The sequence below is a fragment of the Lactobacillus acidophilus genome (assembly GCF_034298135.1).
GTDB lineage: Bacteria > Bacillota > Bacilli > Lactobacillales > Lactobacillaceae > Lactobacillus > Lactobacillus acidophilus.
This window is the reverse complement of the sequence record NZ_CP139575.1, coordinates 230,686-288,356: the sequence shown is the minus strand read 5'-3', so window position 1 is coordinate 288,356 and position 57,671 is coordinate 230,686. Positions and strand designations below refer to the sequence as shown.

The 57,671-nt window shown below is 36.0% G+C and carries 54 protein-coding genes, 1 CRISPR repeat array and 1 other annotated feature (2 of these 56 only partly in view); of the genes, 8 read left to right on the top strand and 46 right to left on the bottom strand.

Annotated elements, in window-relative coordinates:
- On the bottom strand, positions 1–56 hold the start of the coding sequence (locus SO785_RS01270) for an RNA-guided endonuclease InsQ/TnpB family protein (RefSeq protein ID WP_021721374.1). The gene continues 1,102 nt to the left of window position 1, outside the view; only the first 56 of its 1,158 coding nucleotides appear in the window; the start codon lies at positions 54–56; its stop codon lies beyond the left edge, outside the window.
- Between the two features lie 242 nt (positions 57–298).
- On the opposite strand from SO785_RS01270, the gene add reads away from it, so the two are divergent.
- A complete protein-coding gene (gene add, locus SO785_RS01265; RefSeq protein WP_003548323.1) occupies positions 299–1,300 on the top strand; it encodes an adenosine deaminase in 1,002 nt (333 codons plus the stop codon).
- Positions 1,301–1,349: 49 nt separating this feature from the next.
- Here add and rplT read toward each other — a convergent pair whose 3' ends face one another.
- From rplT to SO785_RS01120, 29 genes are all read right to left on the bottom strand, one after another.
- Positions 1,350–1,706, bottom strand: a complete 357-nt coding sequence (rplT, locus tag SO785_RS01260) for a 50S ribosomal protein L20 (RefSeq protein WP_003548326.1) — start codon at positions 1,704–1,706, stop codon at positions 1,350–1,352.
- A gap of 41 nt (positions 1,707–1,747) precedes the next feature.
- Positions 1,748–1,948: a 50S ribosomal protein L35 gene (gene rpmI / locus SO785_RS01255; protein ID WP_003548328.1), complete on the bottom strand. Its 201-nt coding sequence runs from the start codon at positions 1,946–1,948 to the stop codon at positions 1,748–1,750.
- 21 nt (positions 1,949–1,969) lie between these two features.
- A complete protein-coding gene (gene infC / locus SO785_RS01250; RefSeq protein WP_075917325.1) occupies positions 1,970–2,503 on the bottom strand; it encodes a translation initiation factor IF-3 in 534 nt (177 codons plus the stop codon).
- A 25-nt stretch (positions 2,504–2,528) separates the two neighbouring features.
- Positions 2,529–2,641 (bottom strand) — a sequence feature (ribosomal protein L20 leader region).
- 72 nt (positions 2,642–2,713) lie between these two features.
- Positions 2,714–3,229, bottom strand: a complete 516-nt coding sequence (locus SO785_RS01245; protein WP_011254493.1) for a hypothetical protein — start codon at positions 3,227–3,229, stop codon at positions 2,714–2,716.
- A gap of 141 nt (positions 3,230–3,370) precedes the next feature.
- On the bottom strand, positions 3,371–3,796 hold the full coding sequence (locus tag SO785_RS01240) for a DUF3021 domain-containing protein (RefSeq protein ID WP_003548334.1): 426 nt from the start codon (positions 3,794–3,796) through the stop codon (positions 3,371–3,373).
- A complete protein-coding gene (locus SO785_RS01235; protein ID WP_003548336.1) occupies positions 3,793–4,227 on the bottom strand; it encodes a LytTR family DNA-binding domain-containing protein in 435 nt (144 codons plus the stop codon). Before SO785_RS01235 ends, SO785_RS01240 begins: the two co-directional genes overlap by 4 nt.
- 157 nt (positions 4,228–4,384) lie before the next feature.
- Complete coding sequence (gene thrS / locus SO785_RS01230) at positions 4,385–6,319, bottom strand: threonine--tRNA ligase (protein WP_003548338.1); 1,935 nt, start codon at positions 6,317–6,319, stop codon at positions 4,385–4,387.
- Positions 6,320–6,598: 279 nt separating this feature from the next.
- Positions 6,599–7,507 carry a primosomal protein DnaI gene (gene dnaI, locus SO785_RS01225; protein WP_011254494.1) on the bottom strand — a complete coding sequence of 303 codons (909 nt, stop codon included), beginning with the start codon at positions 7,505–7,507 and terminating at the stop codon, positions 6,599–6,601.
- A 9-nt stretch (positions 7,508–7,516) separates the two neighbouring features.
- Positions 7,517–8,857, bottom strand: a complete 1,341-nt coding sequence (locus SO785_RS01220) for a replication initiation and membrane attachment family protein (RefSeq protein ID WP_003548343.1) — start codon at positions 8,855–8,857, stop codon at positions 7,517–7,519.
- Between the two features lie 2 nt (positions 8,858–8,859).
- The gene (nrdR, locus tag SO785_RS01215; protein ID WP_003548345.1) at positions 8,860–9,327 is read right to left on the bottom strand and encodes a transcriptional regulator NrdR; all 468 of its coding nucleotides are present in this window, start codon (positions 9,325–9,327) and stop codon (positions 8,860–8,862) included.
- Between the two features lie 2 nt (positions 9,328–9,329).
- Positions 9,330–9,932: a dephospho-CoA kinase gene (gene coaE, locus SO785_RS01210; RefSeq protein ID WP_003548347.1), complete on the bottom strand. Its 603-nt coding sequence runs from the start codon at positions 9,930–9,932 to the stop codon at positions 9,330–9,332.
- Positions 9,929–10,759, bottom strand: coding sequence for a bifunctional DNA-formamidopyrimidine glycosylase/DNA-(apurinic or apyrimidinic site) lyase (gene mutM, locus SO785_RS01205; protein ID WP_003548349.1), 831 nt, complete (start codon positions 10,757–10,759; stop codon positions 9,929–9,931). Before mutM ends, coaE begins: the two co-directional genes overlap by 4 nt.
- 8 nt (positions 10,760–10,767) lie before the next feature.
- On the bottom strand, positions 10,768–13,428 hold the full coding sequence (polA, locus tag SO785_RS01200) for a DNA polymerase I (RefSeq protein WP_003548351.1): 2,661 nt from the start codon (positions 13,426–13,428) through the stop codon (positions 10,768–10,770).
- A gap of 265 nt (positions 13,429–13,693) precedes the next feature.
- Positions 13,694–15,430: direct repeats of the CRISPR family, unit length 28 nt; unit sequence GGATCACCTCCACATACGTGGAGAAAAT.
- A gap of 213 nt (positions 15,431–15,643) precedes the next feature.
- A complete protein-coding gene (purD, locus tag SO785_RS01195) occupies positions 15,644–16,915 on the bottom strand; it encodes a phosphoribosylamine--glycine ligase (RefSeq protein WP_003548355.1) in 1,272 nt (423 codons plus the stop codon).
- Positions 16,916–16,927: 12 nt separating this feature from the next.
- Positions 16,928–18,469, bottom strand: a complete 1,542-nt coding sequence (gene purH, locus SO785_RS01190; RefSeq protein WP_003548356.1) for a bifunctional phosphoribosylaminoimidazolecarboxamide formyltransferase/IMP cyclohydrolase — start codon at positions 18,467–18,469, stop codon at positions 16,928–16,930.
- A complete protein-coding gene (purN, locus tag SO785_RS01185) occupies positions 18,466–19,068 on the bottom strand; it encodes a phosphoribosylglycinamide formyltransferase (protein ID WP_003548358.1) in 603 nt (200 codons plus the stop codon). The genes purH and purN overlap by 4 nt, the downstream gene beginning before the upstream one ends.
- A 9-nt stretch (positions 19,069–19,077) precedes the next feature.
- Positions 19,078–20,115, bottom strand: coding sequence for a phosphoribosylformylglycinamidine cyclo-ligase (gene purM, locus SO785_RS01180; protein ID WP_011254495.1), 1,038 nt, complete (start codon positions 20,113–20,115; stop codon positions 19,078–19,080).
- Positions 20,116–20,117: 2 nt separating this feature from the next.
- Positions 20,118–21,566 carry an amidophosphoribosyltransferase gene (purF, locus tag SO785_RS01175; RefSeq protein ID WP_003548364.1) on the bottom strand — a complete coding sequence of 483 codons (1,449 nt, stop codon included), beginning with the start codon at positions 21,564–21,566 and terminating at the stop codon, positions 20,118–20,120.
- On the bottom strand, positions 21,542–23,770 hold the full coding sequence (gene purL / locus SO785_RS01170) for a phosphoribosylformylglycinamidine synthase subunit PurL (protein WP_003548366.1): 2,229 nt from the start codon (positions 23,768–23,770) through the stop codon (positions 21,542–21,544). The genes purF and purL overlap by 25 nt, the downstream gene beginning before the upstream one ends.
- Complete coding sequence (gene purQ, locus SO785_RS01165) at positions 23,767–24,438, bottom strand: phosphoribosylformylglycinamidine synthase subunit PurQ (protein ID WP_003548368.1); 672 nt, start codon at positions 24,436–24,438, stop codon at positions 23,767–23,769. Before purQ ends, purL begins: the two co-directional genes overlap by 4 nt.
- The gene (gene purS, locus SO785_RS01160; RefSeq protein WP_003548369.1) at positions 24,435–24,689 is read right to left on the bottom strand and encodes a phosphoribosylformylglycinamidine synthase subunit PurS; all 255 of its coding nucleotides are present in this window, start codon (positions 24,687–24,689) and stop codon (positions 24,435–24,437) included. The genes purQ and purS overlap by 4 nt, the downstream gene beginning before the upstream one ends.
- The gene (gene purC / locus SO785_RS01155; RefSeq protein ID WP_003548371.1) at positions 24,690–25,406 is read right to left on the bottom strand and encodes a phosphoribosylaminoimidazolesuccinocarboxamide synthase; all 717 of its coding nucleotides are present in this window, start codon (positions 25,404–25,406) and stop codon (positions 24,690–24,692) included.
- Between the two features lie 204 nt (positions 25,407–25,610).
- Positions 25,611–26,759, bottom strand: coding sequence for a 5-(carboxyamino)imidazole ribonucleotide synthase (gene purK, locus SO785_RS01150; RefSeq protein ID WP_003548375.1), 1,149 nt, complete (start codon positions 26,757–26,759; stop codon positions 25,611–25,613).
- Positions 26,752–27,237 carry a 5-(carboxyamino)imidazole ribonucleotide mutase gene (gene purE / locus SO785_RS01145; protein WP_003548377.1) on the bottom strand — a complete coding sequence of 162 codons (486 nt, stop codon included), beginning with the start codon at positions 27,235–27,237 and terminating at the stop codon, positions 26,752–26,754. Before purE ends, purK begins: the two co-directional genes overlap by 8 nt.
- Positions 27,238–27,254: 17 nt before the next feature.
- Positions 27,255–28,916 (bottom strand): formate--tetrahydrofolate ligase, encoded by a 1,662-nt coding sequence (locus SO785_RS01140; protein WP_003548380.1) that lies wholly within the window; start codon positions 28,914–28,916, stop codon positions 27,255–27,257.
- Between the two features lie 186 nt (positions 28,917–29,102).
- The gene (locus SO785_RS01135) at positions 29,103–29,768 is read right to left on the bottom strand and encodes a flavodoxin family protein (protein WP_021721377.1); all 666 of its coding nucleotides are present in this window, start codon (positions 29,766–29,768) and stop codon (positions 29,103–29,105) included.
- Between the two features lie 155 nt (positions 29,769–29,923).
- A complete protein-coding gene (locus SO785_RS01130; RefSeq protein ID WP_003548384.1) occupies positions 29,924–30,805 on the bottom strand; it encodes an SPFH domain-containing protein in 882 nt (293 codons plus the stop codon).
- A 17-nt stretch (positions 30,806–30,822) separates the two neighbouring features.
- Entirely contained in the window at positions 30,823–31,131 is a 309-nt protein-coding gene (locus SO785_RS01125; RefSeq protein WP_011254498.1) for a type II toxin-antitoxin system RelB/DinJ family antitoxin, read from the bottom strand.
- Positions 31,132–31,257: 126 nt separating this feature from the next.
- Positions 31,258–32,235 (bottom strand): class III bacteriocin, encoded by a 978-nt coding sequence (locus SO785_RS01120; RefSeq protein ID WP_003548389.1) that lies wholly within the window; start codon positions 32,233–32,235, stop codon positions 31,258–31,260.
- Positions 32,236–32,377: 142 nt separating this feature from the next.
- On the opposite strand from SO785_RS01120, the gene SO785_RS01115 reads away from it, so the two are divergent.
- From SO785_RS01115 to SO785_RS01100, 4 genes are all read left to right on the top strand, one after another.
- On the top strand, positions 32,378–33,895 hold the full coding sequence (locus SO785_RS01115) for a M1 family metallopeptidase (protein ID WP_003548390.1): 1,518 nt from the start codon (positions 32,378–32,380) through the stop codon (positions 33,893–33,895).
- A gap of 104 nt (positions 33,896–33,999) precedes the next feature.
- Positions 34,000–34,977 (top strand): SLAP domain-containing protein, encoded by a 978-nt coding sequence (locus SO785_RS01110; protein WP_015613398.1) that lies wholly within the window; start codon positions 34,000–34,002, stop codon positions 34,975–34,977.
- Positions 34,978–35,247: 270 nt separating this feature from the next.
- A complete protein-coding gene (locus SO785_RS01105; RefSeq protein WP_107789235.1) occupies positions 35,248–36,405 on the top strand; it encodes an RNA-guided endonuclease InsQ/TnpB family protein in 1,158 nt (385 codons plus the stop codon).
- Positions 36,406–36,602: 197 nt separating this feature from the next.
- A complete protein-coding gene (locus SO785_RS01100) occupies positions 36,603–37,937 on the top strand; it encodes an MATE family efflux transporter (RefSeq protein WP_003548393.1) in 1,335 nt (444 codons plus the stop codon).
- Between the two features lie 95 nt (positions 37,938–38,032).
- Here the strand turns inward: SO785_RS01100 and SO785_RS01095 are convergent, their stop codons facing one another.
- The 13 genes from SO785_RS01095 to SO785_RS01035 all read right to left on the bottom strand — a co-directional run bounded on the left by SO785_RS01095 (position 38,033) and on the right by SO785_RS01035 (position 51,248).
- Positions 38,033–38,905 (bottom strand): arginase family protein, encoded by an 873-nt coding sequence (locus SO785_RS01095; protein ID WP_011254502.1) that lies wholly within the window; start codon positions 38,903–38,905, stop codon positions 38,033–38,035.
- A 25-nt stretch (positions 38,906–38,930) separates the two neighbouring features.
- Complete coding sequence (locus SO785_RS01090) at positions 38,931–39,569, bottom strand: YczE/YyaS/YitT family protein (RefSeq protein WP_003548397.1); 639 nt, start codon at positions 39,567–39,569, stop codon at positions 38,931–38,933.
- On the bottom strand, positions 39,532–40,974 hold the full coding sequence (locus SO785_RS01085; protein WP_003548401.1) for a glycoside hydrolase family 1 protein: 1,443 nt from the start codon (positions 40,972–40,974) through the stop codon (positions 39,532–39,534). The genes SO785_RS01090 and SO785_RS01085 overlap by 38 nt, the downstream gene beginning before the upstream one ends.
- A gap of 1 nt (position 40,975) precedes the next feature.
- Positions 40,976–42,658, bottom strand: coding sequence for a glucose PTS transporter subunit IIA (locus SO785_RS01080; protein ID WP_003548403.1), 1,683 nt, complete (start codon positions 42,656–42,658; stop codon positions 40,976–40,978).
- Complete coding sequence (locus SO785_RS01075) at positions 42,648–42,851, bottom strand: PTS glucose/sucrose transporter subunit IIB (protein WP_003548405.1); 204 nt, start codon at positions 42,849–42,851, stop codon at positions 42,648–42,650. The genes SO785_RS01080 and SO785_RS01075 overlap by 11 nt, the downstream gene beginning before the upstream one ends.
- Before the next feature lie 180 nt (positions 42,852–43,031).
- A complete protein-coding gene (locus tag SO785_RS01070; protein WP_003548408.1) occupies positions 43,032–43,865 on the bottom strand; it encodes a MurR/RpiR family transcriptional regulator in 834 nt (277 codons plus the stop codon).
- A 121-nt stretch (positions 43,866–43,986) separates the two neighbouring features.
- A complete protein-coding gene (locus SO785_RS01065) occupies positions 43,987–46,071 on the bottom strand; it encodes an SLAP domain-containing protein (protein ID WP_003548412.1) in 2,085 nt (694 codons plus the stop codon).
- Positions 46,072–46,172: 101 nt separating this feature from the next.
- Positions 46,173–47,486, bottom strand: coding sequence for a UDP-N-acetylmuramate--L-alanine ligase (gene murC, locus SO785_RS01060; protein WP_003548413.1), 1,314 nt, complete (start codon positions 47,484–47,486; stop codon positions 46,173–46,175).
- Positions 47,487–47,587: 101 nt separating this feature from the next.
- The gene (ytpR, locus tag SO785_RS01055) at positions 47,588–48,235 is read right to left on the bottom strand and encodes a YtpR family tRNA-binding protein (RefSeq protein ID WP_003548415.1); all 648 of its coding nucleotides are present in this window, start codon (positions 48,233–48,235) and stop codon (positions 47,588–47,590) included.
- 19 nt (positions 48,236–48,254) lie between these two features.
- Complete coding sequence (locus tag SO785_RS01050) at positions 48,255–48,575, bottom strand: thioredoxin family protein (RefSeq protein ID WP_003548417.1); 321 nt, start codon at positions 48,573–48,575, stop codon at positions 48,255–48,257.
- A gap of 65 nt (positions 48,576–48,640) precedes the next feature.
- The gene (gene trmB, locus SO785_RS01045; protein WP_003548419.1) at positions 48,641–49,297 is read right to left on the bottom strand and encodes a tRNA (guanosine(46)-N7)-methyltransferase TrmB; all 657 of its coding nucleotides are present in this window, start codon (positions 49,295–49,297) and stop codon (positions 48,641–48,643) included.
- 9 nt (positions 49,298–49,306) lie between these two features.
- Positions 49,307–50,512 carry an ABC transporter permease gene (locus SO785_RS01040; RefSeq protein ID WP_015613400.1) on the bottom strand — a complete coding sequence of 402 codons (1,206 nt, stop codon included), beginning with the start codon at positions 50,510–50,512 and terminating at the stop codon, positions 49,307–49,309.
- Positions 50,505–51,248, bottom strand: a complete 744-nt coding sequence (locus SO785_RS01035) for an ABC transporter ATP-binding protein (RefSeq protein WP_003548423.1) — start codon at positions 51,246–51,248, stop codon at positions 50,505–50,507. Before SO785_RS01035 ends, SO785_RS01040 begins: the two co-directional genes overlap by 8 nt.
- A gap of 93 nt (positions 51,249–51,341) precedes the next feature.
- Here SO785_RS01035 and SO785_RS01030 point away from each other — a divergent pair, with 93 nt between their 5' ends.
- The 3 genes from SO785_RS01030 (at position 51,342) to SO785_RS01020 (ending at position 53,140) form a co-directional block, all read left to right on the top strand.
- The gene (locus SO785_RS01030) at positions 51,342–51,773 is read left to right on the top strand and encodes an HIT family protein (RefSeq protein WP_003548425.1); all 432 of its coding nucleotides are present in this window, start codon (positions 51,342–51,344) and stop codon (positions 51,771–51,773) included.
- 11 nt (positions 51,774–51,784) lie between these two features.
- The gene (locus tag SO785_RS01025; RefSeq protein ID WP_003548427.1) at positions 51,785–52,120 is read left to right on the top strand and encodes a hypothetical protein; all 336 of its coding nucleotides are present in this window, start codon (positions 51,785–51,787) and stop codon (positions 52,118–52,120) included.
- Between the two features lie 117 nt (positions 52,121–52,237).
- Entirely contained in the window at positions 52,238–53,140 is a 903-nt protein-coding gene (locus SO785_RS01020; RefSeq protein WP_011254505.1) for a peptidylprolyl isomerase PrsA, read from the top strand.
- 69 nt (positions 53,141–53,209) lie between these two features.
- On the opposite strand, the gene SO785_RS01015 is transcribed toward SO785_RS01020, so the two are convergent.
- The 3 genes in view from SO785_RS01015 to SO785_RS01005 are tightly spaced (each overlapping or abutting the next) and all read right to left on the bottom strand, a layout consistent with a single transcriptional unit that may run on beyond the window.
- Positions 53,210–54,187 carry a 3'-5' exoribonuclease YhaM family protein gene (locus SO785_RS01015; RefSeq protein ID WP_011254506.1) on the bottom strand — a complete coding sequence of 326 codons (978 nt, stop codon included), beginning with the start codon at positions 54,185–54,187 and terminating at the stop codon, positions 53,210–53,212.
- On the bottom strand, positions 54,180–56,678 hold the full coding sequence (locus SO785_RS01010; protein WP_011254507.1) for an ATP-binding protein: 2,499 nt from the start codon (positions 56,676–56,678) through the stop codon (positions 54,180–54,182). The genes SO785_RS01015 and SO785_RS01010 overlap by 8 nt, the downstream gene beginning before the upstream one ends.
- Positions 56,659–57,671: the 3' portion of a metallophosphoesterase family protein gene (locus SO785_RS01005; protein ID WP_003548436.1), read on the bottom strand. It continues 199 nt past the right edge of the window; only the last 1,013 of its 1,212 coding nucleotides appear in the window; its start codon lies beyond the right edge, outside the window; the stop codon is at positions 56,659–56,661. The genes SO785_RS01010 and SO785_RS01005 overlap by 20 nt, the downstream gene beginning before the upstream one ends.

Genomic DNA, 57,671 nt, shown 5'->3' with positions numbered 1-57,671 from the left:
AGATGCTTCTGCATTGTTTTATTTACTTTTAGCTTAACTACTTGCGTTTTAATCATTGCTTCACCTCCTAAACCAAACACCAGTTTAGCAGATGAGTAATTTTACACAAGCAAACAAAATATTAAATTTTATTCATTTTCCATGTTTATCTTTCTGAGTGAAGCTGATTTTCCATTTTTTTCATTATATATAATATCAAAAATGTGTTTGTATTAGAAACTTTTGTTTCATTCTTAGGAAAACGTGATAAAATACTAACAATTTAACCTAGTTCATCCAGATTTAGAAAGGGAAGACAATGAGAAAATTTATCGATTTACACCTTCACCTAGATGGTTCAGTTCCTGTTTCTACTGTAAAGAAACTAATGCAAGAACATGATTTGCCTATTCCAACGGATCAAGAACTGCGCCAAGAATTGTCAGTTGATTCTAGTTGCAAAAGTTTAGATCAATTTTTAGAAAAATTTGCTTTACCTAATAAATTAATGCAGACAAGACATGACCTTGAAACGATCGTTTATGATCTTCTAACTGAATTAAAAGCACAAGGTTTGGTTTACGCAGAAATTCGTTTTGCTCCGCAGCTTCATACTAAAGAAGGTTTAACGCAAGAAGATGCAATTAAGGCAGCCATCAGTGGTTTAAATAAATTTTTGTATGATCAAAAAGAAAAAAATGACTCACCTGAATTGCACGCAGGCTTAATTTTATGCTTAATGCGATTTTCTAATAATCAAAAAGAAAATATAGAAACAGTTGAGCTTGCCAAAAAATTCTTAAATAAAGGCGTAGTTGGGCTTGATCTAGCTGGTGCTGAAGGTCCTATTCCTAATATTAAGTACAAATCATTCTTTAATCAGGCTCAACAACTTGGTGTACCTTATACAATCCATGCTGGTGAAGCAGATGGTCCTGATTCGATCCGTCAAGCACTAGCAATGGGCGCTAAAAGAATTGGTCATGGTATTCGCTGCACAGAAGATACCCAATTGACTCAGGAATTAATCGATCAACAAATCGTACTAGAATGTTGTGCCACTTCCAATATGAATACTAAGGCATTTGATCAAATCGATTCCTATCCGATTAAGAAATTGCTTCATAAAGGGATGAAAGTTACACTTAATTCCGATGATATGACGGTTTCTGATACTAATTTACTCCATGAATACAAAGTGCTTGAAAAACGAACTGATTTAACACCTGAAGAAGAAACAACGCTTTATCTCAACGCAGTTGACGCTGCATTTACGACACCTGATGAAAAAATTAGATTACGAGCATTTTTGCAGAAATAAAAAATAAAGGTCAGGAATGATTTTCCTGGCCTTTATTTTTAAGTAATTATTAGTTTAATGCCTTCTTAGCAGTGTCTGCTAATTGTGCAAAAGTCTTTGAATCGTTGTAAGCAATATCAGCTAACATCTTACGGTTCATGTCAACACCAGCTAACTTCAAGCCGTGCATTAACTTAGAATATGAGATGTCGTTTTGTCTTGCAGCTGCGTTAATACGAGCGATCCATAACTTTCTGAAGTCACTCTTACGTCTTCTACGGTCACGGAATGCGTACTTGTATGAAACGAATAATTGAGTACTTGCAGCCTTAAATTGCATGTGCTTTGCGCCACGGTAACCCTTGGCAAGCTTCATGATCTTCTTACGACGTTGACGTGTTACTGTTCCACCTTTAACTCTTGGCATTTAAAATTCCTCCTACTACAGTCTGATTCAAGAACAAATAATTAGTGCATTTGAGCAACCATTTGCTTAATACGCTTCATGTCGCTACGTGAAACCATAGCAGGCTTTCTCAAGTGACGACGTTGCTTCTTAGTCTTACCGTGGAAACGGTGACCAGTAAATGCGTGGTGACGTTTTAAACCACCATTTGCAGTTCTCTTGAAACGCTTAGCAGAAGCGCGGTGTGTTTTCATCTTTGGCATATTTCTATTTCCTCCAATTAACTACTTTTTCTTTTTGTCCTTATCACTCTTAGGTGCAAGCATTAAGAACATTGAACGGCCTTCCATCTTAGGCTTACTAATAACATTAGCAATATCTGAAGTTGCTTCAGCCATCTTTTCAAGTACTTGTTGACCTAATTCCTTGTGAGTGATGGCACGACCTCTAAAACGAATTGAAACACGAACTTTAGCCCCTTCTTTAGAAATGAACTTACGAACATGTTTTAACTTAGTTTCAAAGTCGTTGCCTTCAATTGTTGGACTCAAACGAATTTCTTTTACACTAACTGTCTTGGACTTCTTACGGGATTCCTTAAGCTTCTTTTGTTGTTCAAAGCGGTACTTACCGTAGTCCATGATACGTGCTACAGGTGGCTTAGCGTTGGGTGAAATAAGAACTAAATCAAGACCTGCATCGCTTGCACGATTCAAGGCTTCACTCTTACTCATCACACCAACTTGACCACCATCTTCATCAATTAAACGAACTTCGCGAGCGCGAATTCTGTCGTTTAAGATTAAACTCCTTGGTATAACTGTTCACCTCCGTGTTAATTTGAGGACAAGAAAAAGGCGGGATAAGTATCACCCCGCCTTTAATCAACAGAAATTATCGATCAGCCTAGAGGTTTACTTAACTTAGGCGAGAAGCGGGTGCTTCTTCTTGTTCTCAACTAGTAGTAGTATACTCGTTAATACTATCCTCGTCAATAAAATTATGAGCTTTTTTCACAAAGTAGTAGATTATTTTATCAACTTTTTGTTTTGGTAAGCATAACTTACAAAATAATTGCCGGCACCTTCACCTACACGTAAAGCATTAACTTTCTTTCCTTTAATTGTCTTTTTAACAGGAACATAGTAGTAACCATCTCCTGCGCCTGCGAGCCAGCCATTAGCATTAAAGCCCGTAACGCCGTGGAATTTAAAAGTATAAGCTTCAAACATTGAACTAGATACTTTATCGGCTAATTTATAATTTGCTTTTTCATCAGCAGCTGCTAACTTATCAGCCCACTTATCTGATTCTTTTCCCTTCAATACTTGGTAGAGTTTGAGTCCATTAATAGTATGAGCTGTAATTTTAGTTTTGATTATTTTGCCATCTTCTTTATGATACCAGGTACCACGAGTGTTTTTAGGCGTAGTAAAAACTTTTTTAGCACCCCAACTTGCTGCATTTGCCGTAGTAGCATTAGCACTAGCAAATCCTAAAATCATTAAAAATGCTGCCAAAAATACGAAAACTTTTTTCTTCATCTGAATATCTCCTCTCAAAATTACATGTCTATTATGCCACTAAAAACTACGATCGAAGCATTAATTTTACGTTTTTTTTACAATAATTACATTTATGTTACTAAATAAAAATAGCTGATTAAATCAGCTATGCTACAAAATCTACTCTTTCTTCAATTTTTCATTAATTTGCTTAACCTCAGTTCTTAAATGATAAAAATATGCTCCATATGCAATCGTGTACATAATGATAAATTCTCCAATTACTAGCAATAAATTCATCCCTACAAAATCAAAGCTATTCAAATAGAAGTTAAATACTAGCCATGCGGCCAAACAAACAAAGAAATTAATAAAAATCTGCTTTCTTAAAGACCAACTATCATTGTTGAAAACCAACCCTGCTAAAAAGAAAAAGACTCCAATTAGAAATGAAGCTAGCACCCAAAACAAAAAGGTTGAAACATTAATGGTACTTTTAGTCAAATTTTCCGAATAATACATTCCTAAAATCTCTACTGCTAGCCAACTCATGCCAATGCCAACACCAATTAAGCCACTGACTAATAATTGTTTCAAATTTTTCATAATCCTATCCTCTCTTTCAAGTATTTAATCTTTCTTCGTGCAACTTGAATTCGCAAACCATTTTTCATAATAGCATCAATGTTGCCTATCCTAATAATTTCCAGATGATCGATCAAGTGATAATTAACAATTGAACTTCTGGATACAACAACAAAATTATCAGGTAAAATTTTCTCTACTTGATACAATCTACCTCTAAAAACATAGCTATCAGCTTCTGTACATATCAACGTCTTTTCATTTTCCACCTGTATTGCAAAAATCTGTGAAAATTTAATTGCATGTGCATCCCTATCCTGATAGCCCCAAAGGAAATCTTGTTCAGATCTCAGTTCTTTAGTAATCCGTTTCATTTTTTCGGTCATCTTTTTTAACCAAAATTCTGCTTTTTCTTCCGATAAATTCTGGTCAACATTAAACTTAATTTTCATATCATTCCCCCTTACTTGTTTATTAGTATAGCTATCTAAATAACTAAAACCAGCAAGTTTCGGTAAACGGCAAAAATCTAACGGTGAATGGTATTATTACCAAAAAATCCGCCAGGATATTATTCCTAGCGGATTTTTATTGTTTATTTTATTAAGACTAGTTTTCTCTTGAGTATGACTTAACGTCAGCATCAATTTCATTAATGAAGTCATCAAGACTCTTAGAAATTTCTTCATCAGTACCGTAACGACGTACGTTAACGCTACCGTTCTTCATTTCTTCGTCACCTAATACTAAAGTGTAAGGTACTTTTTGAGTTTGTGATTCACGAATCTTGTAACCCATCTTTTCGTTTCTATCATCAACTTCTACTCTGAAGCCGCGCTTAGCAAGTTCTTGACGAACCTTTTCTGCATATTCGCCATGAGCTTCATTGTTAACTGGGATGATTTCAGCTTGAACTGGAGCAAGCCAAGTTGGGAATGCACCTTTGTAGATTTCAGTAAGGTAAGCAATGAATCTTTCCATAGTACCAACAATACCACGGTGAACCATAACTGGACGGTGTTCTTCACCATCTTTACCAACGTAAGTTAAGCCAAATCTTTCTGGGAGCATGAAATCAAGTTGGATAGTTGACATAGTTTCGTCGTTACCCAAAGCAGTCTTAGTTTGAATATCAAGCTTAGGACCATAGAATGCTGCTTCACCTTCAGCTTCAACATAGTCAAGGCCAAGGTCATCCATAGCACCCTTAAGCATCTTTTGACTTCTTTCCCACATTTCATCATTTGCAAAGTACTTGTCAGTGTTCTTTGGATCACGGTATGAAAGTCTGAAGTAGTAATCAGTAATATCGAAGTCTCTGTATACGTCCATGATCAACTTCAAGATCTTAGCAAATTCGCTTTGAACTTGATCAAGTTCTACAAATGTGTGACCATCGTTCAAGGTCATTTCACGTACACGTTGAAGACCAGATAAAGCACCTGATTTTTCGTATCTGTGCATCATACCAAGTTCAGCAACACGAAGTGGTAAATCACGGTATGAACGAATGTGGTGCTTGTAAATTTGAATATGTGATGGGCAGTTCATTGGACGAAGTTCAAGCATTTCGCCATCACCCATGTCCATTGGTGGGAACATGTCATCACGATAGTGTGCCCAGTGACCTGACGTCTTGTAAGCATCAAGGTTCATAAGTACTGGAGTGTAAACGTGCTTGTAACCGTCAGCTACTTCACGATCGATGATGTAACGTTCAACAACACGACGAATAGTAGCACCCTTTGGCATCCAGTAAGGAAGACCTGCACCAACCTTAGGATCTACGAAGAAGAGATCAAGGTCACGACCGATAGTACGGTGGTCACGTTCCTTAATTTCAGCACGACGCTTCAAGTCTTCCTTTAAAGCAGCTTCCTTGAAGAATGCAGTACCAAAAATTCTTTGAAGCATAGGGTTTGATGACTTACCAAGCCAGTAAGCACCAGCTACTGATAAAAGCTTAAAGTGCTTAATTTTACCAGTGTTTGGTAATAATGCATCAAAGCCAAAGTCCACAAAGTCACCTAATTTGTAAGCATCAACCTTGTCAGAGTCAATCTTCTTTAAAAGATCGCTCTTGAATGGATCATCCTTGAACATTTCTTCAAGTTCTGACTTGTCCATTACAACATGTTCAATAGGTTGACCACTCTTAATAAGCTTTTCCATTGCCTTTTCAAGTTCTGGCAATTCAGTAACCTTAATTTGGTCCTTCTTGTCAGTATCAACATAGAAGCCACCTTCATCAGCTACGTGTTGACCTAAACGAAGTTCTGGGTACTTCTTCTTAGCAACAGCTTCAAATGCAAAAGCTGCAGTTGCTCTTAAGATATCTAATCCTTCTTCATCCTTATCAGTAATGATAGCAATTTCAACATCACTATCAATTTCGTAATCAAGTGGCTTAACTTGACCATTTACCTTAGCACCAACAGCAGCCTTTCCAAGAGAAGTAGCGATTGATGAAGCTACTTCTTTAACTGAAACAGCCTTGTCGAATTCTTTCTTTGAGCCATCTGGCAAAGTAACTGAAAAACTCATAAAATTACCTCCAAAAAAAATCCCAGTGCGACAATGCACTGGGACGTTAATTGCGTGGTTCCACCCAAAATTCAGGTTAGCGTTTATCTAACCTCTTAACATGGATTAATAAAGGTATCCAACCTATCTCTTTTCAATTTTGGGATAAACGATTGGGGTGTTTTTCTAATGAGAAGCTTCCAGAACTAGGCCCCTCTCTCTGAGTTGAAAAACATCATGTTCGCTTAATTAATTTCAATTATACGCATCAAAGTTTGGGATGCAAGACTTTTTTCAAAATTATCGCAAAGAATTTCTCCGATCAGGACCAGAAACTACAACTTCCTTAGCTAGAAAACGTATACGTTGCATTAATCTTCTAGCTTTTACAGGATCTGTCGCATTCCTTGTTTCTTCAAAATGCGACTCAAGAGCTTCCATATCCAAGTTGGATGAGAAAAATGTTGGTAACACATTGTCCATGCGCGCCTGTAAAATTACGCCTAAAACATCATCACGTGACCATTGGCTAAGTGTTTCTGCACCGATATCATCTAAAATTAATAGATCACATTCCGACAAACGACGAATTTCATCTTGCAAACTATTATCCCCAAAATGACTAGCTAGTCCTGCAATAAAAGTCGGTACATGTAAAAAGACAACGTCTTTCTCCATATTTGTCACAACATAATTAGCCAGTCCTGCTAAAATATAGGTTTTTCCAACGCCAAAATCCCCGGACAAATATAATCCTTGTTGATGTGAATCTTTACTATACTTATTTAAAAAATCATAAATTAAAGTTAAGACCTGATTACGATCGTCCGTAATATCTATCTTACTTAACTCAACATCATGCAATCTCCCAGGTAAATCTATTAAATGAAGACGTTTTTTAGCTGCTCTTTTTCTATCTTGTGCCACTTTAGCTTGTGTAGGTGCATAACGAACATCAATTACTTTACCGTTTAAAAATAATTGTGGAGCATACCCTGCCATTACCTTGCTAGGATTACGTTTTTGCGAATAAAATTCGTATAATCCAGACATACTGTTCTTAATCATTTTTTGATCAATCTTGGCTTTATTGGCTTGAAGAAAGGCATTAATATCAGGATCTTGCAAAACTTGATTTAAGATATCTTCTTTACTGCCCAAATTACGCTCTTTTACAATTTTTTTAATCACGTTTCCAATTGGTTCCACAATTTTCACCTACTTTTTATTATTTAAGTCCTTAAATAAATTTTTCAATTGTTCAGTGGACATCCCAGCATCTTTCTTAGCTTTTTTCTTGCTCCAATCGGTACCTTTTTCCACCCGTTTAGGCTGAAAATTACGTGTCACACGCTGTTTTTTGCCAAAACTGTCACGTCGCTTTTTCACATATTGTAAAGCTTGAGTTGCTGTGGCGACACCATGTTGCAGCCAATCATTAGCAATTTTATAAGCAAGATTTGAACTAATCACCGTATCATATGTCAAACAGGTATAAGTCAAAATATTAATCAAATCTTCTGGCAATCCATATTGTGTATGTAAATTATTAATAATTTGCTTTTCGTTTGCACTGGTAATACCGCCTTTTTGCGTTTTAAGCTTATACAAAAATTCAGCAGGTGAATTCTCATTAGCTTCTTTTAAGAGCTTTCGATCACCATCGTCCATACCTTTAATAGCAGCCAGTGCCTTTTCTTGTCCTTGACTCAATTGTTTTTGAACATTTTCTCTGGTGCTCATGCGCTTATAGTTTTCAGCTATGGTATTGCTAATATCACGCATATTTAATGTATATGAGCCATGAAGACAAGGTAAACTCTCATCTACAAATTCTTTTTCGGTTAAGCCATATGTCTGCATCAGACCACGAATTTGATTTTTCTTTGCATCGACTTCACTTGCAGGAATCTGATAAATTTCATATTGATCTTTGATTACATCCCAATCAATAGAGTCACGATCATTAACCTTGGCTTCTTTTACCTCATACGATTGATTCTCTTGTGCTGCTTGCATTACATCATTGGACGGAGTAATTGCTTCATCTCCAGGTAAACGAAAAACATCAAAAAATGTAGCAGACACATCCCGCGCATTTTTGATCGCTCTTTCTTTCAACTTAGTTTCTTGAGCAAAATTATGACTCAAATTATGAAAAGTAGTAACCCCTACTTTTTCTTTGAGTAAACTAGCCAGCAAAGGAGTAGAAAAGAAATTATCTGAGCTAGGTATCTTCAATAATTTAAAAACCAAAATATTATTAAAGACATTATCAGATAAATATGTTTGAACTAATCCCACAGCTTCAAGTTTGTGCAATGAATTAAACATTTGCTTCAAACTACAATCTAATTGTTCTTGCAGTGAATAAATTCCTTTAGCTTCTGAAATCATGCCATACGGATCATAATCATTGACTAAAGTATGATATAAAGATACTGCGACAGCCCCAACTAATGGTTGATATAACTTGATTAATATTTTTTCATCTTCTGGAAAAAGAGTAATTTGATTGGCTACATAGTAAAGATGCTTGGGATCAGAAGTCTCAAACATAATTAATTACCCTTTTCCTTTTTAGCCATCATATCTTCCATTGTCTTCATGAAGCTAGACATGTCTTTAAATTCACGATAAATCGAGGCAAAACGAATGTATGCTACATCATCTAAATCTGCCAAATCATCCATAACATATTGACCGATCTTTTTAGATGAAATTTCACTAACACCTTGTTTTCTTACCTTATTCTCAACTTGGTCAACAAGATGTTCAAATTGTTCACTACTAATAGGTCGCTTTTGGCCTGCAGCCATAACACCATGAAGAATCTTTTTACGACTAAATGGTTCACGCGTTCCATCATTTTTAACTACTAATAATGGTGCTGTTTCAATTCTTTCAAAAGTAGTAAAACGAAAACCACAATTTTCACACTCTCTGCGTCGTCTGATTGCACGGTTTTCATCACTAGGACGTGAATCAATAACGCGGGAGGCATTTTGATGACAATTTGGACATTCCATAGCTATCCCTCTTCTTTGATTTTAATTAATAATTGTTCTAGTTTATTTTCTAGTTCTTCTATTGTACCAGTATTTGCAATCACGAAATCAGCCATTTGCGCTTTTTTATTAAGTGGCATCTGACTTTTGATTCTCATTTTTGCTTCTTCATCAGTTAAATTATTTCTTTGCTTTAATCGATTAATTTGAGTAGCTTCTGGCAAAGTAATTACCAAAACTCCGTTCGCAATTTTCTTTTTATCTAAATTAGACTCAAAGTAAACCGGTGCATCAAGAATAACAATGTCTTTATCTTGGTACATTTTAATCTTTTGTATTGTTTTATCGAAAATTAACGGATGAGTCAACTGATTTAGTTTATTTAATGCGGTTGGGTCACTAAAAACTAATTGTCCCAGCTTTTTACGATTAATTGTTTGATCACTATTTAAATATTCTGTACCAAAATTATCTTTAATTGCTTGCCATGAAGCATTTTTAGGTTTCATTAAATCATGAGCAATTTGGTCACAATCAACAACTGGAATATTTTTATTCTTAAAAAATTGATCAGCGGTACTCTTTCCTGTAGCAATTCCGCCAGTTAATGCTAAAACATATGTCATTTATAAATCACCTGACAATGAGGACAAAATGTTGTTCCTCTTCCCGACACTTTAATCTTTTCAAAAATATTGCCACAACGTGGACACTCTTCGCCTACATGCCCATACACTTGTAGCATTTCTTGATAACCACCAACTTCTCCATTAGCATCTAGATAACTATGGACAGTTGTCCCCCGTTTTTCGATTGCTAGCGCAATTGTTTGATTAATGTTTTCCCATAAACCAGCTACTTTTTTAGCAGGAATCTTATTAGCAATACTTAATGGATGAATTTTACTTTGCCATAAAGTTTCATCGACATAAATATTACCTAATCCTGCCACCGTAGTTTGATCGAGTAAAACGTTTTTGATATTTTTATGTTTCTTTTTTAGATTATCGATTAAATATTGTTGACTAAACTCAGACGTATTAGGTTCGGGCCCTAATTTCTTTATCCCTGTCACTTGACGTTCAGTGCCAGTAATGATTAACTGCATTCGCCCAAATTTACGAACGTCATTATACCGCAATGCAGTCTTATCTGTAAAAACAAACTCTACATGATCATGCTTATCTTTTGGCGCATCTTCAGTAGTTAGATGATATTTCCCCTCCATGCGCAAATGCGATACAATCGTCAAATTATCGCTTAATCGAATAAGCAAATATTTGGCGTAACGATCAATTCCAATGATTTTTTTACCAGGTAATTCCTTCAAAAATTCATCATGATCTGTAGCCACAATCGTTGGATACCATAAAACTACCTTTTCAATCGTCTTGCCTTTAATTAAAGGCAATAATGTTCTACGAACTGTCTCAACTTCAGGCATCTCGGGCATTTTATCACCTACTTTGCATCATACCAATTGTGTCCCCAACCTGAATCGGCAATTAAAGGAACATCCAATTTAACTGCTGATTGCATTATTTCTGGAACAATCTTCTTAATTGTTTCAAGTTCATCTTTTGGAACATCAAAAATTAATTCGTCGTGAACCTGAATTACCATTTTAGTTTTAAGATGCAATTCATCAAGTTTCTTTTGCATATTAATCATCGCAATCTTAATAATATCGGCCGCAGACCCTTGAATTGGTGAATTAATTGCTGTTCTTTCCGCAAATGAACGGACAGTGAATTTTTTAGCATGGATATCTGGCAAATATCTACGTCTATGCATAATAGTTTCGGCATAGCCCTTTTCACGTGCTTCTTGGACTGCCTTATCCATATAGTCCTTGATTTGAGGATATTGTTCAAAGTAATTATCAATAAATTCTTTGGCACGCTTTCTAGAAATGCCTAAATTCTTTGACAAACCATAATCTGAAATTCCGTAAACGATACCGAAGTTAACGGCCTTAGCGTGACGACGCATAAGTGGCGTTACTTCATCTGGTGAGTCCAAATGGAAAATCCTCATTGCGGTATGAGCGTGAATGTCATAGCCAGTCTTGAAGGCTTCTTGCATGTTTTGATCACCTGAAACATGGGCTAAAACACGAAGTTCAACTTGTGAATAGTCGCAAGAAAAGATATAGCCATCAGGTTCACTAGGTACAAAAGCCTTTCTAATTTGCTTACCCTCTTCTGTACGAGTAGGGATATTCTGCAAGTTAGGATCAACACTAGATAAACGTCCAGTAGCTGTTAAAGTTTGCAGATAACGGGTGTGAACACGACCATCTCGTTGAATTACATCAAGTAATCCCTTAACATAAGTAGATTGAATTTTGGCAATTTGACGATAATCCAAAATCTCGCTCACGATTGGACTCTGTGTTTTTAATTGATCAAGGACTTCAACGGAAGTTGAGTAACCTGTCTTTGTCTTTTTCAATACTGGTAAATTCAATTTTTCAAATAAAATATGACCTAATTGCTTAGGAGAATTTAAATTGAATTCTTCGCCAGCTTGTTTATAAATTTTGTCTTCAAGTTCCTTTAATTTAACGGCAAATTCATTTTGCAATTCAATTAATGTACTTGCTTCCACCTTGATACCATTAATTTCCATTTTAGCCAAAACACGAGCAGTTGGAATCTCAATGGTTTCAAACAAATCATCTTGTTCATGTTCTTTGAGTTGTTTAAGTAACTCTGGTTTAAGTTTTTCAATTACACATACTTTAGCGGCTAAGTGCTTGAAGAATTCTTTATCTTCTGGGATTGCTTGTTTCTTACCTTTACCATATACTTCAAGGTCCGTCTTGATTGAATATTCATCATAAAGGTGGGCAATTTCACCTAAGTCATTAGAGTTCTTTTCATTATTGACCAAATATGAAGCAAGAAGCATATCATAGTTGAGTCCTTCAACAATAACGTCTAGTCGATGTAAACCAACAGTCATCCGCTTTAGGTCAAAGACATCCTTTTGAATTTTCCTATTTTCAAGGATATCTTTAAGTGGCTTTTCTTGTAATAAAGCAATATCTTTTGAGACATAAACTTTATCGCCCACCTTCAAGCTAAAACCTTCAAATGGTGCTAAATGATAATTATCGCCAAGCATTTCAAGATAAAAACTTATCTCATTTTCTTTCAAGTCGTCTAATTCAGCAACATTATCCTCAGTCAGCTCAACGTAATCGTAATTCTCGGTATCACCAGAATCTTCACCAGCAGTCTCTAGATTCAATTCAGCTAAAAATTTTCTAAAGCCTAATCTTTCATAAAGATCACGCAATTTTTCATAATTTGGATCTTTTTTAATCGTGTCTTCAAGAGTAACCGTAACTGGTGATTCACGGTCAATAGCGGCAAGTTTTTTAGCTAAAAATGCCTTATCCTTATCACGAATTAAACGTTCTTTACGCTTAGACTTCTTCAAATCGTCAATGTGGTCATAAAGATTCTCTACTGAACCATACTTTTGAATCAAATTAGAAGCTGTCTTAGGGCCAATGCCTTCAACACCAGGATAATTATCGGAGTTATCACCCATCAAAGCCTTCATATCAATGAATTCGGTTGGAGTTATGCCGTTAACTTCCTTCATGTGTTCAGGCGTGTAGGCTTCGGTGTCACCCACACCATTTTTAGTGATCAAAACTGTAGTCTTGTCTGAAGCAAGTTGAGTTAAGTCACGGTCACCGGTAACTACTGTAACTTCGTAGCCAGCATCTTCACCCATTTTTGATAAAGTACCAATAATATCGTCGGCTTCATAATTCTTCAGTTCATAGCTTGTAATCCCTAAATCCGTTAACATTTCACGAATAACAGGCATTTGTTCAAGCAATTCACTAGGTGTCTTCTGTCTGCCGCCCTTGTAGTCTTTATACATGGCAGTTCTGAAAGTAACTTTGCCCGCATCAAAAGCAACTAAGATATTAGTTGGATCTACTTGTTTAAGAATGGCATCCAACATGTTTTTAAAGGTAAAAATCGCATTAGTGTGCAACCCATCTGGACTAGTAAAGCGATCAAGTTGCCGATACAAAGCATAAAAGGCACGAAAAGCAACTGAATTTCCATCTATTAGAAGTAATTTTTTATCTGCCATTTTATTCCCCCTTATTTATTAATTGATCTATGTTTACTTATCTATTTTACCAGTTTACGGTACACTATTTCAGCATGTTGTTTTTGGAAAAGAAAAAAGCCCTGATTAGGGACTTTTTCTTGTGATCTTTCCTTCACTGCGTTAATGTAGCTCCACTTTTTTGGAGAAAATCTTGCCCAATTATTTTAAAAATATTGTGCTTCAGGGTTACCTCCACTTTCATAGAAAAAATAAAAGGCTCTAAAAGCTACAGAGTTACCATCGAGGATCACCTCCACATACGTGGAGAAAATATCGTAGTCAATCTCGTACTTAAAACCACCCTGGGATCACCTCCACATACGTGGAGAAAATCCAGGTTGACTTGCGCTAGGTGTTGCATCAATAGGATCACCTCCACATACGTGGAGAAAATTAGGCAAATAGCCAATTTTTATCATACATTCCGGGATCACCTCCACATACGTGGAGAAAATCGGCAATTTTTGAAACAAACAACTATGTATATAGGATCACCTCCACATACGTGGAGAAAATAAATAAGGAAGATATTGCCACCCTCGGTACCCAGGATCACCTCCACATACGTGGAGAAAATACGTTAAAGCGGACAATAAGCTTCAACGTTTTAGGATCACCTCCACATACGTGGAGAAAATCGTGCTTGAAATTGCTCTCGGGGTTTCGCCTAAGGATCACCTCCACATACGTGGAGAAAATATTTGCTGCGAGTAACTCTGACTTGTTTACCCGGGATCACCTCCACATACGTGGAGAAAATTTTAGCTAAGTTTAAGACCGAAGATGGCCAAAGGGATCACCTCCACATACGTGGAGAAAATCGGCAATTTTTGAAACAAACAACTATGTATATAGGATCACCTCCACATACGTGGAGAAAATCGGCAATTTTTGAAACAAACAACTATGTATATAGGATCACCTCCACATACGTGGAGAAAATACAAGTTTTGCTCTAACCATGATGTTGTAAACAGGATCACCTCCACATACGTGGAGAAAATAGCTATCCAAATATTAAATTTGCACTAGTTAAGGGGATCACCTCCACATACGTGGAGAAAATGAAGAATTTTATCTTCTAGGTGGCTTTTTTGTGGGATCACCTCCACATACGTGGAGAAAATAGAAATATTTGATTTTGATAGTGAAAAAGAATAGGATCACCTCCACATACGTGGAGAAAATTCAAGATCAACCATTCATTTGCCACGCAAATCGGGATCACCTCCACATACGTGGAGAAAATTATTTTCTGGTGTGAAAAATGCTGATGATATTGGGATCACCTCCACATACGTGGAGAAAACCCAAGATATAATTAAAAGAAAATATCGTAGTCAGGATCACCTCCACATACGTGGAGAAAACTTTGATTTGAGTTAAGTACCGGTGCATCAATGAGGATCACCTCCACATACGTGGAGAAAACTCTTTAATGTGACCAAAAGCGCTCGTAGCAGCAGGATCACCTCCACATACGTGGAGAAAACGGACGCAAAAGGGCAGAAAGCTAATTTATGACGGGATCACCTCCACATACGTGGAGAAAACTTGCTATGTCCGCTCTTGCTTGCATTGCAGTCAGGATCACCTCCATATACGTGGAGAAAACCCACGCCACATATTGTGTGCGGAATAGCCTAAGGGATCACCTCCACATACGTGGAGAAAACTCTGCCGAAATAGTAGCCGAATCTGGAAAATCAGGATCACCTCCACATACGTGGAGAAAACAAAGTGTCACAAAACTAGCACCTTTCATTAAAAGGATCACCTCCACATACGTGGAGAAAACAGAGTTTAGTCGTCGCAATGTGTGTCTCAATGAGGATCACCTCCACATACGTGGAGAAAACTAATACGTAGGTGGCAAGCGTTGTCCGGATTTAGGATCACCTCCACATACGTGGAGAAAACATAAAAATAAGAGGAAACCACCGTTTTCTCTTAGGATCACCTCCACATACGTGGAGAAAACACTAAAGGAATCCCATCGTTAAGCTATTTTAAATTTACTAAAAAGCAAAATTTCTTTAGTTTGCATTTCCCCAACCAAATCATCGACACAATTATATCAAATATTCTTCTACATATATCTAGCTCATATAATAATTTTAAATTGCTATTATATTCACAGGATTACAAATAAACAAAATATGGGTAGCCTTATCAATGTCATTAAGTTAAGACATTATATAATATTAAAATCTCCCAAAGCACGATTACCAATATCATGCCGGTAGAAGCAATCCAGCAGATCAAGCTTACTTAAATAAGAATAAACATTGTCTTGTGCCTGAACTAAATTGTCAGCTTCCGAAATCACCATGAACAAGCGGCCACCATCACCCGTCAAGTTTTCCAAATCACCTTTAACATTGGCGTAATCGATATAGGTATTAGCACCTTCAGGCAGCTTGCCGATCTTAACATTAGGTGCTGGGTGCGTTGGATAGCCTTTGCTGCAGACAACCACGCCTAACACGCAATTATCATTTTCCTCAATCTCAGGCAGCTTCTCATGATTTACTGCCGCATCAATTACCATGGCAAAATCATTTTTAATGCGTGGCAAGACAACTTGAGTTTCTGGATCGCCCAAGCGAACGTTATATTCAATGACCTTAGGGCCACTCTCAGTCATCATCAAGCCGATGTATAGCACACCACAATAATGATAAATTCCTTGAACCAGGCCATTCATCGTTGGCTTCACAATTTCATCAATCATTCTTTGACGATCTGCTTTTTTCAGCTGTGGCAAAGGAGAATATGATCCCATACCGCCAGTATTTGGGCCCTTGTCGCCGTCGCCCACTCGCTTATGGTCCTGTGCCATTGGCAAAATTGTAAATTGGTCTTCAGAGACAACCACAAACATTGAATATTCAGGACCAACCAGGCACTCTTCAAGCACTACAGCAATTTGACCACCAGCAAACATTTCCCTGATCGTTTCTTCTGCAACGTCTTGGTTTTGAGCAATTGTCACGCCCTTGCCGCCAGCTAGGCCATCTTCCTTGATAACTACTGGATATTCAAAATCCTTCAAGCCAGCAATACAGGTTTCAGCACTAGTATAGGTTTCATAGCGAGCAGTTGGAATATCGTATTTACTCATGAAGCGTAAAGCATAATCTTTTGAGCCTTCTAGTTGTGCCGCTCTTTGGTTAGGACCGAAAATCTTTTGCCCGGCTTTGTTAAACTTGTCGGTAATGCCAGCACAAAGGACATTTTCTGGACCAACAAAAGTCCAATCGACATTGTGGCTTTTAGCAAAATCTAGCAATCCATCAAGATCAGTTTCTTCAATCGGCACGGTTTCGACACCGATCGTCTGCATCCCCACATTGCCCGGTGCACAATACACAGTCTTCACATGCGGACTCTCCTTCAGCTTTTTTGCCACAGCAAATTCACGTCCACCCGAACCAACAACCAATAAAACTAAATCATCTTTCATAGCTCTCACCAATTAGTGTCTAAAGTGACGGTAACCTGTAAATACCATGGCTACGCCGTACTTGTCAGCTATTTCAATTGAATCTTTATCGCGAATAGAACCACCAGGTTGAACGATTGCCTTAATGCCATGCTTTGCTGCATATTCTACACAATCATTAAATGGGAAGAAAGCATCTGATGAAAGGACTGCACGATCATCGATTGCATCCCCAGCATGTTTAATCGCAATTTTAGCAGAATCAATTCTGTTAGGCTGACCTGCACCAACACCAAGAGTTCTCTCATCGTTAGCAACCACAATCGCATTAGATTTAGTATGTTTTACCGCTTTTAAAGCGAACATCATTGTCTTAAGCTGTGCTTCAGTTGGCTGCGCATTAGTAACTACCTTCCAGTCGTCAGTGTTTTCAACCAAAGTATCTTGTTCTTGTTGCAAAATACCACCCATGACTGAAACAATTTCTGGACGAGTTGGTTCATTTTCTTTACTGAAGTCTAGTTTAAGCAATCTAATATTCTTTTTCTTTTCCAAAACTTCGAGTGCATCATCATCAAAGCCTGGTGCAATGATAATTTCCAAGAAAATCTTGTGCATCTTTTTAGCAGTGGCTAAATCAACTTTTCTATTCAAAGCGATAACGCCGCCAAAGATTGAAACTGAATCTGCTTCGTATGCTCTGTCCCATGCTTCTTCGAGCGTGTCGCCGCGACCAATACCACATGGGTTCATATGCTTCATCGCAACAACGGTTGGCTCATCTTGAAATTCACGAATACAACGAAGTGCTTCATCAGCATCCTTAATGTTGTTGTAAGAAAGCTTCTTGCCGTGCAATTGATGTGCTTGCAAAATTGAGAAGCTCTTTGGAATTGCATCTTCGTAAAGCCATGCCTTTTGGTGTGAGTTTTCACCATAGCGCATTTTTTCTTTCAAATCATAAGTCAAAGTCAATTTTTCAGGATCTTCAAGTCCAACTTGCTTAGTTAAGTAGTTGGCAATAACTGCATCATAAGCGGCGGTTGCTCTAAAGACTTTTGCAGCTAGCTTAGCTCTTGTTTCAAGAGTGGTGTTACCTTTTTCAGCAATTTCTTTTAAAACTAAGTCATAGTCGTTTTTATCGGTTACGACAGTAACGTCTTGATAGTTCTTTGAAGCAGCACGCAAGAGGCTTGGACCACCAATATCAATGTTTTCGATCGCTTCTTCAGTAGTAACGTCTGGCTTTTCAATAGTTTGCTTAAATGGATAAAGGTTGACGCAAACTAGATCGATTGGCTTAATGTTTAATTTCTCTAAAGTTGCCATGTGTTCAAGATCGTCTCTCTTAGCAAGAAGTCCGCCATGAATATATGGGTTTAAAGTCTTTACACGACCATCTAAAATTTCAGGAAAATTAGTAACTTCTTCAACGCTGATTGTCTTAACACCAGCTTCGTCCAAAGTCTTCTTGGTACCACCGGTAGAAATAATTTCATAGCCGTTTTGAACTAAACCTTTAGCAAAATCTACCAAGTTGGTCTTATCACTAACGCTGATTAATGCTCGTTTCATTTTTGTTTTTCTTCCTTTTCCATTCTTTGACTTAATACTTTTTTTAACGTAGCTGGGAATAATTTGTGTTCTGTTTCATGAACTCTTGCTTCAAGCGTATCAACTGTATCATCAGGATAGATTGGTACAACTTGCTGAGCAATGATTGGACCGTGATCCAAATGGACATCAATAAAGTGGACTGTGACGCCAGTTTCTTTTATTTTGCCTTTTTTATAATCATCAAATGCTCTTTCGATTGAATTAAGACCTGGATAATTAGGTAGTAATGCGGGATGTAAGTTGATGATTGAATTTGGATATTCATTTAAAATCTTGGGACCAACCATTCTTAGATATCCAGACAAAACAATGAAATCAATTTGATAATCCTGCAAAACTTTTAGTAGACGTTCTTCATAAGTATCTTTACCGCCACATTCTTTAACGGAAAAAGTTTCGTGCGGCACACCTAATCTTTCGGCTCTTTTAATTACCTGAGCATTCGGATGATTGCAAAACATTAAAGCTTCGTTTCCAGGAATTTCGCCTACTTGAAACTGTTTAGTTAACGCTTCAAAGTTAGTTCCATTCCCAGAGGCTAAAATAGCAACTCTCATTTTTATCCTCTATTCGATGACGATCTTGGCTTTGCCTGCTGGACGAGCCGTCAATTTACCTATTTCATAAAATTCTTCATTTTCGGTATTCAGCTGTTCTTTGACTGCATCAACATTTTCTGATGAAACGGCTAATACTAATCCGATGCCCATATTGAAGGTGTTGTAGCAATCTTGATCACTCAATACGCCTATTTTTTTCAAATAATCAAAAATCGGTAAACCAGGCCAAGATCCTTTATTAATCACCGCCTGCAGATTATCGTCATAAATACGTGGCAAGTTTTCGATGAAGCCGCCGCCAGTGATATGGGCAATGCCGTGAATCAAATGCTTTTTTACTAGTGGCAAAACAGCTTTGATATAGATTCTGGTTGGCGTAAGTAGTGTTTCACCAACAGTCTTGCCTGATAATTCTGCTGGCTTATCGTCTAATGAAACGTCGTGATCTTTGAACAAGATTTTTCTAATTAAACTAAAACCATTTGAATGGACGCCGCTTGATGGCAAGGCAATCAGATGATCACCTGCTTTAGCTAAAGAACTTGATAACAAGTCTTCTTTTTCCGCAATCCCTGTGGAAAAGCCGGCCAGATCGTATTCATGTGGCTCATACATATCTGGCATTTCGGCAGTTTCGCCACCAATCAAGGCAGACCCGCTTTGCTTGCAGCCTTCGGCTACACCTTTAACAACATCAGCTAATCTTTCAGGATCGTTGTGTCCGCATGCGATGTAATCTAGGAAAAATAAAGGTTCTGCGCCTTGAGCTAGCACATCGTTAACGCACATGGCCACGCAGTCGATGCCGACAGTGTCGTTTTTGTGCATCTTTTGGGCGATCATCAACTTAGTACCAACGCCATCGGTACCTGAGACGAGAACGGGATGCTTGTAGCCTAATTCTTCTAAATCGAACATCCCGCCAAAACTACCAATGCTGCCCATCACACCTTTACGCTTGGTTGCAGCCACTAAGGGCTTGATTCGATTAACCAAATCGTATCCGGCAGTAACGTCAACGCCTGCTTCTTTATAACGATTCATCTTTATTCCTTTCTTTTTCGCCGTTCTTGAGCATTAAGAGAAGCTAAGTATCCAGCTTCGTAGTCATCCAATTTAGTTGGATATTTACCATTAAAGTAAGCAACTGTCAGCCCCGATAAGTCTCCACGATCAGGCACATTGATTGCTTTAATCAAGCTATCAACGCTCAAAAAGCCAAGGCTATCAGCACCGATGATTTTACGCATTTCTTCTACTGAATAATGAGCAGCTATTAATTCAGCCCGAGTTGAAATGTCAATGCCGTAAAAACAAGGAAATTTAAATGGTGGACTAGCAATTCTCAAGTGAACTTCTTTGGCACCTACTTCTTTAAGCATTCTGACAATTTGCTTAGAAGTTGTCCCTCTTACAATTGAATCGTCAATGACAGCGATCTTTTTACCAGCAACAACGCCTCGTACAGCCGAAAGCTTCAACTTCACGCTCTTTTCACGCAAGGCTTGCGTAGGTTGGATGAAGGTTCTAGCAACATATTGATTCTTAACTAGTCCCATTTCGTATGGCAAATGTAACTCTTCAGCGTAACCAGAAGCAGCTGACAAAGATGAATTCGGCACGCCAATTACCATATCAACATCGGCTGGGGCTTCACGAGCCAGCAGTCGTCCCATTCTCTTTCTAGCATTGTGGACAGTCACGCCGTGAATAATCGAATCAGGTCGAGCAAAATAGATGTATTCCATTGAACAGATTGCTAAATGAGTATCCTCAGTAAAATGATCAATTTTCATCCCATCTCGATCAATGATGATTAATTCACCCGGTTGAACGTCGCGAACAAATTTGGCACCAATTATGTCTAGCGCGCAAGTCTCACTAGAAACAACGTATGCGCCATTATCAAGCTGGCCAATGCATAAAGGTCTGATTCCGTTAGGATCCAGGGCTGCAATCATGCGATCTTTTTGTAAAAGCAAGAAGGCAAAACCGCCATGAACTTCGTTTAAACCTTGCTTTAATGCCGAAATAAAACCATCTTTAATATGATTACGAATCAAGTGGATTAAAATTTCGGTATCAGATGAAGATTGAAAAATTGCACCTTGTTTTTCCAGCTTGTCTCGTAAAGACACGGCGTTAACTAAATTACCGTTGTGAGCTAAAGCCACATCCCCATCGAGAAAGTGAAAAAGAAATGGCTGCACATTTTGAATCGAATTGCGCCCCGTCGTACTGTAGCGAACATGGCCTATAGCACTGTCACCGACTAGCTTTTTTAAATCGTTAGGATCGGCAAAGGCATCGGATAGAAGCCCACGATCGCGGTGTTGGTATAAATGCTCGCCATCACTTGAAACAATGCCGGCCCCTTCTTGGCCGCGGTGCTGTAAGTTATGCAAGCCTAAATAGGTTAATTGACTAGCATTAGGAGCTCCAAAAACTCCGAAGATGCCACATTCCTCATTTAGGCTTTTGATTTCATTAAACAAGGGATGCACTCCTTCCAAATCTTTTGCAATTTCGCAACATCTTCATTTACTTGATCATTTGTAAGAGAAATATTTAATTGCTTGTCATCTGTAACTTGACCAATTTCGCTAACTGCATCGCCCATTTCTTGTTCAAACTTTGCCGCATTTTCAGGAGCGACGGAAACGATCAAGCGTCCTGGAGTTTCACTGAACAAAAGATTTTTATTAAAATCGAGTTTTACGTTTACGCCAAGATCAGTATCAAATACACTTTCAGCTAAGGATACGCCTAAGCCACCTTCGCTTAAATCATGAGCACTTTGGACAAGTCCTTCTGCCATTAATTTTTGCAATTTATATAGGTAGTCTTTGATTCCTGGCAAATTTGGTGCATGTGGCAAGCCGCTAATTTTACCTGTCATCATCTTTTGCAATTCTGAACCAGCAAAATCATCATCTGTTTTACCAACGAGATAAATCTTGTCGCCTGCTGTTTGCATATGCATTGGAATGACATGATCATAGTTTTTGATCAATCCCACCATACCGATCATTGGCGATGGATAAATTGCCTTACCGTTGTTTTCGTTATAAAGAGAAACATTGCCTGAAACAACTGGTGTTTCTAAGATCTCACATGCATCGGCAATTCCTTGGCAAGATTGGTGTAATTCCCAGAAGATTTCTGGATCATTAGGATCACCATAGTTAAGGCAGTCGGTAATAGCTAAAGGCAAAGCACCACTAGCTACAATGTTTGTGGCACTTTCAAGGACTGTTCTTTGTCCGCCAACTTTAGGATCAAGATAGACAAAACGACCATTGGTATCAGTTGTCATGGCGATTGCCTTCTTAGTATGGCGAACACGCAGAATCCCGCTATCTGAACCAGGACCAACAATAGTATCTGTGCGAACCTGTGAGTCATATTGTTGTGTTACAAATTGATCATTAGCAATAGTTGGTTGATTCAAAAGAGCTCTTAAGGTTTGACCTGCATCTTCAATCTCAGGTTGCCAGTTTTCGCTTTGTTCTACATCAATAATTCTTTGTGGCTTTTTCTCTTCGCTTTTTTCTTCAAGAACCTTTTCAGTCAAAGTTACAACTGGAATGTCGCAAACTACTTGATCATCATGATGAAGAACATATCTGCCATCATCAGTAATTCGACCAATAGTCACTGCATCAAGATTATATTCATCAAAAATCTTTTTAACGTCTTCTTCGTGACCCTTCTTCACGCAAAGAAGCATTCTTTCTTGCGATTCGCTAAGCATAATCTCGTAAGCTGACATATTAGGTTCACGTTGAGGAACCAAGTTCAAATTAAGATCCATGCCAGATTTACCTTCAGTGGCCATTTCAGCACTTGAAGATACGATTCCAGCTGCACCCATGTCTTGAATACCGACGAGCCATTCGCGGTGATGCAAAATCAATTCCAGGCAGGCTTCCATCAAAAGCTTTTCCATAAATGGATCACCAACTTGAACCGCTGAACGTTGAGTAGCATGTTCTTCAGAAAAGTCGGCTGAAGCAAAAGTTGCACCGTGGATACCGTCACGACCAGTTTTAGCACCGACATACATTACTGCATTGCCGACACCTGTGGCATCCCCATGTTCCATATCCTTGATATCCATAATGCCGACGTTCATTGCGTTAAGCAAAATGTTGCCGTTATAGCAAGGATCAAAGGTGGTTTCACCACCTAAGTTAGGGATTCCCATGCAGTTGCCATAGTCGCCCACGCCCTTGATAGTTTCTTCCATCTTGTAACGCATTGTTGGATTATCCTTTAATTCACCAAAGTGAAGCGAATCAAGGATTGCGACTGGACGAGCTCCCATACTGAAAACATCTCTTAAAATACCGCCAACACCAGTTGCGGCACCTTGGTAAGGTTCAACTGTAGTTGGGTGGTTGTGACTTTCAGCTTTGAACACAACTGCTTGTCCATCATCAATATCAACTACGCCGGCACCTTCACCTGGGCCTTGGACAACACGTTTACCCTTAGTTGGGAAAAGCTTTAGTACTGGCTTGGATTTCTTGTAAGAACAGTGTTCACTCCACATTGCGGAGAACAAACCGATTTCAGTATAGTTAGGCAAGCGATGAAGCAAATGATCACAAATATAGTCATATTCATGTTCTGATAAGCTCCAATCAAGGTAAGGCTTCTTTTCTTTGATTTCTTCTGGTGTCATCGCTTGTTTCATGCTTGAACTCCTGCTTTCAAAAGTGACTTAAATAAAGGCAAACCATCTATTCCACCGAGAATTTCTTCAACGGCTCTTTCAGGGTGAGGCATCATACCTAATACATTGCCTTCTTTGTTACAGATACCAGCTATGTCGTGAAGACTACCGTTAGGATTTTCACCATGATATCTAAAGACAACCTGATGATTATCTTCTAGTTCTTCTAGCACATTTTCATCTGCGTAATAGCTGCCATCACCGTGAGCAATAGGAATTTGGATAAACTCTTTATCAGCATATTCATTAGTAAATGGCGTATGCATATTTTCAACTTCTAAGGTTACGGTTTTGCAAACGAATTGAAGGCTATCGTTTTTCTTAAGTGCTCCGGGAAGCAATCCCATTTCTGTTAAAATTTGAAAACCATTGCAGACACCTAAGACCAGCTTTCCTTCCTTTGCCATATTTTCAACGGCTGGAATAATATTTGAAAAACGAGCAATGGCACCGGTTCTTAAGTAGTCACCGTAGGAAAAACCACCGGGCAAAACAACTACATCGAAGCCATCCAAGCTCTTTTCTTTGTAAGAAACATATTCGACATCATCCTTGCAAACAGTGTGAAAGGCTTCGTACATATCGATGTCGCAATTAGAGCCTGGAAAAACAACTACTGCAATTTTCATGCATTTTCCTCCAAAACTTTAATCTTGTAAGTTTCCATATTGAAGTTGACTAGTAATGATTCAGCGATATCTTTTACATCAGCCTTAACTTTATCCAAATCATCTTCGTCTACGGTTACATCGAAGAACTTACCAACAACTATTTTCTTAACTTCGTCATGACCAAGGGAATTAACTGAATTGGTGATTGCGGCTCCTTGTGGATCAAAAACTGAAGGCTTGTAGGTTACGTAGATACGAATAGTAGTCATTTAGATCTCCTTAAGTGCTTCTTGAATGCGGGCTAAGTCTTGTTCATAAACGGTGGTTAAGTCACCGATGTCTCTGCGGTAGACATCTTTATCCATGTGCTCCTTAGTCTTTTTATCCCAAAGGCGGCAGTTATCTGGTGAAAACTCGTCTGCGAGGATGATATTTCCATCTGCATCTTTACCAAATTCAAGTTTGAAGTCAACTAATTCCATTCCTGCTTTATCAAAAAGTGGAATCAAAAGCTTGTTAACTTGACGTGATAATTCCCAGATTTTCTTTTGTTCTTCTGCAGTGGCGATATGCAATGCGATCGCATCAGATTCATTCATGATTGGGTCATCAAGTTCATCGCTCTTGTAGAACAATTCTTCAACTGGCGTATCGAATTTTTCACCTTCGCCCATCCCATAGCGACTTGAAAAGTGACCAGCTGCTATATTTCTAGTAACAACTTCAAGTGGGAACATTTCACACTTTTTAACTAATTCTTCTGTGTCTGAAATCTTCTTGATGAAATGAGTTGGAATCCCGTTTTTGGCTAAATATTCAAAAATTAAGGTTGAAATCTCGTTGTTTAAATAGGCTTTGTTCTTAAAGTCATCCTTCTTCTCACCGTTACCGGCAGTTGCTTGGTCGGTATAAACCACGCGTAAAACTTCTGGGTCATCTGTAGACCACATTTCTTTAACTTTACCGGTATACAACAACTTTGCCATTTTTCTTTCTCCTTGGTAAAAAACACGAACATTTCTGGCAAGCGAATAATTATTCGTTCACTTTTATGCTAACAATATTATCAATAAGTGTCTGTAATGTCAATGATTTATTGAATATTAAAAATGATAGTATAAATAATCGTTCGTGTTTTGTAAGAATTGAACAAAAAAAGAGAGCTTTATAGCTCTCTTTTTCAAAGCATATCAATTTACTTTAGTTTCCCAGATATGGGTATCATTAATTTCTTGCAGTGTTTTTTCAATGTCATCAGTAAGAATCGTGACATGTCCCATCTTTCGATTATGACGAACTTCGGCCTTGCCATAATCATGAAAATGCCAGTTACTCTTTTGAGGAATTATCTTTCTCACACCAGCCACATGTTGACCCAAAACATTGATCATGACCACTTTAGATAAAAGCTTAATTTTAGGCAGCGGCCAATTGCAGATAGCACGATCATGAACATCAAACTGGTCAAAATTGCATGCTTCAATCGAGTAGTGACCCGAATTATGCGGACGTGGTGCTAATTCATTAACATAAATATCACCATTGTCTAAAATAAACAGTTCTACACCCAAAATTCCACGTAAATGAATTGCCTCTGCTATTCGCCTAGCAATAGCTTGAGCTTTGTCATAGATTTTTTTTGAAACACGCGCAGGCACAATACTGATGTGCAAAATTTCTTCGGCATTATAGTTCTCGCTGACTGGAAAAACCGGTACTTCGCCCTTGGCATTTCTCGCAACCATCACAGAAGCTTCAACTTTAAACGGTACCCAACCTTCAAGGATGCAGTCTCCTGTAGCTAGAATTTCCTTGATATGCTCATTATTTTCAAGGTCAGCATCGCTCTTTAAGACTTCTTGGCCGTGGCCATCATAACCACCTTCACAGGTTTTAAGGACACAGTTATAGCCAATCTTTTTAATCGCTGCTTTTAGGTCAGCCATGTTTTTAACAGGGAGGTATGGTGCAGTCATACAGCCGGCACTACGCAAGAAGTTCTTTTCCCGCAATCTGTGCTTAGTAATATATAGCAAGTTGGTACCTTGTGGTACTTTCACCTTGTCGGCAACGTCTTTCAGCGCATTAAGATCTACATTTTCAAATTCATATGTTAAAACATCACTTTCTTTGGCTAATTCTTCAATCGCTTTAACATCTGAATATTCGGCCACAATCTGCTTGTCAGCCACCTGACCGCAAGGACAATTAGGAGTAGGATCTAGCGTAATCACCTTCATACCGCCATATTTAGCGGATAAGGCCATCATTTGCCCTAATTGACCACCACCAATAATGCCGATGGTTTTACCTTGTTCAATAAAATCTGGATCAGTCAAGTTCTACACCGCTTTCTTTTGCTTCGTCATGCATTTTTTGTCGATAGTTTTTTAGTTGCTGTCTTATTTTTTCGTTACCTATTCCGAGAATTTCTAACGCAAGCAAGGCAGCATTGCTTGCACCTGCACTGCCGATAGCAGTTGTGGCTACAGGGATGCCCGTTGGCATTTGCACAATAGACAAAAGAGAATCCATTCCGCCTAATGCCTTAGTTTGACCGGGAACGCCGATCACAGGAATCACGGTATTAGCAGCCGTCATACCAGGCAAATGAGCTGCCATGCCGGCACCAGCGATGATTACCTTAGTACCATTTTTTTCGGCAGATTGGGCAAATTCATACATTTCTTTTGGCATTCTATGTGCTGAAATGACGTGTTTGTCATAACTAACATTGAACTGATCCAAGATTTGGCAAGCATGCTTCATTGTTGGCCAATCTGATTTACTACCCATAATTACGCTTACTTCAGACATATTCTTTCCTCTTAAAATTAAAATAATCCTGCAATTTGACCATTATCATCAATGTCCATGTTTTCTGCAGCTGGGTGTTTAGCCAAACCTGGCATGGTCATCATGGTACCTGATAAAGCAACGATAAATCCTGCACCAAGCTTAGGAACAAGATCACGGATATGGAAGTCAAAATCAGTTGGAGCGCCTAATTTAGTTTGATCATCTGTAAATGAATACTGCGTCTTAGCAATACATACAGGCAAATCATTCCAGCCTTGTTCATTGAAAGTCTTAATTTGTCTCTTAGCCTTCTTAGATAAAACTACTCGTTTAGCACCATAAATCTTGGTAGCAATAGCACTTAATTTATCTTCAATAGAATCTGAATTCTTATATAATTCATGGAATTCCAATTCTTCATCAGCAAGTTTAACCACTTCTTTGGCTAAATCTTGGGTACCTTGTCCACCCTTTGCCCATGCGTCAACTTCAATTGCTTTTACGCCCATTTCTGCACAAGCATCTTGAATAGTCTTGATTTCAGCCTCAGTGTCGCTATTGAAGTGGTTAATTGCGACCACAATTGGCAAATTGTATTTTTGCATGTTTTCAACGTGTCTGCGTAAGTTAGCCATGCCTTTTTCTAGAGCTGGAATATCTTCTTTAGTTAATTCATCCTTGTCAGCTCCACCATTAAGCTTAAGAGCACGAGCAGTAGCGACTATTACAACTGCATTTGGTGTTTCACCTAAAACCGGACGCTTGATATCCAAAAACTTTTCAGCACCAAGGTCCGCACCAAAACCACATTCAGTAACTGTGTAATCGGAAGTCTTCAAGGCAATTTGGGTAGCTAAAACAGAGTTACAGCCGTGAGCAATATTGGCAAAAGGTCCACCATGAATAATAGCTGGAGTATGATCCAAAGTTTGAACCAAATTTGGCTTAATGGCATCTTTAAGTAAAAGCGTAATTGCGCCAGTGAAACCTAATTGATCAACGGTAACAGGCTTCTTTTCATATGTATAACCAACTACGATGCGACCAATTCTCTTCTTCAAATTATGAAGACTTTCAGACAAGCAGAGAATAGCCATCATTTCTGAAGCAGCAGTAATATCAAAACCAGTTTCTCTAGGAACACCTTGCATGATGCCACCGAGACCAGTGACAACATTTCTTAAAACACGATCGTTTACGTCTTCGACTCTCTTCCAAATAATTCTACGTGGATCTAGTCCTAGAACATTATCACGCATGATGTAATTATCAATCAATGCAGCTAAGGTGTTGTTAGCAGAAGTTAAAGCATGCATATCACCGGTGAAGTGCAAGTTAATATCTTCCATTGGTACAACTTGGCTGTAACCACCACCTGTTGCACCACCTTTAATCCCGAAGACAGGACCCATTGATGGCTCACGCATGGCAATCGTAGTTTGATGGCCTAATTGATTTAATGCATCCCCCAAACCAACTAAAACAGTAGATTTTCCTTCGCCTGCAGAAGTTGGATTAATTCCAGTCACCAAAATCAATTTGTGCTTTTTGCCCTCAACTTCTTTAACAGGCAAATTGATCTTGGCCTTATAGTGACCATATTGTTCAATATCGTCACTAGACAAGCCTAACTTTTGGGCGATTTCAGTTATAGGTTGCATTTTAGCTGCATCAGCAATTTCAATGTCAGTTGGCATGGTTGTTCCTTTCGTATTCCGCACAATATTACTATATTATTGCAATATTGTTCTTATATAATTTTATATCAATACAATACATCACTAGATAAGTATTTGTAAAGGTATATTTTACGAACTATATTTATTAAAGCATAACAAAAAAGCCCCAATGGGACTTTCACTATATCTATTCACTTAATCAATTTAAATATTTTTCAACCATCTTTTAACTTCCGCATCACTTTCATCAACACGATTGCCATCAACTACCAATGCAGAAGTATAAGTATTATTTTTGCCACCATTTTGAGCAATAATTTCACGGATCAATTCGATACTATCACCTGTGCCGTAGCCACCTTCAGAAAGAAATGGGGCAATCTTTTTATTAGAAAATTCGCCACCATATTGAAGTAAAAATGCCTTCATTGGCTGGCTTAAAGTCATTGCCCAAGTTTGATAACCTAAGTAAATTGTGTCATATTGGCTCAAATCGGGTAACTGCATCGCAAGCTCTGGTGGAGCATCTTGAATTCTCTCCCGGTTAGCACGACTTAGCGTTTTACGATAGTTTGCTGGATAAAGCGTCTTTAAAGTGATTTCTAAAATATCAGCACCGGTTTCACGCGCGATTTTACTTGCTAATAACTTAGTTGAACCAGAACGTGACCAAAAGATAATGATACTTTTGGCATCTTTAGTTAATTTTCTAACTGGTTGACCATCACGGTTGGTATCTTTCCCATCCGATGGAGTACCATAACCGTTCTCCCAGTCGTAACCACGTCTTTCTAGTTGGTTAGCATGAATATCTTCACCATTAATTTGTCCTACAACGGGACCTAAATCTGAATAAACACGACCTAACATAATTTTCATTTTCCCTCTTATCCTCAACTTGTTGTTATCAGTATAAGGCGTACGAAAAGAACAGAAAATTACTTAATATAAATGCTGGTATACAATTAATGCATAACTAAAATAGATCAATTCTCGACTTGAGAATTGATCTATTCTTTACTCAACTATTCATCTTCATTTTGACCACTTTCATCCCACACCTTTTTCAAAGCTGGAACCTTACCTAGATCAGTCATTTCATCTTTACCTACAACAACTAAGTTGTTAGGACCTTGAGCTAATTGATTGAAGCTGTCTAAACTTTGATTTCTGAAGTACCCTTCACCAGCATTGGACAAAGCTTCTTCCATCTTTTTCACACGGTAGGCATCCGCATCAGCTTGGGTCTTCACTGCTTCAGCATTGGCCTTGGCTGTAGCTACCAAAGCGTCATTCTTAGCTTTAGTAGTCATTTCAATCGTGCGTGCTTCACCTTCTGCCTTGGCAATTGCGGCGGTCTTTTCACGATCAGCCGTCAATTGTTTATCCATGGCTCTTTGAATTTCAGGACTAGGTAAAAGTTCATCGACATTAACACGAACCACTTTAATACCGTAAATGTCAGTTAAATCGCCAGTCGCTACAAATAATTGATCATTAATTTCCTTAGTTGAACCAAGAGCTGAGTTCAGATCCATTCGACCAATAATGTCACGTAAATGTCCTCTGATTAGCTGCACCATTGATTCAACTGAATCTGTGTTGTTGTAGAAATAACGGTAAGAATCAGTAACCAAGTAGTTCAAAGTCAAACTAGTAGTGATTTCAGCGTTATCTTTAGTAATAATTGAATATTTAGAAATCTCAAGGGGCTGAAGTGCCAAAGGAACTTTACGAAGTCTTTGGAAAAGTGGCCAAATAAAGATAAAACCTGCCTTAACCGTCTTAGAATATTTACCTAAAGTTTCAACCAAACCTTCATTATTTTGCGGTACAATTCTAAAACCACAACAAATATAAACGATAGCTAGAACAATAATTACTCCAAGTATAATTCTTATCATCATAGTCTTACCTCAAAAAATTATTCATCTTTCTTTTTGTCATCATCAAGTTGCTTGGCAATTTCTCCTAACAAATCTTCCCTTCCACTAAGCGTATTAAGACGTTCGTCAAGCAACCTGGTGTATTCATACTTATTCATTTGATCCAAATTATCCCATGCATTTGGAATCTCAACTCTAAAAGGAATACCATTATGCAAAATAATTTGATCATAAAACATGTTAATTGCCGTAGCCGAATTCAAACCCAGCTTTTTCAAAATAGCTTCCGCCTTTTCCTTCTTTTCTGGATTCATTCTGACATAAAGTCCCGTTGTTTTTTCTGCCATAATCGTCATCCTTTCTTCGTCTACTTAATATTATATATCGTTTGCATATTAATTGCATATATTTTTGCAAAAAGAAAAAGAAGTAAAATTGATTTTTTACTTCTTTTCAAATTATTAATTCTAATTTTATAAATTATCAATATGAAAGATTTGGTTTTCCAATGTTCTTAAAGCATATTCATCGCCCTTAACAATCTTTTGGTGGTAAGCAACTGTTAAATAAATATCGTCGGGAGCATTAACATGAATACTTTCTACTTCGCTGTAGCGATCAGGTAAATCAATACCATCAATCATTGCTACTTGCCAATTATTGCTATCAGTCTCGCCCCATGGGAACTTAACAATCTTACGTGCCCAAGTGGTTACTTCACCAGTTTCATGGTTAATCTTTGGTGATAATTGATTAGATATATAAATATTCTTGTCATTATCAATAGCATAACCCTGGACTGAATCAATCATTGTTGGTTCTTCTTCATCAGGAGCAACACTTGGATTATCAAAGTTATCAATATGAAATGCACTTAAGCAGTGAAGGTCAGTAATTGGTGTATTAGTTGTACCATTCTCATCTAATTTTTGATTTACTTCATCTAGATCAAACAAACCAAAGTGACCAGAACCATTATTCCAGATTGAAGCAATCATAAAATATTTACCGTTTGGTGAAACTGAAGCTTCAACTCTGTGCAAATGATTGTGACCATCATAAGGAACGTCAGTTACACGGTTTAAATGTGACAAACGTGGCAATTGCGTATTTGAAGTATAATTTTCTGACAGTAATCTTGGATATTTTACACGTGCAATTTGTGTAGTCCAGTTACCAGAATTAGGTTTAGCACCAACGAAATATTCATCGTTATCATTTGCTGGAACCCAGGTTTGTGTATGACCAAAGCCGGTCATTACTAAGTGAGGATTAGTATAATTAATATCCTTGGTCAGTCCCTTATGCTTTCTATAAACTAATACATCATGCGCGCTGTGAAGCAGTTGCAAAGCAAAAACATGATCACCATTTACTGCACCAACTTGTGCTACTACATGGTGCATCCCATTCAAGCGATAAACCAATTTAGGTGTAATACTTCCGACCATATTATTAATCTTCTTTCTTTAATCATAAATTTCTATCTACTTATAAATTATAGCCCATAACTATACAACCCCCTCATAATTGAATTGACTTTTCAGACATAATTTCAAATAATAAGAATAACTTTTCTTGGAGGTAAAACGTATGAAAAAAAGAACAACACTTTTATTATCAAGTGCAATAACAATTGCAGCATTATTTAGTTTTAATTCAAAGGCTCAGGCCGCTGCCGATCCCGCAGTCAAAGCAACCAACTACAATATGACTGTAAAACTAAATACTCGCAAAAATCAACTAACCGAAAAAGTTACCATGCATGTCGTTAATAACGGCAATGAACCAGTTAAGAACTTACTGATCAGAAATATTGCTAATGGTGTTTTAAAGTATGACCATCAGCATTTTAAAATTGCCAAAAATGCAAAAACTACAGTTAAAAGTATTTCCTCAGCTGGAGAAAATCTTTCCTATACCACTGGCAAAGATAAGAGCAACCTATTCGTTGATAAAAGCTTAAATGCAGGTGAATCTACCGACTTAACTGTTAATGTAGTCACCAGCGTTCCCAAAAGACAAGATCGTTTTGGCTACCAAAATATTAATGGCGGTAAAGTTTATAACTTATCCTTCTGTTTTCCTTACCTAAGCGATTATCGCAACGGAAAATGGAATTACCATCCATATTATGACGGTGGTGAAAACCGTAATACCACTGTCAGCAATTTTCATGTTAGCTTTTATGCACCAAAGAGTTACAAGGTTGCTGCTTCAGGACAAAATAGCACCAAAAATGGCAAGACTACAATCGTTGCGGAAAATATGAGAGATTTTGCTATCGTTGCTTCTAATAAATTCAAGGTTTCTCATACTTATGCAGATGGTATAAGAATTAATAATTATTATTTTGCCGGTAAAAATAGTAAGCAATATAACAAACTTGCCTTATTGACTGCTAAAGATAGTTTCAATATTTTCACCAAGAAAATTGGTAAATATCCTTATAAAGAAATCGATATGACTGAAGGCTTACTTGGTAAAGATACCGGTGGAATGGAATATCCTAGTTTAATTATGATCGATGCGAGTGGCTTTGTACAAAAGAAACACCCAATCAACAGATACAATGAATTAACCGAAGATGTTTCCCATGAAATTGGTCACCAATGGTTCTACGCTACTGTTGGCAATGACGAATACACCGAGCCATGGCTTGATGAAGGACTTACTAATTTCCTTGAAAACAGTGTTTATGATTTAACTTATACTAAGAGTAAAGCCTATACTGCTAAACTTATGCACAACAAACTTTATAATCGTAAAACAGTGAAAAAGGCAAATCAAGTTCTGGCTAACTTAGCTAATACCTTTTTAACCGATCATCGTCAAAAAGGTATCTACGTTAACCGTCCTCTCAACAATCCACCAAAAGGAATCGATACTGACGAGATGGCTTATGAAGCCGGTAGTTCTTTCCCAGCAATCTTAATGATCGCTATGGGTAAAAAGAAATTCTTTAATGCTTTGCATGATTACTATGAAACCTACTACTTAAAACAAGCTACTACACAGGATTTTTTGAATATCATTCGTAAGTATGACAACTCAAAGAAAGTAAACTATGTGATTAATCAATTTATCGATCCTGATTATTTGAACAAATAAATATTAAATCTCCGGAGCTTTTGTTTTCGGAGATTTTTATTTTAATTTTAGCACTTATGAAAGTGTTAAAATCAACTTGTAGGTTTCATTATAAGGAGAATATTATGAAGAATAAAAAATTAGTAGCTATTGCAGCGACACTTTTAATCAGCGCTTCTCCAGTAGTTGCACTGATTAATCAACCAATCCATCCAGTTCAAGCCGTTAATCAAACACTAAAAGATAAAATCAAATTAAAAAAGACTTTTAACAACACTATTCAAGTTTTCAACAGCAAAGGTAACGCTTCTACAACTACCAAGACTATTAATGGTAAAAAGATGACCGAAGCCTCAACAGTTAAAGCTGGTCAAACTTTTAAATATTATGGCAGTCCAGTACTGATCCAAGGTAAAAAGATAACTGATAGTACCAATAAGAATTATCACTACGCAACCGCTTCTTATATCAATATTGGTAAAAAACGTTATATTAAATCAATAAATGTTAGTTCAATGGATGGACAAAATGTCTTAGTCTTAAGTGCTAATTCACGTATCTATGATAAAAATGGACATCGTACTACCTTTAACGGGCTTACATTAATTCCAAAATATATGTTACTTAAGACACCTGATAAAACACATGTGACAACCAAAAATGATATGTTTTACTATTTTTCAAATCTTAATGGTTCTAAAAAAAGAAGCTTAAATACAACAACTATTAATGGCAAATTGTATTATTCATTAGGTAAGGATGCTTATATTAGAGCTTCAAATGTTGGCTACATCAATGGTAATACTGTATATCAAGCCTCTGGTACAACTACTGCCACTATTTTGAATAAGATTCACGTTTTGGATAATAAATTAAAAACAACTAACAAGGCCTTAAAAGTTGGTAAAAAGGTTAAGGTTGATGCAACAAAAGTTACTGGACAAGGCGATAGTGCTGCCCTTTACTTTAGAATTGCTGGTACTAAAGGTAACAATGCTCAATATATCTATTGGGGCGACTATTCCGAATATGGTATGGATCAGGAGAGTACTACCGATGAATTTCAAGGTAACTTCAACTTAGCAAATCATTTAGCAAATTAACACAATATGCTAAAATTAAATAATCGATAATAAATGGCGACCTAGAATCGTGAGGATTTCCTCAAAGCATCTTTCTAGGTCGCTTTTTTCAATGTAGGAGCTGGTTAACAGTTAATAAAAATATAGAAATATGTAGAAATTTATAGATGAAAACAAAAGATTAAGCTTATTTAGAAAGTTAAACATGGAAAATAAGCTTTGATTCAATATTTACTTGTTTTGCTTCGTCTTCTTAGATAAACTTATGTTTGCATTCTGGGAGGTGAAGCAATGATTAAAACACAAGTAGTAAAGCTAAAAGTTAATAAGACCATGCAAAAGCATCTTGATGCTTTATGTGACTATCGGCGATACTGCTGGAATAAAGGCTTAGAAACTTGGCAATTAATGTATGAAGCTCATACACTAAACAAAAAAGATAATCCCAGTCCTAACGAACGCAGAGTCCGTGATGAACTAGTCGCAAATAAAGCTGACTGGCAATATGATTTGTCAGCTCGATGCTTGCAATTAGCTGTTAAAGACTTGGCTAATGCATGGAAGAACTTCTTTGATAAGTCACAATCTGATTGGGGAATACCTAGTTTTAAATCAAAGAAAGCTCCCAGACAAGGCTTTAAAACTGATAGGGCTAAGATTGTTAATGGCAAGCTTCGCCTTGATCGTCCAAGAAGCATTTCAAAAGCAGATTGGTTTGATTTAAAAAGCTATGAAGCTCTAAAGATGAATGAAGTCAAAGTAATAAGTATCTTCAAAGAAAAAGGAGCTTATTATGCGGCTTTGCCTTATGAAGAAGAGATTTCAAGTAAGGCTAAAACTTATCAAAAGACAGCAGTTGATGTCAATGTCGGTCACTTTAATTACACAGATGGCAAAATTAATGTTTTGCCTGCTAAATTGCAAAAGCTTTATAAGCGCATTAAGCATTATCAAAGAATGCTGGCACGTAAAAGAGAAGTTAACGGTAAGTTAGCTACAAAATCAAATAATTACTTTGCAGTGAGAACCAAATTGCAAAGAGATTATCGCAAGGTAGCTAATATCCAAAATGATCTTTTACAGCAGTTCACTACTAAGCTTGTAGATAATTACGACCAAATAGTAATTGAAGACTTGGCAGTAAAGCAAATGATGATGACCCATGTAGCTTCCAAAGGAATGCAGAGATCTCTTTTCAGTAGATTTAGGCAGATATTAACTTATAAGTGTAATTGGTATGGCAAAGAATTGATCTTAGCTGATAAAACATACCCATCAACTCAAAGATGTGCTGCGTGCGGTTATGTCAAAAAAGGCGAGGAAAAGATCACTTTGCAAGGCAATAAAAAGCATGGCACTAAGCATAATGAATATATCTGTTATGAGTGTGGCTACAAGAACGATCGAGATAAAAATGCGGTTTTAAATCTTTTAGCTTTAGCAAGATAAAAAGAAATAAAGACAACGGGGCTGGCTAAGCCCTTAAGCTGTAAGAGCTGGTCAATGTGACTACTCCCAAGTGGAATATCAGAATACTAGTGAAGACGACAGTAAATGAAACAAAGAAAGGAAAAATATATCTTTCTGATATGTAGAAAATTCGTCTTCTTCTACATATTTCCATGTTTTATATAGCAGAAAAATATATGGATGAACTATTTGCTAAAGCGCCAATCAAGAAGGTCTATTTTAAGCTAGCACTGCCAGTCGTCCTAGGGATGATCACTACTATGATCTACAACCTAGCTGACACAATGTTTGTTGCTAAAACCAGCGATACTAATCTAGTAGCCGGAATTACAATTGGTGCACCACTCTTTACTTTTCTAATCGCTGTTTCTGACATTTTCGGTTTAGGTGGCTCTTCATTAATTTCACGTTTGTTTGGTGAAAGAAATTATCAACTAAGTAAACGTGTAAGTAGCTTTTGTATGATCGGTGGATTTGTCACTGGTTTAATACTGACAGCTATTTTATTAATTTTTGAAAATCCAATTCTTCACCTTTTGGGTGCGAAAGCCGCTACTTATCAAGATGCGGCCGACTTTTATCGCATAATATCAATTGGTGCTGCTCCAATTGTCTTTTCAATTATTCCACAAAATCTGATCAGAACAGAAGGCTTAGCCACTCAAGCAATGATTGCCACAATGACAGGGACAATTTTAGCTATCATTCTCGATCCCATTTTCCTGTTTGTTTTCAAAATGGGAGCCATCGGTGTTGGGATCGCCAATATTACAGGCTATCTAGTTACTGATATTATTCTTATTTATTACGTCCTATGTAAAACTGAATACATCAAATTAAAGCTAAAATATACTAAAATCAGTGGCAAAACCATCAAAGATATCGTGGCAATCGGCATCCCCGGTTCAATTACTAACTTTGCACAAAGCTTCGGTATGGCTCTTCTTAACTCATCTTTAGCCTTATACGGTGCAAATAAAGTTGCTGCAATGGGAATCACACAAAAGATTTACAGTATCGTCATCTTAGTAATCGTCGGTTTTGCCTTTGGTTCACAACCCTTAATTGGTTACAACTATGGTGCCAAAAACTGGAAACGATTAAAGAAGATTTTAAACTTCGATATTCTTGTCCAAGTTGTCTATGCCGTAGTTTCCGGTGGATTATTAATTCTATTTGCTCGTCCAGTCACTGCTTTATTTATGAATCAACCAGACATCGTCAATGCCGGTAGTTACATGTTAATTGCAACTATCATTACTACACCAATTGTTGGTATTATTCTGGTTTACACTACCGTTTTCCAATCAGTTGGTAATGCCTGGGCTGCCTTCATCATGGCAATCGCACGTCAAGGAGTAGTTTACTTTATCGCATTAGAGACTTTGAAAAACATCTTCGGCTATCACGGCATTGTCTGGGCTCAAGCAGTAAGTGATGTAATCACCTGCATCATCGGTTACTTCATCTATGAAAAGAGTCTAGATCTCAAGGATAAAATAAAAAATTAAGCGTATAAAAAAGTGTTGTTCATTTATCAGAACAACACTTTTCTTTATTTCACAATCATACTACTTTTTAAATACTATTAATTCTAACTATATGTTTAAATTTCCTTAAACAAATTCAATTTTTTTAACCCCATACGCATATTTATTGCATCCCATGGCATATGTTCTGCAATAGTTAAGCCGACTAAATCACTGATTTGTTCAATATCATTTAAAATATCAAAAATCTTTTTTAATTTCATTGTTCCAACAGCTGCGGGGAATTTATTAGGATTAGTATGTGGTTCAGCTGGATATATAGATCTAAAATCTTCATAAGATAAGACATCTAAATCCCAGTGAACAGCAATTTTAGTAAATTTATTTGATCTAATCCAACTAGTAATTTGAGATTCATCATTTTCTAAATCTGATGGAGTTAAACATTTCATATCTAATTTTGTTACTTTATCATCCATAGGACGCAAATCTTTAGTGATTAAACCAGTAAATAAAACTTGTTGTTTATTAATTGGATGATTTATTAACTCTTCAAATGATTCAGCACCTTGGTGCATCAAAGTTGAAACAACCATTTCATGCAAATGATGAGATTGAGTAGTATCAGATATATCTGGATGTGCGTCAAGCCAAATAATACCTAATTTATTTTTATATTTTCCACTCAAATAATTAAATGGAGCCAAACTAGTACTGCAATCCCCACCAATAGTTATTACTTTATCTGGACTTTTTAATAATAAGCTCTGAATTGCGATGGACGTTTGCTGTTTCAGGATTTCTTCAGCATCAACCCCGTTTTCTCTTTTAAAAGAATTTAATCTATTAATTGAAGCTACTGGGATATCCACGTTTTCCATCAACTTGGTTTTAGGGACAATTACATTCATTATTTGGTTACCAATAATGTAATTCGGATTCATTCCGCCTTCCCATTGAGGATAGTTTAACCTAACAGTTTTGGTCATATTTTTCTCCTTCCCAATATTTCTTTTAACCATAGAATAAGATCTTTCTGTATAACGGATTAATCAAATACTTTCTAAATAAATCAATGAGTGGACCTATTCCCATAACAAATAATATAGTTCCTAAACTTACCGGTCCATGAACTAAGAAGGCTATTAGAGCTACTATTGCATCTAAACACACTCTAAATATAAAAGGTCTTTTTTTGGTCTTTTTCTCAAAAATATAAGCTAATGCATCATAACCAACTAATCCCCACTCACATCCCATATATATGGACATCCCAAGAGCAACCACTACTAAACCTAATAAAAAGATAATAATCTTAATCATTAGATTTTCAGTATTAAAATTAGGTAGATATTGAGTAAAAAATTGTAATGCGTATCCAAAATAGGCCATAGGGATTAGAGTACCCAAATTAATAAAACTCTTGTCTAATAGAAGCACTACTATAATTATGATTAGTTGAATCACAGAAATAACTAATCCTAAAGGTAAATTTTTTTGCTTAGCTATTCCCATTCCTAAAGCATTTACTGGATCAATACCTAACCCTGTTGAATTACAGATGCCAGTACCCAATCCCATAATTGTTACGCCAAATAGAATTAAAATTATTTTCCTAATTTTTAATGATATTTTCTGCAAGTTCTGTTCCATTAGATTTTATTACCTTTTGATACCAAAAGAAGCTTCTCTTTTTGTATCTACTTAGGGATCCTGTACCATCGTTGTTGCGATCAACATAAATTAAGCCATAACGTTTCGCCATTTCCGCTACACCATTACTTACAATATCAATTGGCGTCCAACATGTATAACCTAAAAGGTCTACTCCATCTCGAATTGCTTCCCAAGCTTGTTTTAAATGCGCCTGTAAATACTCAATCCGATAAGAATCATTAACAGTTATATTTCCGTTCTTGTCTTTAACCAGCTTATCGTGTGCACCAATACCATTTTCTACAACAAATAATGGCTTTTGATAGCGATAATAATATCTATTAAGCGCTATTCTTAAGCCTACAGGATCAATTTGCCAGCCCCAATCAGATTTTTCTAAATATGGATTAGGAACAGCAGATTGAATATTTCCTCGGATTTTTTTATTGTTTTTTTCATGAGTGGTGGCGCAGTAACTCATGTAATAACTAAATGAGATATAATCAACCGTATATTTTTTTAACAAATCTATATCTTCAGGTAAAGTTTGAAAATGAATATTATTTTCATCAAAATATCTTTTCATATATCCAGGATATGTTCCTCTAGCTTGTACATCAGTAAAAAAGTAAGTCCTTCTATCTTCTTCCATAGCCTTCAGAACATCTTTAGGATCAGGTGTTAACGGATAATAAGGACTATTTGCAACCATACAGCCAATCATAAAATCAGGATTTATTTCATGCCCTATTTTTACAGCTAAACTACTGGCAACAAATTGATTATGTATTGCTTGATACAAATCATTTTTATTCACATTTTTAGCATCATCCATTAGTCCTACTCCATTGAATGGAGCGTCCAAAGTTACATTTATTTCATTAAAAGTTATCCAATATCTAACTTTATTCTTATAACGATTAAATAATAACTCAACAAAACGAGCATATAATTTTATTAATTTTCTATTTTTCCATCCTCCATATTGTGTAACTAAATGAAGTGGAAAATCAAAATGCTCTAAAGTTATCATTGGTTCAATTCCTTGATCAATTAATGTTTGAATTAATCGATCGTAATGCTCTAACTCAGCTTGATTTGGTTCTTTATCATCACCATTTGGAAAAATTCTAGCCCAAGAAATAGAAATTCTAAGCATTTTTAATCCCAATTCTCCAAACATTTTTATATCTTCAGGATATCGATGATAAAAATCAATTGCTTCTTTTTTTAAATAATCCTTTACAGGGGGAATTTTTATATCTCCAAAGACTCCTTTAGGTAATGCATCGGCAGTTGAATATCCCCCTCCATCTTCGGTAGGAAATCCTTCACATTGACTTGCTGCCAATGCTCCACCCCATAAGAAATTTTTAGGAAACTCATATTTATTATTTTTCATTCTAATTCTCCTTATTTTTTGCTGTTAGTTTTAACAATTCTTCTCCATGTTGTAATTGTTTTTTCTTAGTTTTAGTAATATTTTCGAAATCTTTAGAATTAGTCACAATAACAGGGATCGTAGTATCATAACCTTCTTTTGATATTGCCTCTCTATCGAATTCTAATAACAAGTCGCCTTTTTTCACTTTTTGATCTTTAATAACATGAGAAATGAAATGCTTTCCTTTAAGTTCAACAGTATCAAGACCTACATGAATTAATAATTCACAGCCATCATAGCTCTTTAAACCAATTGCATGTTTGGTTTCAAATACTAATTCAACTACTCCATCAAACGGAGCATAAATTTTATTATCGTTTGGTACAATAGCAGCACCGTCTCCCATCATCTTGGATGAGAATACATTATCTTTCACTTCACTAAGAGGAATAACATTACCATTTACTGGATCTGCTACAGATTGATTTGCAACAACTGTAGTAACTATTTTTTCATGATTATCCATTGAATTCTTTTGACTTAAATCTTCTGGATTTGGAATATCCTCAAATCCAATCACATATGCAAGAATAAAGGAAACAACATAAGATACTAAACATGAGATAATAAACCAAATGAAAGTTTTTCCGAAGAATAATGGAATTCCCGCAATTGGACCAGTACCTGCACCTTGTGCAGCTACTTTAAATAATCCTGCAATTCCACCTCCGACAGCGCCACCAATAGATACGGCAATTAATGGCTTTTTTAATTTAGAAGTAACACCAAAAAGAGCTGGTTCAGTGACACCGATAATAGCATTCAATGCGGAAGATCCTGCTATTTCTTTTAATTGTTTATTCTTAGTTTTAAGCCATACGGCTGTAGTAGCACCAGCTTCAGCGGAGTTGGAAGCTACAAAAATTCCCATCATGTAATCCACACCATATTTTGATAAGGATTGAACCATTACGGGAGTAAAACCAACATGCATCCCCATAATGACAAGGAAAGGATATGCAGCACCTACAAGAATTCCAGCTATTACACCATAATGCAAGTAAAGCTGAACTGTGCCTTGACCAATCGCATCACCAACAATCGTACCAATTGGTCCAAGAATTCCTAAAATTATCGGAGCTGTAATTAATAGAGTGAATAACGGAACCAAAACAGTCCTTAAAATCTTAGGTATGATTTTGTTAAGACCACGTTCTATGTATGACATTACCCATACACCCAAAATTATTGGTAATACACTAGTGGAATACGTCGCACTTGTAAATGGTATGCCGAAAAATTTAACACTTGCTGATTTTGACATCATCGAAATTAATTCTGGGTGAACTAAAATACCTGCAATGGCCACAGCAACATATTTATTAGTCTTAAATTTTTTAGCTGAACTATATGCTAAAAGTATTGGCATAAAATAGAATGCAGAATCAGAAAAAACTGATAATAATTTATACGTACTGGTTGCTGGTGAAACCAAATGATAAAAGTTAAGGAAAATCAAGATTCCTTTCAGTAAACCAGCACCAATAATAGCAGGAATAATAGGGACAAAAATGCCTGATAAAATATCGAGCAATTTACTAATAATGTTTTCCTTTGCTTTATTAGTATCACTTGTTGAATTATTAGATATATGAACTAGAGGAACAAAAGCATTGTAAACATCTGTGACCCTACCCCCCAAGAATTATCTGATATTGTTCACCAACCATGTTTGTTCCTAAAACACCAGGTAATCCTTGAATTTGTGTATTTTTAATTTTAGATTTATCTTTTATAGTAATTCTTAATCGTGTAACACAATGTGTTACATTATCTATGTTTTTTTCTCCACCGATCAGCTCAAGAATTTTTTGAGCAAGTTCTGAATCATTCATAATTCTCCTCCATCGTTTTGTTTAATTTAGATTACACTACCAGTTTATTAACTAATAAACACTTTTAAAACGCTTTCAAAATTTTTAGAACTAAATGTATCAAAATCAACTTTTTTCATGAAACTTTTGTATCAAAAAAGCTGGTTTATCTATTAAATAAACCAGCTCAGTAATGATATTTTATTTTCTTAAATTTTTAACTTTTAATGCATTTGTTACGTTTTGAGATAGATTTTTAATCGTCAGTGAAGTAAATAAGATATCTATAACATAATTTATAGCCACACTAGGAACAATTGACTCCATACCTAAACTCAAATTTTCAAATGGTATGGTCAAATAACTACTACAATTATTTTTTAATTCTTCATTTTCCAATCCACCGATACCTAAAGAGTAAATATTCAACTTTTTTAAATCTTTTGCGGCATTAATCATTGCCTTATTTCCACCTGTAAAAGAAATAATAATTGCACCATGCTTATTAATACCATGGATAGAGGTCAAATAGTGTTCATTGACATTTGAATAAACTCCTCCGAATTTACCAATTGAAGAAAATTTAAAACTACCTATTTGCGCTAACCCCTCTGTAATTCCTGAACCATAAAAATCTATATAATCTAAAGTATTAAGTTTTTTAACAATTAAATTTAGATTTTCTTGATCCATCAAACTATTAGTACGATTTATTGCTTGATTATATAAATTTGGTACCTTGATTAATAAATCAGATAAGTTGGAATCTTTATTGATATTAATATGTTTAAGTAAATCCCTCGATTTCTTAATTCTTTCTTGCTCTGATATTAAGTCATAACAAAACTCATTAAATTTCTTATAGCCTAATTTTTTAATGAATCGCAATACCGTTGGCTTGGATGTGAAAGTCAATTCACCAAGTTTTTGCGCAGATAAAGTAGCTAAATCTAAATTTTGATTCAACAAATATCTCGCAATTTCCTTTTCTGAATTAGTTAAATTAGTTTCATTTTGCAATTGATTAAACAGCATTTATACTTTCCTCGTTTTTAATTACTAGATATAAAAAAATCCTACCTTTTATAGACAACATGAATTTATACATTTGTTGTCTGCTTAAGTAGGACTATATCATTTTTAAGAATAATTTTTACTATTTCATAATAGTATTTTTAGAAAGCTTAACAGTCTTAGCAATGTAAGTTGTACCACTGTAAGTTGGATAACCACTAATGAAGTACCATTCACCATTGTATTTCATTACATGTGGTTCAGCGATGTAGTAAGCCATAGTGCCTTTCTTATAAGGACGGCTTGAACCAAGCTCACCGTAACTATTTCTTTCATAAGTTACTGTGTTTTGAGTAGGAGTAACCAAAACAGTACTATTTTCTGAAGTTACAGCATCGTCAATCATCTTACTGTACTTCTTGTAAGCTGCGTCTTTAGTAAAGTTATCACGGGCAATTGCATCAGCTCTTACGTAGAAATAACGTTTCTTACTACGAACCATTGCGTAATATTGACCCTTAACTCTTACGATAGGGCCAACCTTGTAACCAATGTTGTTACCCTTCTTGATGATTTGACTAGTTCTGGTTAAATTTACATTCCCTTTACTTACATTAGCGTAGTTATTCTTATAGCTGTTAGTGTAAATTGGAGTATTAGTTTTGGCAACCAAGTTAGTAGTCAATTCATTGTAGTCGATCAAATCAGCATACTTCTTCAAAGTTGAGTTACTTGTCAAGTTCTTTTCAGAAAGTGAACTTTGATAGCCTGCTTTTTCAGTTGGATTTGGATCAGTTACAGTAACGTAGTCATTGATGTTAAGTTCTCTAGTTGCAAGAAGATGATTAGTGTCTGAGCCATTACTTTGCACTGCAAATTCTCTTAAGCGAAGTACAGTATTGTGATTTACCATGTCGATCGCATATCTAACATTTTGATTGCTACGGTAAGAACTACCAGCTGTATGAACGATCTTATTGGCAGTTGAATTATCGATCCAACCTAAGTTGTCGATCTTAACCTTTTCACCACTTAATTCATTCTTAGTAAATTTAAGTTCCCATACTGCTTGGTTAACTTCATTAATGGTTGCAGTCTTTGAATCATTAATTTCCTTAGCATTTTGAAGAGCACCAGCATAATTCCATTGTTGACTTAATGAACTGAATTTGTATAAATTATTGTCTTCAAGATTTTCATTAATCAAACTATTAAGTTCAGCCTTATCTGAACTAGTTGCGACAGCCTTACCTGCTTCAGCTTCTGCAGCGGTGTTATCCGGATCAACCATTTGTGGGCCAAAATCATAGTCAACATCGCTTACCTTAACATAACCCAAGCTAGTAGTTGGTTCATATCCTTCTGAACCAGCAGGCGTCCAACCACTTTCAACTCGATAGAATAATTCAGCCTTGTTTTCGCTAGGAACCCAAAGATAAACTAATTGATCAACCACAGTTCTTTGGCCTTTGCGATAGCTTACTCTATCGTTTGTATTAGGCTTCTTAGTCTTTAACTCACCGTTTGCAAGATACATGTGAGTATCTTTATTCATAATGACGTGAGTTTGGGTAGATAAAATTTCTAATTGTTGCCTTACTGCAGTCTTTAATCTATTAGCATAAATAAATTGCTTAGTACCTTTTACACGATAAATGGTATCAGTGTGGTTACCATTAGTAACATATTCTTGTGCATCAATAGTTAATTTTTTACCCGGTTTAAAATAAACACCCTTAATTATATTGTTATCTGCATCGAAAGCATATTGACCTTGCTTTTGAACATACTTAGGACTAACTACGACACTTAGTGATTTTGCATAAAGAGGACGATCGTTAATCTGAGCGACATTAACTACACGGACATAGGCATTCTTACCAATTGGGAAGTATGCCTTACCTTTAATAATCTTGTAAGAAGCAAACTTCTTGTAGCCCTTAGTATCCATGAAGTAGTATTTGTTTTTACCGTTATAATCAGAAAACTTACCTAAATAATCTACGCGAGAACCATACTTAAGAGAAGATTTTCCCTTATATGTAGTACGCTTACCCTTATTGTTGTAGATATAAGACTTTACACTTCCGATAAATAATCGATTATTTTCAGTTTGATCATCAGCGGCTTTAACAGTGGTGGTTAAGTTTTGTCCCATTGACAAAACTGGTGACACCATCATTAAAGCAACGGCTGAAATTAGCACAACTTTTTTATTAAATTTCATAGTTTTCACCTACGTATTTTCTTCATATCTTGCTTATGATTCTACTATAAAACAAAACTGCTCTTTAAAAGTGCAGTCCGTTTGATATTAATCTTTCTTAATTAAAGTAACTTTTCAAAAGCATCTTCATACTTAGGAATATCGCCAGCACCCATAAATACGATGACAGAATTCTTATTCTTAGTTAAATCGGCAATATTATCTAAGTCGATAACTTCTGAACCTGGAATATTCTTAACCAAATCTTCACTGGTAATATCGCCATTTGCTTCACGAGCTGAAGCATAGATTGGGGTAATATATGCCTTATCTACATCACGTAAAATTTCTTCAAAGTCCTTTTGGTACTTCTTAGTTCTTGAGAAAGTATGTGGCTGGAAAACAACAACTAACTTCTTATCTGGGAACTTTTGACGAGCAGCTTGAATAGTTGCACGCATTTCAGTTGGATGGTGTGCGTAGTCGTCGATTACGGCAATATCACCAAAGTCTTTTTCACTAAATCTACGCTTAGCCCCTTTAAAAGTAAGAAGACCTTCTCTAATTGCATCCATTGGTACCTTTTCAGTATAAGCAACGGCAATAACTGCAGTAGCATTTAAAATACTGTGGTCACCAAACAAATGAATTTCAAAACGACCAAGATCCTTACCATGAGCTAAAACGTTAAAGCTCGAACCAGTAGTTGTCTTCTTAATATCAACTGCTTGGAAGTCATCAGTATCCTTAAAGCCATAAGTATATTTAGGAATATCAGTCTTAAGACTTTGAAGACGCTTGTCATCACCCCATACAAACAATGCCTTTTTAGTTTGATCAGCTGCAGATTGGAATGCACTAGTGTAATCGTCTTGATCTTTGAAGTAATCTGGGTGATCAAAATCGATGTTAGTCATAATTTGGTAATCTGGGTGGTATGCCAAGAAGTGACGACGGTATTCATCAGCTTCATAAACAAAGAAACGTGAGTCGTCTACACCCTTACCGCGACCATCACCGATCAAATATGAAGTTGGTGCAACTTCGCCTAAAACGTGTGCTAAAAGACTAGTAGTCGAGGTCTTACCGTGGGTACCTGAAATTCCAATTGAAGTGTGCATTTGCACGATTTCTTCAACAGTATCTGGGTAGCTTTGCCACTTAACGCCTTTATCAAGACAAGCCTTAACTTCTGGATTATCTTCCTTGAAGGCATTACCCTTAACGATTACTTGTTCTTCATTACTCTTGATATTGTCAGGATTAAAGCTCTTAATATCAATCCCAACTTTTTCAAGCGGAACTTCTGTAAAAGTGTACTTTTCAATATCACTTCCGGCAACGTTGTAGCCTAAATCGTGAAGCAATAAGGCCAATGAAGCCATACCTGTTCCTTTAATACCAATAAACCAAATTTGTTTGTTTTTATCTAACATTTATTTTCCCTCGAAATTTTAACGTTTTTACTCGTTAATTATTTTACCATTAAGAAAGAAAAAAAGAGCCCCATTTAGGCTCTTTCTTAGTTTTATTAATATTATAAAGTGATTTCACCACTAGCGATCAATTCATCACACTTAGTTGGTTCAAATTCTGCACCAACTTCAAATGAATCAGGAACTACCATAATACCACGCTTTTGAGGTGCATGTGGCAAACCGAGTTCTCTTGCTGAACAAATCATTCCGTATGAATCAACGCCACGTAATTTACCTGGCCAAATTTGTGCACCATTTGGCATTAAAGTACCTGGAAGTGCTACAACAACCTTTTGACCTTGTGCAATGTTAGGAGCCCCACAAACGATTTGATGTTCTTCACCATCACCTACTTCAATAGTAGTTACGTGAAGGTGATCTGAGTCAGGGTGCTTTTCACAAGTCTTAACATAGCCATAAACAAGGGTTGGCTTGCCATATTCAAGCTTATCATCAAATCCAACTTCAGCAAGCTTCTTATTAAGAGCTTCAAGTTCATCATCTGAAAGCTTAACTGGACCATTTGGCAACTTATCAAAGTCAATTAACTTATCAACATTGAAGAAGTTAAAACCAATAGTTTCACCCTTATCGTTAGTTACACGAGTAACGTCTTCTTTTTCTTCAAAAGAGCTACGACCTTCATCATGACCTAAAATAACGATCAAAGTATTAGGATAAGCTTCTTTATTAGTACTAGTAATCATGCTTTTTTAATCTCCTCTTTTAGTCAAGTGATCGTAAAAAGTTTTCTACTTCATCTTTAGTTTTACGGTCCTTATTTACTAGTCTACCAATTTCTTTGCCATCTTGGTAGACAACAAATGAAGGAATTCCCATAATCATTAATTTTTTTGCAACATCAACTGAACCATCACGGTCAATTTGATAAAACTTGGCGTCAGAGAAATCTTTTTCAATTTCTGGCAAAAATGGATCAAGGAAACGGCAATCTGGGCACCATTCTGCTGAAAATTCTAAAACGGTGCGACCAGACTTAGTGATTTCTTGTAATTTATCTTCAGATAACTCTTTAATCTTTTCCATTTTTTATGCCTCTAATCTTTCTTACTTTTTACAAGTATTATACAAAAAAGAATTATTTTTGCAAATTACTTTGTCTCAAAATGAGCATGAAGTGCATATATAGGATTACCTTTAGCAGCAAACTTATGCTCATATTCTGTTTCAATATTCTTTTCTACAATTTCCGGCTTTTCATGATGCAAATCTACAGAAACAAAGTCAAAGAACATCCCGTAATTATTCATACTTTGAACAGAATATGCAAATAAACCTGAATTATCAGTCTTGAATTCAATATGACCTTCTGGCTTTAAAACTTGCTGATATTTATTCAAAAAGCTCTTATAAGTCAAACGACGCTTTTCATGACGACTCTTTGGCCATGGATCACTAAAGTTTAAGTAAATTACATCAGTAGTATTTTTATCGAAAAAGCAATTGATGTCAGCAGCATCCCCACGTAAAATTTGTAAGTTGTCTAACCCCTTTTTTAACTTAGTACGCAAAATAATACCTGCTGCAGTAGTTTGTAATTCTAAAGCCACAAAATTCTTTTCAGGATGTTGTTCAGCTAAAGTTGTAATAAAATGTCCCTTACCTGAACCAACTTCAATTTCAATCGGATGATCATTGCCAAATCGCTTTTCCCAGTAAATCTTTTCATCTGGGTTAGGATTTTGCAATACACTTTCAGGATGATCATTAACAAGTTTTACGGCCCAAGGTTTGTTTCTTAATCTCATATTCTTTCCCTATCTAATTCCAAAATTCTTTTGATTCATCTTCTTCACTCTGCTTGGCAAATATACTGCAGTAATTAAAACAGTAAATGCAAGCAAGATAATCATTGCCTCTAGCAGATTAATATTTATTGGCAAAACAATCAACCAGAAAATACTAATAATTAACCATTGAATGAATAAACCGAATGTCAAAACTTTAACGAGATCTTTACCACGATTTTTTCTTTCAATTGGATAAACACGATACATAAAGTTACGATCAAATTCTGTTGCCATTGGCAATAATTGGTAAACCGTTAAAAAGATTACTAAACATGATAAGCCAAGCGACCAATGCCAATCTTGTACTAACCATGAAATTAAGCCGGCAAAAACAGTCATTCTAACTAGCAAGTTCAAATATTCTGGATTTCTAAGTAATGATCTTCTATAAAGGAACAAGTTAGGATTTTCTTTAGCAATCGACTTAGGCAAAAGAAAATCTAAATATTTTCTACGTTTAATACTTACTTGCTTTTCTTCTACATCAGTGAACATACTGAAGACTGAATATACACGGTCTTTTCTAACTTTTTCACTTTCTACAGCGTAACGCCAGTCAAAAATTAGCTCATTAGCTAATCTAGTTACGAAGAAAATTCCAATAATTCCAGCTACGATACCAATATATGCATAATATGCTGAAATAATTGCTAAAACTAGAGCTATCAAACTTAAAGTAGCCAAACTAATCTTTTTACCAAAGTACAAATTACTTTTTTCGACTTCTAACTCAATGCCTTTAATTAGTAACATTGCAACTACTAACAAAAGATATGCAAAAACATTTATACCTGCTTTGATTGTAGCAAACGGAAAGACGATCCCTGCCAATAAGACTTCAAGAATAAATGGCAAGACTAAACTATATCTGTACATTGGTTTTAAGTACTCATTCATTTGTTCATCTTGCGTAAACAAGAACTGCATATCAGCTTCTTTGATCAAAGTTACCAATCGTCCGGTTAAAAGAGGCAGCCAAAGAATAAAACCGACTAATGGACGATAAAACCATAGGTTCGTTGGCATAGTCTTCATTGCTTCGGCATACCAAAACATTAATGCTCCGACTAAAAAAATCAAGGCTAAAATAAAGAAATCATTGAAAACAAGCGTCAAATATTTAACTGACTGTTTGAGATTCTCATTTAATCTCTTTTTAGCTAATTCACGCATTGCCATGATCCTCTCTATTCAAAGCTAAATATAACTTATCAAATGGATCATCAGGCTTTAAACCATAATGCTCACGAATATCTTGCAAATTGCCGATGATCTCGATCGTACCATTATTTAAAACAGCATAGTTAGAAATTGCTTGTTGGGCATCTGCTAAAACGTGTGTAGTCATTAACACCATTTTGTTATTAGCAATTGCTTGTTTGATCAAGTCAATTAAGTTAGCAACGGCCAAGGGATCAAGTCCTGTAAATGGTTCATCAATTACAAGTAAACTTGTATCAGCTAAAAAGGCAGAAACAATCATTACTTTTTGGCGCATTCCCTTTGAAAAGTGGATCGGTAACCATTCAAGCTTATCATCTAATCTGAACATTTTAAGCAATTCATGTGCTCTTTCCCACGCCTTTTTCTCATCTAACTTATAACTGAGCATGGTTAATTCCAAGTGTTCTTTCAAAGTTAATTCCGGGTATAAAATTGGTGTTTCAGGAATATAAGCAACTTCACGTTTAAACTTCGTAGGCTGCTGAGTTAAAACCACATCATTTAAAATGATCTTTCCTTTTTGCGGACGAAGCAAACCTAAAATATGTTTAATCGTCGTCGATTTACCGGCACCATTAAGCCCAATTAGCCCTAAAGCCTCACCAGGCTTAATTTCAAGATTAATATCTTTAATAACAGGGACGCCGGTATAGCCCCCAGTTAAATGTTCAATTTTTAATGTCATTTTTCCTATCTTTCTTTACTGAATTTATACATAGTTTATGATAGCATGAAAATAAAAGGAAACTAAAGTTCAAACACAAGAGGTATTTTAATTATGGAAAAATTAGTAGACGATTGCTTATTCTGTAAAATTATTCGCGGTGAAATTCCTAGTTACACCGTATTTGAAAATGACGATGTAAAAGCATTCTTGGATATCTCACAAGTAAACCCAGGACATACATTAATGGTCCCAAAAAAGCACATCGTTAACTTATTCGACTATACTAAAGAAGATGCACAACAATACTTGCAATACATTCCAGTAATTGCCAATGCAATTAAAAAGGCATTTCCTAATGTAACCGGCATGAACATTACCACTAATAACGGTAAATCAGCTAACCAAGTTGTTATGCACTCACACATTCACTTCATCCCACGTTTTGAAGGGGATGGCTTAAAATTAATGACTCGTAACAACGCTGATCAATATGATGAGTCTAAGTACAACGAAGTTGCAGATAAAATTAAGGCTCAATTCTAAGGAGTAAATAAATGAAACATTTCTTATTAGGCACAGTTTTTGGTGCCGCAGCAGGATTCGTATTTTCCTGCTTAACAGATAGTGATGGCAACCGTCCCGGCAAACCATTAAAAGATGAATATGATGCTATTAAGCATGAAGGCGGACGCTTTAGTGATGCATTAAAAAAGGCTAAACAAGCCAGTCACGATTTAAATGAACATCTTCCTGAAGCAGAACGCACAATTAGTGATATGAATGATGATTTTGAAAAATATTCCAAACACATTCAGCCTATTGTTGAAAAAATGCAACAAAAAAGTGATGAATTAAACCAAAATTTGAATAATTTAGATACAAAGGACTAAGAAAAATTAAAGAAACTTTGATTTTTCTATGAATATTTGCTATTTAAAAACGATTTCTCCAAATTTATGGTATATTAATTGACAGTTACTTATTTAAGGATGTGGAGATTTAATTATATGAAGAGTTATATGAAAAAAGTTGCTGCAGTCGTCGCTGTAGCTGGTGTTGCATTATCTACTGCCGCTTGTTCAAACAGTGGTAGCAATTCTACTGTTGCTTCTTACAAAGGTGGTAAGATTACTCAACAACAATACTATGATGAAATGAAAAAGTCACAAGCTGGTAAATCAACTTTGGCTAACATGATTATCAACCGTGCTTTGGAACAACAATACGGCAAATACGTATCATCAAAGAAAGTTGACAAGCAATACAACAACTACAAGAAGCAATATGGCTCACAATTTAGTGCTGTTTTACAACAAAATGGTATGACTGCTTCAAGTTTCAAAGAAAACTTAAAGACTAATCTTCTTTCTGAACAAGCATTAAAGCATATTAAGAAGATTACTAAAAAGCAAGAACAACAAGCTTGGAAGAGCTACCAACCTAAGGTAACTGTTCAACATATTTTGGTTGCTAAGAAGTCAACTGCTCAAGACATTATCAAGCAATTAAAAGATGGTAAGAGCTTCAGTAGCTTAGCTAAGAAATACTCACTCGATACTGCAACTAAGAATAAAGCTGGTAAGCTTCCTTCATTTGACTCAACTGACAACACTCTTGACTCAGCATTCAAGACTGCTGCATTTAAGCTTAAGACTGGTGAAGTTACTTCAACTCCAGTTAAATCACAATCAGGCTACCACGTAATTAAGATGATTAACCACCCAGCTAAGGGTAAATTTGCTGATCACAAGAAGGCTATTGATGATGAAATTTATGCATCAATGGCTCAAGATCAATCAACTATGAAAGACGTTATCGCAACTGTATTGAAGCGTGCTGATGTTTCAATTAAGGATAGCGACTTGAAGGACGTATTATCAGCTTACGTATCAACTGGTGCTACTAAGTAATATACGTTACATACAAAAAAGAGATAGACTTTTTATAAAAAGTTTATCTCTTTTTTTCTATATATTTTTTTATTCCAAATTCTTCGCTTGATCTAATTCAGGATCATTTTTAGGTCTATAGTATCTTTTACCATCTTGACTTTGTAATGGTTCAGTAAATGTACCCTTACCAGTATGTTGCAGTGCATTAGTTACTGCATAAACCATTGCGTCTAAATCATCGATACGGTGCAAAATCTCTGCTTCAAGCAACGCTGGCAACTTAGGTGAACCATATTCGAATTTACCATGATGTGATAAAACCATATGTCTAAGTAATAACAAATCTTCAGATTCAAGATCAATCTTCAAATCCTGAGCTGCTAACATTATTTGTTCATCAATCAAAACAAGATGGCCAACCAGATTGCCCTCAATTGTATACTGCGTTGCAGCAGGTCCGGTTAATTCCTGTACCTTACCCATATCATGCAAAATACATCCCGCATAAAGTAATGATCGGTTAATCTGTTCATAATTATCAGCTAAGCCTCTAGCATCTTTAAGCATAGCCAAAGTATGATATGCGAGTCCTCCTCGCAATGCATGGTGATTACTTTTTCCAGCAGGATAATCAAAGAAACGTTTATCCCATTTTTTAAGTAAGTACTCTACAATACTTCTCCATGTTCTATTTTGAATTTGCTTAACAAAGTCATCAATTTCGCCCTTCATATCATTAGTGGTTTCTGGGGCTGATTTAATAAATTCATCAAGTGAATATCCCTCTTGTGGTCCAACAACACGCAAACTATATATTCTAATTTGTGGTCTACCCTGATATTCCTCTCTTTTTCCATTTAACTCTACAATCGTACCAGTGCTAAAAGTTGCCGCATCTTGATGACTCGCATCCCAATAATTTCCGCGAATTTCACCTGAGCCATCACCAAATTGCATCGCTAAAAAAAGTTTATCTTTTTTATTACGGCGCAACTGTGAATTTTTGATTAAAACAACGATATCCATTTCTTCGCCATCATTATAGTCTAGCAAACGTTTAAGCATCCTTAATTCCTTTCATGAAAGTCAATGGCTTGATTTGCAACTTATTAACCAAACTTTCTTGTGCTGTAAAAATTAACACCTGGTTATTTTCACTAATTTTCTTAAGTAATTTATCGATGTAGCCAATTCGACGATCATCAAAATTAACGAATGAATCATCAATCAAAATTGGTAAATTAATTTTATCTTTTATTTGTTCAATAAAGGCCAGCTTTAAAGCAAAATACAACTGCTCAGCAGTTCCACGTGATAAATATTTAACTTCGCGTTTCTTACCATCATTTCTAATTACTGTAAGTTTTTTATCTAACTCTAAATCGACATAGCGACCACCTGTAAGAAGTTTTAGATATTCTTTAGCTGCCTTAAGCATTTTAGGAAAACGCTCATTAGAAGCTATATCAAGCGATCTACTGATCCACTTAGCAGCCAATAAATTAGCTAAATATTCTTTACTACTGTTAGTAAAGTTAGTTTCAGCATTAGCTAAATCTTGTTTTGCCTCAAAAACTGCAGTTGAATCTGACAAATTATTCAATTGTACTTGTAGTTCAGCAACTTGCTGTTGCAAAGTATTTACTTCATCTGTAGTAGCAGCAATTTTTTCTGTCATAATTTGCAGCTGCTTTTGTAGCTCATTAGGTTGATCAACAATCTGTTGCAATTCAGCCAAATCATTATTTAGACTCTTTTTCAATACTTCGATTTGTGTTTGAAGTTTAGTTTGATGTAATGATTCTTGGTAGAGTTTATCATATTCTGCCATATCCTTTACATCTGCTTTAGCCAATAAGGCTTGCAGCTTTAATCCAAGTTCTTTCAAATCTTGATTATCTTGAGCTAAAGAAGCTGTCAAATTTGTTTTTTGTTGTGATATTTCCTGAACATGACTAACTTGATTTTCTAACTCATCCAAGCTAGATAAAAGGTCATCAAAGTTATTATCAACGTGCATTTTTAATACATTTTGCAAATTAGTTGCAAGTTGCTCTGTTTCTTGATTGATTTCATTTATTTGTGCAGCATTTGTTTTTTCAGTACTTTCCTTTAATTGATATTGATTCAAATTAGTCAACAAATTATTTAAATTGAGCGTATCTGGATTTAAACCATACTTAGCCTGAAAGTCCTCTCGCTTTTCAACAACTAATTTTTGTTTTTCTAAAATAACTGCATTTTGTTTATGATCATTATTATTTTTAACATAACCAGCAGCAATAAAGATAATTCCAGTAACTAAAGCAACTATCCCTAATGACCCAATTGCACCCAGTAAAACCAAACCCAATCCAGCTAAAGTTCCACCTACTGCATACCAAAACTTATTATTTGAATTTACAATTAATTCTTTTTCTTCAACTTTAGGCAAATTAGTATAATCAGTTTGCAATTGTTGAATTTGGGTAGAGCTCAAGTTAAGTACTTCTCTTAATTCAGGCGATAAAGACAACAATTGATTTTTTTCTTGTTCTAATTGCTCTTGTTTTTGTACACAGGCACGATATTCTGCTTGCCACTGCAACAATCGTGGCTTTTGCTGTACTAGTTTTTTATCTTCAGTCACATTAGCTAAATTAATGTCAGATAAATTATTTATTTGCTCTTCTAAAGCTTGAATTGTATTTTTTAAATTGCGGCCTTGAGCCATAATATCCTGTGCCCTTTGATAATTTTCACTATCAAAAGAGATATTTTTGCTCTGTTTTTGTAAATCAAGCAAATTTTGATAATTGCTTACTTCTTTTTCAAGGTGGTACAGATTATCTGCCTTTTTTTGTAAATCAGCCAATAATTTTTGCTTTTCTATTAATTCCGATTTTTTAGCCGAAACTTTTTGAGCTAGTGTCTCATAATCAGTAAATTCAGCTTGAGTTTGTGCTAAATTATCACGCTGTATTTCTACCTGTTTAAGTAAACGATTAACTTCTGGCTTTTTACCAGTCTTTTTAAATAATTTGCTGGCTTCTTTAGCAAAATCGTCACGCAATTCAAGTAATTTTCCACTATCAGCTGCACCTAAATAATATATACGCTCTAGCAAATCTTCCTGGCTTAAACTGCTTACTTGCCCCAGCATTTCTTGATTGAAAATAAAACTATCCGCATAAAATGGACCATCAATGTTTTGGATCTGGTCATAAAAGATACTTTCTGGCACTACTTCACCATCTTTTTTAACCGTCAAGATACCGCGTTTAGTCTTATCTCCCTTGGCATATAAACGCTCTAATTTATATTCGCTACCATTATTTTCAAAAACTAAACTACCGCCCATTGGACTAACATGAGCTAGTGGTGTGTAATCTTCAAAAAATGGAGAAGAATTACTACGTAAGTGAAAGCCAAACAAAATTTGCTTAATGAATGCTACAGTAGTACTTTTCCCCGCTTCATTTGCACCAAAAAAGACATCAATTTTATCACTAGGCAAATCAAAAGTTTGGTCTGAGAACTGCCCAAAGTTAACAATTTTAATCTGTTTCAGCCTCATTACTTATCCCTTTCAATTTACTCATTAACTTCACTTCTGCTAGTTGCTTAACTTCATTCACAAAATTCGGCTCCTCTGCCAAATTAGCAGCTAGCATGTCTTTTTTCTTCCAATCATTTACTATCTGATCAAATTCATCTGAAGCAAAAATTTCATTCTTAGCTTGCTTAAAAGCGGCTTGATCATTATCATTTAATTCCAAACTTTCATTCACTTCAAAGCGAACATCCACCAACTGTGAATCAAATAGTAAGTTCTGTGAAATTGTTTGCCAAAAATCGGAATCTTGAACCAATTCTTTTTCCTCTTCAGTTAAAAATTGTGCGCCATTTATTTTTAAACTAAAGTAGGTTTTCTTAGTAGCTGTTAAAGCCGAAACAATCTTAGTTTGCAAAAGATTTTTACCAATTTCCTTATTCAAATCAATTTGAGCATTTTGCCATAAAATAGGAGCTGTTGGCATAAATTTAAGGCTGGTCTTATGCGTATCTTCATCTACTTCACCTAAGTAACATCCTTTTTCTCCCATTTCATTAATATGACGCCCCTGAATATTACCTGGATAAACGATTAGCGGTTGCTCACTTAAATTATTTCTTGCATGAATATGTCCCAAAGCAAAATAATCATAATTTAAATTTTGCATATCACGTATTGTGAATGGCGCATAATCATTTTTAGCTAAATCTTTAACTTGGGCATGCATCAAACCGAATATATAATTTTGATTCTTTTCAGGGAAAAACTGCAACATATCGTGAGTAATATGATTATTTAGATATGAAAAACCGGCAACGTCATATTCAAAGCCTGTCTTAGTTTTAAACGATACTTTTTCTACCTTTTCTTCATTACCCAAAAGTTTAAAGTATGGACTAGAATTAACCAATAAATCTTCTTGTTTCATATGATCATGATTACCAAAAATCATGACTACTTGAATATTTTTGTCAGTTAATCGCTTAATCTGCTGAGCAAAAAAGAGCTGGGCTC

Excerpts from the sequence above, each read along its gene's own strand:
- purE (WP_003548377.1), bottom strand. The coding sequence starts at position 27,237 with ATGTCTGAAGTAAGCGTAATTATGGGTAGTAAATCAGATTGGCCAACA.
- SO785_RS01075 (WP_003548405.1), bottom strand. The coding sequence starts at position 42,851 with ATGAATGATTCAGAACTTGCTCAAAAAATTCTTGAGCTGATCGGTGGA.
- purD (WP_003548355.1), bottom strand. The coding sequence starts at position 16,915 with ATGAAAGATGATTTAGTTTTATTGGTTGTTGGTTCGGGTGGACGTGAA.
- SO785_RS01025 (WP_003548427.1), top strand. The coding sequence starts at position 51,785 with ATGAAACATTTCTTATTAGGCACAGTTTTTGGTGCCGCAGCAGGATTC.
- SO785_RS01125 (WP_011254498.1), bottom strand. The coding sequence starts at position 31,131 with ATGGCAGAAAAAACAACGGGACTTTATGTCAGAATGAATCCAGAAAAG.
- SO785_RS01070 (WP_003548408.1), bottom strand. The coding sequence starts at position 43,865 with ATGCTGTTTAATCAATTGCAAAATGAAACTAATTTAACTAATTCAGAA.
- SO785_RS01040 (WP_015613400.1), bottom strand. The coding sequence starts at position 50,512 with ATGCGTGAATTAGCTAAAAAGAGATTAAATGAGAATCTCAAACAGTCA.
- SO785_RS01120 (WP_003548389.1), bottom strand. The coding sequence starts at position 32,235 with ATGGTCGGAAGTATTACACCTAAATTGGTTTATCGCTTGAATGGGATG.
- thrS (WP_003548338.1), bottom strand. The coding sequence starts at position 6,319 with ATGAGTTTTTCAGTTACTTTGCCAGATGGCTCAAAGAAAGAATTCGAC.
- purN (WP_003548358.1), bottom strand. The coding sequence starts at position 19,068 with ATGAGAGTTGCTATTTTAGCCTCTGGGAATGGAACTAACTTTGAAGCG.
- rpmI (WP_003548328.1), bottom strand. The coding sequence starts at position 1,948 with ATGCCAAAGATGAAAACACACCGCGCTTCTGCTAAGCGTTTCAAGAGA.
- murC (WP_003548413.1), bottom strand. The coding sequence starts at position 47,486 with ATGTTAGATAAAAACAAACAAATTTGGTTTATTGGTATTAAAGGAACA.
- purQ (WP_003548368.1), bottom strand. The coding sequence starts at position 24,438 with ATGAAAATTGCAGTAGTTGTTTTTCCAGGCTCTAATTGCGACATCGAT.
- trmB (WP_003548419.1), bottom strand. The coding sequence starts at position 49,297 with ATGAGATTAAGAAACAAACCTTGGGCCGTAAAACTTGTTAATGATCAT.
- SO785_RS01235 (WP_003548336.1), bottom strand. The coding sequence starts at position 4,227 with ATGAAAATTAAGTTTAATGTTGACCAGAATTTATCGGAAGAAAAAGCA.
- SO785_RS01245 (WP_011254493.1), bottom strand. The coding sequence starts at position 3,229 with ATGAAGAAAAAAGTTTTCGTATTTTTGGCAGCATTTTTAATGATTTTA.
- polA (WP_003548351.1), bottom strand. The coding sequence starts at position 13,428 with ATGGCAGATAAAAAATTACTTCTAATAGATGGAAATTCAGTTGCTTTT.
- SO785_RS01105 (WP_107789235.1), top strand. The coding sequence starts at position 35,248 with ATGATTAAAACACAAGTAGTAAAGCTAAAAGTTAATAAGACCATGCAA.
- coaE (WP_003548347.1), bottom strand. The coding sequence starts at position 9,932 with ATGACATATGTTTTAGCATTAACTGGCGGAATTGCTACAGGAAAGAGT.
- SO785_RS01240 (WP_003548334.1), bottom strand. The coding sequence starts at position 3,796 with ATGAAAAATTTGAAACAATTATTAGTCAGTGGCTTAATTGGTGTTGGC.
- SO785_RS01220 (WP_003548343.1), bottom strand. The coding sequence starts at position 8,857 with ATGTTTGAGACTTCTGATCCCAAGCATCTTTACTATGTAGCCAATCAA.
- SO785_RS01065 (WP_003548412.1), bottom strand. The coding sequence starts at position 46,071 with ATGAAATTTAATAAAAAAGTTGTGCTAATTTCAGCCGTTGCTTTAATG.
- SO785_RS01110 (WP_015613398.1), top strand. The coding sequence starts at position 34,000 with ATGAAGAATAAAAAATTAGTAGCTATTGCAGCGACACTTTTAATCAGC.
- rplT (WP_003548326.1), bottom strand. The coding sequence starts at position 1,706 with ATGCCAAGAGTTAAAGGTGGAACAGTAACACGTCAACGTCGTAAGAAG.
- SO785_RS01130 (WP_003548384.1), bottom strand. The coding sequence starts at position 30,805 with ATGATGATAAGAATTATACTTGGAGTAATTATTGTTCTAGCTATCGTT.
- purH (WP_003548356.1), bottom strand. The coding sequence starts at position 18,469 with ATGAAACGAGCATTAATCAGCGTTAGTGATAAGACCAACTTGGTAGAT.
- SO785_RS01100 (WP_003548393.1), top strand. The coding sequence starts at position 36,603 with ATGGATGAACTATTTGCTAAAGCGCCAATCAAGAAGGTCTATTTTAAG.
- SO785_RS01030 (WP_003548425.1), top strand. The coding sequence starts at position 51,342 with ATGGAAAAATTAGTAGACGATTGCTTATTCTGTAAAATTATTCGCGGT.
- SO785_RS01050 (WP_003548417.1), bottom strand. The coding sequence starts at position 48,575 with ATGGAAAAGATTAAAGAGTTATCTGAAGATAAATTACAAGAAATCACT.
- SO785_RS01035 (WP_003548423.1), bottom strand. The coding sequence starts at position 51,248 with ATGACATTAAAAATTGAACATTTAACTGGGGGCTATACCGGCGTCCCT.
- SO785_RS01140 (WP_003548380.1), bottom strand. The coding sequence starts at position 28,916 with ATGCCAACTGACATTGAAATTGCTGATGCAGCTAAAATGCAACCTATA.
- SO785_RS01015 (WP_011254506.1), bottom strand. The coding sequence starts at position 54,187 with ATGCTTAAACGTTTGCTAGACTATAATGATGGCGAAGAAATGGATATC.
- SO785_RS01020 (WP_011254505.1), top strand. The coding sequence starts at position 52,238 with ATGAAGAGTTATATGAAAAAAGTTGCTGCAGTCGTCGCTGTAGCTGGT.
- SO785_RS01010 (WP_011254507.1), bottom strand. The coding sequence starts at position 56,678 with ATGAGGCTGAAACAGATTAAAATTGTTAACTTTGGGCAGTTCTCAGAC.
- SO785_RS01085 (WP_003548401.1), bottom strand. The coding sequence starts at position 40,974 with ATGAAAAATAATAAATATGAGTTTCCTAAAAATTTCTTATGGGGTGGA.
- purC (WP_003548371.1), bottom strand. The coding sequence starts at position 25,406 with ATGGCAAAGTTGTTGTATACCGGTAAAGTTAAAGAAATGTGGTCTACA.
- mutM (WP_003548349.1), bottom strand. The coding sequence starts at position 10,759 with ATGCCCGAGATGCCTGAAGTTGAGACAGTTCGTAGAACATTATTGCCT.
- purM (WP_011254495.1), bottom strand. The coding sequence starts at position 20,115 with ATGAATCGTTATAAAGAAGCAGGCGTTGACGTTACTGCCGGATACGAT.
- SO785_RS01115 (WP_003548390.1), top strand. The coding sequence starts at position 32,378 with ATGAAAAAAAGAACAACACTTTTATTATCAAGTGCAATAACAATTGCA.
- SO785_RS01135 (WP_021721377.1), bottom strand. The coding sequence starts at position 29,768 with ATGTTAGGTCGTGTTTATTCAGATTTAGGTCCCGTTGTAGGACAAATT.
- SO785_RS01090 (WP_003548397.1), bottom strand. The coding sequence starts at position 39,569 with ATGGAACAGAACTTGCAGAAAATATCATTAAAAATTAGGAAAATAATT.
- SO785_RS01095 (WP_011254502.1), bottom strand. The coding sequence starts at position 38,905 with ATGACCAAAACTGTTAGGTTAAACTATCCTCAATGGGAAGGCGGAATG.
- add (WP_003548323.1), top strand. The coding sequence starts at position 299 with ATGAGAAAATTTATCGATTTACACCTTCACCTAGATGGTTCAGTTCCT.
- nrdR (WP_003548345.1), bottom strand. The coding sequence starts at position 9,327 with ATGGAATGTCCAAATTGTCATCAAAATGCCTCCCGCGTTATTGATTCA.
- purS (WP_003548369.1), bottom strand. The coding sequence starts at position 24,689 with ATGACTACTATTCGTATCTACGTAACCTACAAGCCTTCAGTTTTTGAT.
- purL (WP_003548366.1), bottom strand. The coding sequence starts at position 23,770 with ATGAAACAAGCGATGACACCAGAAGAAATCAAAGAAAAGAAGCCTTAC.
- ytpR (WP_003548415.1), bottom strand. The coding sequence starts at position 48,235 with ATGATTACTAGTACTAATAAAGAAGCTTATCCTAATACTTTGATCGTT.